This window comes from Mesocryomonas lacus (assembly GCF_055730135.2).
Window position 1 is genome coordinate 1 of record NZ_JBUZWE020000008.1, and the last position, 56663, is coordinate 56663.

The window sequence follows — 56663 nt, forward strand, 5'->3', positions numbered from 1 at the left end:
GGCTGCGTCCATCACCGGCTCGGGCGTCGCGAAGTCGGGGTCGCCGATGGTGAGGAGGATGACGTCCTCGCCACGCCGCTGCGCCGCTGTCGCGGCCTCGTGGATCTTCCAGGCGGCGACGCCGGGGCCATCGATCCGCTCGACGAGGGGGGAGAAACGCATGGACATGTCCTGTGAGTCTGGAAGGCTCGATCGGCCTTCTTGGAGCCGAGCGGCAAAGCAAAGGCAAGTCGGGCCTTTGTTTCACGGTCGCCCCCGGATGATCGAAGGGGGTTCACAGCTGTGAAACAGTCTGTGCTGCCTTCAGACCCGAAGCGTCAGAGGGCGATGCTGCCATGCCGCCCAGCCCAACTCAGTCTCGGCTAGCGAGGCAAAGCTCTAAAGAGGCGGACATCTCGGACGTCGTTCCGGTTGGGGTCGCGCCCCCGGTCCCCTCCGCCCCTTGCATCGGGCTCATCGCGATGCCTTAATCTTCACAGGCATGAAAATACAGCCGTCGCAGCTTCAGGGGCACCGTCCATGGCGAGGGAATACAACGCGATCATCATCGGTGCCGGGCACAACGGCCTCGTCTGCGCCAACTACCTCGCCAAGGCCGGCCTGAAGGTGCTGGTCCTCGAGCGACGCAAGTTCATCGGCGGCGCCGCGGTGACCGAGGAGATCTGCCCGGGCTTCAAGGCCTCGACCTATTCCTATCTGATGAGCCTCCTCCACCCGCGCATCATCCGCGACTTCGACCTGAAGCGCCACGGGCTGGAGGTGCTGCCGTGCTCGGACATGATCTCGCCGGTCGGCGGGGACGACTACATCCTGTTCTCCGACGACATCCAGAAGACGCAAGCCTCGTTCGGCTAGTTCTCCAGGAAGGACGCCGAGGCCTATCCGGCGTTCGACACCTACCTGATGGAGTCCGCGGCGATCGTGCGCAAACTCTTGTGGGAGACGCCGGTGGACCCGTCGAAGGGCGACTGGAAGTCGTTCAAGGACAGCGCCCAGATGCTGTGGAAATACCGCAGGATCGGCGACAAGATGCACCGCATCGCCGACCTCATGACGATGAGCGCCTACGACTTCCTGTCGGAGTGGTTCGAGGACGACCGCATCATGGCGGTGCTCGCCTACTACGCCTCGATCGGCACTTTTGCGGGGCCGAAGACGCCGGGCTCGGCCTACGTCATCATGCACCACGTGATGGGCGAGCACGAGGGAGCCGGCGGCTGGGGCTTCATCAAGGGCGGCATGGGCATGATCACCCAGTCGCTGGCCTCGGCCGGGCGGGCGCTCGGCGTCGAGATCGTCGTCGATGCCGACATCCGGGAAATCCGCGTCGCCGGCAACCAGGTGACCTCGGTCGTCACCGCCAAGGGCGACGCCTATTCAGCGAAGACCATCGCGTCGAATGCCAATGCCAAGGTCGTCTACCAGCAGATGCTGGACCCGGCGCTGGTGCCGGGCGGCGTGAAGCGCGAGATCGACAACTACCGGACCTTCTCGACCGCATTCAAGATGAACATCGCCTGCGAGCGGCCGCCGCAATACACGATCCTCGACAAGGTGAAGGCGGACGGCGCGCTCGGGAAGTTCTCTTATCCCACCTACATGCACATCGCGCCGGACATCGACTATCTCGAGCGGGCCTATGACGATGCGAAGTATGGCGGCTACTCCCGGCGGCCGTTCATCACGCCGGTGGTGCCGACCATCGTCGACGATACGCTGGCGCCGCCCGGCCAGCACGTCGTCAACCTCTTCGGCGGCCACGCGCCCTACGAACTGAAGGGCAAGGACTGGGCCGACGAGAAGGAGAACTTCAAGAAGGTCGTGCTGGACACGATGGAGGAATGGGCGCCGGGCTTCAGCGCCGACATCATCCAGGCTAACCTCATCATCGCGCCCGATATCGAGGGTGTCGTGAACATGCCGCAAGGCCACATCTTCCATGGCGAGCTGTCGGCCGACCAGCTGTTCTTCCAGCGTCCGGTCTCGGGCTATGCCGACTACCGCACCCCTGTCGAGGGCCTCTACATCTGCGGCGCGTCGATGCACCCGGGCGGCGGCGTGTCCGGCATTCCCGGGGCCAACGCGGCGCGCGAGATCCTCAAAGACCTGAAGCGCCGTCCGAAGAGGCGGGCCGCCTAAGGAGACGCGCGTCAGTCGATGTTGACGGAGCCCCGCATGGCCATCCTGATTGCGTCGATGTCGATGATCGGCGGCGCAACGAAAGGCTCGAGTACGATCTTCACCCTGGCCGGGCTGCCGCTGACGACGGCCGTTTCGGGATAGACCGAGCCGCGCATCTGATCGAGCGGGCCGGCCTGCGGGCTTTCGTTCGAGGCGACGAGGGTTGGCTTTGCCGAACTCGGATCCGCGCGACCGGGACCTGCGGGGCTTGGGCTGACGTAGCCGAACGCCTGCTCGGGCAGCGCTGCGGGCAGCTGCGTGCTGAGCCGTTCCGTGCGAGGGACGCGGCGGCTTTTCGGCCGGGCGGGCTCCGTGCGATGGGCGCTCGCCTGCGGCGAGGGGCGGGGGCTGACGGAACGACGGCAGTCGCCATTAAGGCATGAGCCGTGACCGGCCGTCGACGGGCGAATGATAGCCCGAGGACCGGCACATCCGGTGACCGTCATGGCCGAGGCCAGCAGTAGAATTCGAATACGCACCAGCACAGCCTCCGCGGGATGGCCGCAGTCTAGGCGCGGTCCCGTAAATTTAGGCTGAAGGGCTTATCGTTGCGCCCTCATCGTCTGCGCGCGGCGGATAGGCATGCTCTCGCCCTTTCGGGTCGGTGACCTCGCGGCCATCGGCGGAGAGATAGCTCGGCCCGACCGGCACCTTGCCGTGACCGCCGGGAATGTCGAGGACGTAGGTCGGCTGGCAGAGTCCGGAAATGTCGCCGCGCAGCGACCGCATCAGGCCCTGCCCGGTCTCGATCGAGGTCCTCATATGCGCGGTGCCGGGGGCGAGATCGCCGTGGTGGAGATAATAGGGCTTGATCCGGTTCTCGACGAAGGCGCGCATCAAGGCACCGAGCGTCCCCGCGTCGTCGTTGATGCCGGCGAGGAGCACGGTCTGGCTGACCAGCGGAATGCCGGCATCGACCAGCCGCGCCACCGCGGCGATCGCAGCCGGCGTGAACTCGCGCGGGTGGTTGGCGTGGAGCGCGACGAAGACGGCACGGCCGAAGCCTTTCAGCGCGCCGACGAGGGTGGCGTCGACCCGTATTGGGTCGACCACCGGCACGCGGGTGTGCAGGCGCAGGACGCGGACATGCTCGATCTTGCCCAGCGCCTCGGCGATGAAGGCGAGGCGGCGCGGCGACAGGACGAAGGGGTCGCCGCCGGTGATCACCACCTCCCAGACCTCCGGATGCGCGGTGATGTAGGCGAGCGCACCGTCGAGCTCTGCATCCGAGAGCGTGCCGAGGCCATCGGGCCCCACCACCTCGCGGCGGAAGCAGAAGCGGCAATAGACCGGGCAGACGTGCAGCGGCTTCAGCAGCACCCGGTCGGGATAGCGGTGGACGATGCCGGGCACGGGCGCGTGCGCATCGTCGCCGATCGGGTCAACCAGATCGCCGGGCGCTTCGTCGAGCTCTTCCACCCGCGGCAGGAACTGGCGGCCGATGCCGTCGTCGGCGTCTTCGATCAGCGCGGCCATGTCGGGGGTGATCGCGATCGCGTAGCGCTCGGCCACCCGTTCGATCGCGGCGAGCCGCTCGGCCGGCACCAGTCCGGCGCCGACGAGGGCGGCGGCACTGCGCAGCGGGCGGTTCACGCGGTTCCCCGCGCGACCGGCGTCCAGATCACGTCGTCGATCCTTCCGGCGCCGACGGCCAGCATCACCAGCCGGTCAAAGCCGAGGGCGATGCCGCTGGCCGCCGGCATGATCGCCAGCGCCGAGAGAAAGTCCTCGTCGAGCGGATAGCGGTTGCCGTAGACGCGCTGCATCTCGTCCATCTCGGCGGTGAAGCGTCGGCGCTGCACGGCCGGGTCGGTCAGTTCGCCGAAGGCGTTGGCGAGCTCGACGCCGCAGCAGTAGATCTCGAAGCGCTCGGCGACCCGCGGGTCGTCAGCGCTGGGCCGTGCCAGAGCCGCCTCGGCGACCGGGTATTCACAGAGAATCGTCGGGCGGCCGTTGCCGAGTTCCGGCTCGACGCGCTCGAGCAGCGCCTTCGAGAACAGCGCCGACCAGCCGTCATCGTCGGCGATGCGGATGCCGGCGCGGACCATGCCGGCGGCCAGAAGGTCGCGGTCGGTCTCGCCGGAGGCGTCGACGGTGGCGAGGAGGTCGATGCCGATGTAGCGCTCGAACGCCTCCGCCAGCGTAAACCGTTCCGGCTCGGCAAAGGGATCGGCGGTGCGGCCGCGGAACGCGAAATGCTTGGCACCCGCCTGCTCGGCGGCGAGCGCGATGAGATCCGCGCTATCCTGCATCAGGCGCTCATAGGTCTCGCCGACGCGGTACCATTCCAGCATGGTGAATTCCGGCGAATGCAGCGCGCCCCGCTCGCGGTTGCGCCAGACCTTGCCGAGGCTGAAGATCCGCTCCTCGCCGGCGGCGAGCAGCTTCTTGCAGGCAAATTCCGGCGAGGTGTGGAGATAGTAGGTCTCGCGGCTGCCGTCGAAATCCAGCATGTCGGTGGCAAAGGCGGCAAGATGCGCCTCGTTGCCGGGCGAGACCTGGAGTGCTGAGGTCTCGACCTCGAGGAAATCGCGGGCCGCGAACCAGTGGCGCATGGCGGCGGCGATGGCGTTGCGCTGGAGGAGGCGGGGCCGGCGGTCGGCGTGGACATCGGGCGTCCACCAGGGCGAGGCGTTGATCATCGGGCCTATCGTCGAGTGGCGACTGGCGGTCGCGCGCAAGATGCGGTAGGTGCGGCGCATCGAAGGCCGTGCCGCCGGGCACCCCGCAAACTGAAGTTTTAAGGACCAATCATGGTGAAGGTGATCGCCAGTTCCCTGCGCAAGGGCAATGTCGTCGACCAGGATGGCAAGCTCTATGTGATCCTCATTGCCGAGAACATCCATCCTGGCAAGGGCAATTCCGTAACGCAGCTGGACATGCGCCGCATCTCCGACGGCGTGAAGGTGTCCGAGCGCTTCCGCACCACCGAGACCGTCGAGCGGGCCATGGTCGAGGAGCACGATCACACCTTCCTCTACAATGACGGCGACGGCTATCACTTCATGAACCCGGAGAATTTCGACCAGGTCACGGTGCCCGAGAGCGTCATCGGTGACATGGCGCCGTACCTCCAGGAGAACATGACCGTCGCGCTCTCGCAGTACAACGGCTCGCCGATCTCGCTCGTGCTGCCGCAGCGTGCGACCTTTGAGGTGGTCGAGACCGAACCGGTGACCAAGGGCCAGACGGCCTCGGCCTCCTACAAGCCGGCCCTTCTGTCGAACGGCCTGCGCACTGCCGTCCCACCGCATATCGCCACCGGCACCCGCATCGTCGTCCTCACCGAAGACGGCTCCTACGTCGAGCGCGCCAAGGACTGATCGCTCCGTCCTGCCGAGCGTTCAGACGCCCGTCCCGCTGGTTGCGGGGCGGGCGTCTTCGTTTCTGCCCGCGACTGCCGGCAAAAAATCGCTCGTCGCCTTCCGATACCCCCTTCGTCCAATGGACAAACGTCGCAGAGGCAGCCAGACTTCCCGCAGAACCCGGAAAACCGGGTCGGGATCGGTGTCGACGGACGCGGGCAAAGCCAGCCAGCCGCGGTGCGAACAGGGGAGGAATGAGGGTGCGTTTCACGGCGAAGCTTTATCTCAGCGCGATGCTCGGCGCGGCGGCGATGGCGGGGGTTCTGCCCGCGCATGCCGAGGATCCCATCAAGCTCGGCGTCTCCGGGCCCTTTACCGGCGGCTCGTCGGCGATGGGTGTCTCGATGCGCGATGGCGTCAGGCTGGCGGTGACCGAGATCAACGCCAATGGCGGCGTGCTCGGACGTCAGATCCAGCTGGTCGAGCGTGACGACGAGGCCAAGAACGAGGTCGGCGCGCAGGTCGCGCAGGAGCTGATCAACAAGGAAGAGGTGGTCGCCACCCTCGGCTTCATCAACACCGGCGTCGCCTTGGCCGCCCAGCGCTTCTACCAGGAAGCCGAGATCCCGGTGTTCAACAACGTCGCCACTGGCACGATCATCACCAACCAGTTCATCCAGCCGGACTACGACAACAACTACGTCTTCCGGAACTCCGCCTACGACGTGCTGCAGGCCGGCCTGATGGTCGACGAGGCCGTGGCCCGGAAATACAGCAAGATCGCGGTCCTCGCCGATTCCACTAATTACGGCCAGCTCGGCCGCGCCGACATCGAGACCTATCTCGGCGAGAAGGGGCTGACCCCGGTCGCGGTCGAGAAGTTCAACATTAAGGACGTCGACATGACGGCCCAGCTGTTGAAGGCCCAGCAGGCCGGCGCCGACGTGATCCTCGCCTACGGCATCGGGCCGGAGCTCGCGCAGATCGCCAACGGCATGGCCAAGCTCGGCTGGAAAGTGCCGATGATCACCTCCTGGCCTGCCTCGATGCAGAGCTTCATCGATATTGCCGGGGCCAACGGCAACGGCGTGATCATGCCGCAGACCTTCATCGAGGACGGCACGCTGCCCAAGCGCAAGGCTTTCCTCGAGAACTACTACAAGACCTACAGCGTCTCGAAGATCCCGACGCCGGTCGCAGGCGCCCAGGGCTACGACTCGGTCTACCTCATCGCCGCGGCGATCACTCAGGCCGGCTCGACCGAAGGCCCTGAGATTCGGGCCGCGCTCGAGGATCTGCAGACCAAGGTCGAGGGCGTCGTCACCACCTACGACAAGCCGTTCACAGCGACTGACCACAACGCCATCACCCGAAACATGGTGGTGTTCGGCCGCGTCCAGGACGGCAAGATCGTCTACGACAAGGAAGAGGACGCCAAGAACGCCGGCGTCGTGCGCGTCAAGGAAGAGGCCGCCAACTGATCGGCGGTCGTCGAGAGCGGCGGGTCGTGCCCGTCTTCCTCCTGGGGGATGTAGTCGCCCCAGGGGAGGATGAGGGCGGGCCCGCCTCCACGTCCGGTCCGGGACGCGCCGCGGCGCGCTGTCCATCTCCATTGCGCACCTCGCCTGCGGCCGCCGCCGCCGGAACTTCAGCAGGGCAGTTTTCATGACCATCTTCCTGCAGCTTGTCGCCTCCGGCATTGCGATCGGCATGATCTATGCCGCGATCGCCTTTGGCTACCAGCTCACTTTCGCGACCTCGAAGACGCTGAACTTTGGCCAGGGTGAGGCGCTGGCGCTCGGCGCCCTGTTCGGCCTGACGCTGGCGCCCTTCACCGGCTACTGGCTGATGATCCCGGTGGTCCTCGTCTTCGGCTTTGCGCTCGGCGCCGTCGTCGAGCGGCTGGCGGTGCGGCCGGCGGTGAAGATCAAGTCGGAATACGGGTGGATCATGGCCACGATCGCGCTCGGCATCATCTTCCGCAATCTCGCCGAGAACATCTGGGGCCGCGACGACCTGAAGTTTCCCTCGCCGCTGCCCGAGGAGGCGATCCAGCTCGGCGGCGTGCGCATGCTGCCGATGGAACTCCTGATCATCGCTGGCGCGCTCCTGATGATGCTGGCAGTCGAGATCTTCAACCGCAAGTCGATCTGGGGCAAGGCGGTCATCGCCACCTCCGACGATATCGACGCGGCCGGCCTGATGGGCATCAACACCCAGCGGGTCATCACGCTCTCCTACTCCATCAGCGCGATGACCGCGGCCTTTGCCGGCGTGCTCGTCGCCCCGGTGACGCTGACGGGCGCCACGATGGGCGCGGTGCTCGCGCTGAAGGCCTTCGCCGTGGCGATCATCGGCGGGCTCGAATCCGGGCTCGGGGTGATCGTCGGCGGGCTGATCCTCGGCATCGCGGAAACGCTGACCGGCTTCTACATCTCCACCGGCTACAAGGACGTGCCGGGTCTCATCCTTCTCCTCGTCGTGCTGTCGATCCGTCCGGTCGGCCTGTTCGGCAAGGCCGTGATCAAGAAGGTCTGACGATGAGCGCCTCTTCCTCCTCCGCCACGCTCGCCGCCGCGCCCGACCGGCGCCGTCAGGCGCGCTCGCTCGGCGCCCTCGGCGCGGTCCTCCTGGTGGTCTTCCTGGCGGGGTTCCCGCTGGCGGTGCCCAGCACCTACTACCTGCACCTCGTTACCGTGATCGCCATCTACGCCATCCTGGTGCTCGGGCTCGACATCGTCGTCGGCTATACCGGCCAGGTCAGCCTCGGCCATGCCGGCCTGTTCGGCATCGGGGCCTATTCCGCCGCGGTCTTGTTCATGCACTTCAAGCTCGGCATCTGGTTCGGGCTCCTCGCCGGCATCGGCGTGACCGCTGTGTTCGGCCTGCTGCTGGCGGTGCCGGCGCTGCGCGTCACCGGGCCGTATCTCGCCATGGTAACGCTCGCCTTCGGTACCATCATCCAGATCTTCATCAACGAGCTGACGCCGCTGACCAACGGTCCGCTCGGCATCACCTTGCCACCGCCGCGCGTCCTCGACTTCGCGATGTTCGGCATCCCCGCCCCTTGGGGTGCCTCAGGCCGCAAGCTCGAATTCTACTATCTCGTCTGCATCGCGCTGCTTGTCACCATCCTCGTGGTCAACCGGGTCGTCCGCTCGCCCTATGGCCGCGCCTTCGAAGCACTGCGCGACAGCCCGATCGCCTGCGACTGCATGGGCGTCAGCGTCTACCGCTACAAAGTCTACGCCTTTGTCCTTTCGGCCGCCCTGGCCGGCCTTGCCGGGGCGCTGTTCGCCTGGTCCGAACGCTATGTCGCGCCGAACTCCTACGGCTTCGAGCTGACCGTCCTGTTCCTGCTGGCGGTGACGATGGGCGGGCGAAAGTCGCGCGCGGGGCCGCTGATCGGCTCGGCGATCATCGTGATGATGCCGAACATCCTCGCCGACATTGCGCTGGTGCGGATCATGGCCGGGGTGATCGCCGCGATCGCGCTCGTCGTCGGCCTCCAGGCCTTCCTGCGCCGCCGCGACAACCGCTTCGCGATCCTCGTGCCGGTGGTGCTCTGCATCCTGTTCTTCCCGGCGACGCTCATCCTCCAGTCGGTGACCGACTTCCGGCTGACGGTCTTCGGCCTGATGATCCTTTTCGTCGTCTACTACCTGCCCGACGGGATCGTCGGCTTCCTGCGCGACAAGATCCCGGCGCTGCGGCCGGCCCATACCGCGGAGGGCCGCGAGATCGCCGCCGACGGTTCGGCACTGATCGTGCAGCGCGGCGGCAGCGGGGCTGATCCGCTGCTGAAAGTCGAGGCCGCGCTGATGCAGTTCGGCGGCCTGAAGGCGCTGGACGGGGTCGACCTCGTGGTGCGGCCGGGCACGATCCACGGCCTCATCGGCCCGAACGGCTCGGGCAAGTCGACGATGATGAACGTCCTCACCGGCATCTACGTGCCGACCGGTGGCAGCGTGACGCTCTCGGCCGGCGCGGGGGCGGAGAAGCGGCTCGACGGACTGAAGCCTTCGGAGATCGCGCTCGCCGGCGTCGCGCGGACGTTCCAGAACGTCCAGCTGTTCCGCGAGATGACGGCGCTGGAGAACGTCCTCGTCGGCCTCCACCACGCCTTCCGCGGCAATCTCTTCGATGCCATCCTCGGCACCGCGCGCCGCAAGCGCGAGGAGCGAGAGGCCAGGCAGCGGGCCAGCGCGATCCTCGACTTCGTCGGGCTCGGCGAACTCGCGCATGTCGAAGCGCGCAACCTGCCTTACGGCAAGCAGCGCCTGTTGGAGATCGGCCGGGCGCTGGCGCTGGATCCGGTCCTGCTGCTGCTCGACGAGCCGGCCGCGGGCCTCACCGCCCCCGACATCGCCGAGCTCGGCGCGATCATCCGCAAGATAAAGGACGCCGGCATCACCGTCATCCTGATCGAGCATCACATGGACGTGGTGATGAGCCTCTGCGACCGCGTCACCGTGCTCGATTTCGGCCACAAGATTGCCGAGGGCGGCGCGCGCGACATCCAGAAGGACCCCAAGGTGATCGAGGCCTATATCGGCACCACCGAGACGGAGCCGGCGCATGCTTGAGGTCTCCAACCTTTCCGCCGGCTACGGCCAGATCGAGGTCCTGCACGGGCTAACGCTGAAGGTGCCGAAGGGCAAGGTCGTCACGCTGATCGGCTCCAATGGCGCTGGCAAGACCACGACGATGCGCGCGCTCTCCGGCATGATCCGGCCGACCGGCGGCTCGATCAAGCTGAACGGGCAGGAAATCTCTGGGCTCGACAGCCATGCCGTCGCCCGTTCCGGCCTTGCCCATTCGCCCGAGGGGCGGCGCGTGTTCCCGACCCTCAGCGTCGAGGACAACCTGACCCTCGGGGCGTTTCCGCGCCTCACCGGCGCCCGCGCCAGGGGGGATGTCTCGGCCGACCGCGAGCGCGCCTTCGTACTGTTCCCCCGCCTGAAGGAGCGGCGCACGCAGCTTGCCGGCACGCTGTCGGGCGGCGAGCAGCAGATGCTGGCGATGGGCCGCGCGCTGATGCTGAAACCCGACATCCTGCTGCTTGACGAGCCGTCGATGGGCCTTGCGCCGAAGCTCGTTGAGGAGGTCTTCCGTATCATCCGCGTCCTCAAAGAGGAGCACGTGACCATGCTGCTGGTCGAGCAGTTCGCGATGGCGGCGCTCGGCGTCGCCGACCACGCCTATGTCATGGAGAACGGCCGCATTCGCGTCGAAGGCCCAGCTGCGCAGCTGCGCAACGACCCGGCTATCCGTGCCGCCTATCTTGGCGGCGATCACTGATCGTACTCGGCTAGCGGGCCGGTTCCGCCGGTCCGCTAGTTGCATGGCCCTGCGGCGGGATCCCGTTCAAGAACCTGCTTTCCTTATTTCGCTTGCGGTCGGTGGTGCGGGGCGGCTACGCGAGCAGCCTCTTCCTCCACGCCCCGGGGTCCGTATTTCGATCGAACGCTTCCGGCAAGACGCCGACCTTCTGCGCCGGCACTTCGACCTGCGGCGGGCACCCGGCGTGCGCTTCGACAGGCAGGTCGAGCATGTCTACAGCGGCGAGCCCGTCGCATTGATTTCGTTAGGCTTTTCGGTGCTTGCCTTTTTCTTACACAACCGAGTACCCTTGCTCGGTGTCCGGCGAAGGCCGGACCAGTGGGGGTGTATACTGGGCTCCGCCCGGTGGGACGCTCCTAGGTGCTAGCCAAGGCGTCGTCCGCTGCGCGACGACGAAGGGTCGGACCTTCGGTCCTCTTCCGGCGCCTCCTGTAGGCGTCGCTGATCGGCCTCTAGGCGCAGGGTTTCCCGTTTCGACAGATCGAGCGTGTACTGGTGGACGACGGCCCTGGAGCGTTCGCAGAAGGTGTTCACCGCAGTGCGTATCCTGACCCACGGAAACTTGCCCGTGACATCGTCACGATGCTTGTCCTTCCGGTTCTCGAAGGCTGCCAGCCGCATGGGGTCGACGAGACTCACGATCTTGCGGTCGCCGTGCTCCCTTTTCAAGTCCTTGAACCAGGCGTTGACGGCCTCCTTCGGGTACCGCTTTTTGATCTTCAGAATGGCCTGGAGCGATTCCGGGGAGCTCTCCAGGACCAACGCGGGAGTGTGGCCCTTGGCCTCGATCGCGGCGAGACTCTCCGCGTCGAGGTCGTCGATCAGCACGTGGTGCGCGTCGGCGTCGATCGGGGTGATAAAGATGTTTCCGCCGGAGAGGTTGGCGGCCGTCAGGTCCCCGACCTTGTCGACGACCTCAGCTGCCGTCCAGAACCGCTCGGGAGTGCCCTTCAGGCCTTTCCCGAGGTTCAGGGCGATCTTCTCCCCGTCGGCGCTCTGACGCATAATCGTCAGGCGGTACGCGGGCGCTGCGAGGGCCTCGAGCTGGCGCCCGATCTCCTGGCGCTTCACCTTTTCGCCCTTCGTCCAGATCCTCTTTTGGTCGACATCGCGTGACAGGTCACGAACGGCCTGCTGCCGAAGGGCGGTTGCCGCCGCCTCGACCCCGAAGTTCTGGGCGAGCCAGGTGGTCGCCTGGGCGAAAGTCAGGTCGCCGGCGACCTTGACAATGTCGATCGCGTTCGCGCTCTTCGGGATCTTCCCGGTGTAGCCGAGGCGGGCGGCTACGGCGTTCACCGGCAGGAGCCGCAACCGTGTCACCTCGTCCTTCGACAGGCTGATGGTCTCTATCTGCTGCCGGATGACCCACTGGGCCGCCTGGAGGCCTTCGGTGGCCTCGTGGAGCCGTCCGCGCAGTTCCGCACTGTCCCGACGCTCCGCGTCCACCAGGCGCCCCTTGGAGGCTTGTACGGCCAGGTCGCGCAGCTCGTCCTTAAGCCGGGCCTCCTCAGTTGCCTTCCAATTCTTGATCCGGGCGCCGTGGGCGTCCTTCGATTCGAGCAGGTTCCGGGGCGGCGGATCCCCGATCTCGATCTTCTCGACGGGGTCGGCTGCCGCGAACTCCTCGAGCATCGCGTAGTATGTTTTCAGCGTGACGTGACGCGTTTTCGACCCGACCTGGCGAGGCTCGATGCCATGCGGCTCGAGGCGCTTCTGCCAGCTCTCCTGGAGGGCGTGAAGCGCCTCGGGATTGAACATGTCCTTCCCGGACAGCCGGTAGCCCGTCCCATCGGTTTTCCGAAGGATTGGGACCACCACGGCCTGCACGTGAGGCGTGGCCTCGTCGAGGTGCAGCACGGCGCTGACGAGCCGGCTGCCGAAGGTCTTCTTGAGGAACGCGGCCGCTTCCGCCTCAAGCACCTGAACACGGTCCTCCCGGTACGTGCCGTAGCCGGCCTCGGGCGTCCGGAAGAAGTCCGGGGACATGGACAGCAGCACCGTGTTCGCGATCGTCGCATCGGCCCTTGGCTTAACCAAGAACTTCGAGTGCACGGCGGCGATCGACTCGCCCAGATCGTAGGCGGCCGCACCGAAAATCCAGCGGTTCGACGGGGTTCGTTTCGGGTCCGCATTGGACGTCGGCCGGGATCTCGACAGGTGCCCCTGCACCGCCGACGGCGACGTCGATCCGGAAGACTTCATCTTGGAAACTCGAAGGATCGGAAGTGCCATTTTTGTACCGTAGCGGAGCGGAGGATTCGGCGACGCCTAGCTCTCGGCTATGAGGGATCACACCCAATTTTGAGAATCAAGTATAGTGAGTTATACCTACGTTTTGTAAGGCATAAATTTCGCTCCGCTCGGACTGGCTCTGTGACGCGTCACCAGCAACCGAGAAGAGGTCAGCCTGTGACTCGTCGCTTCTTGCGATGTGGCTTTAGCTTGCAGCACCAGGCCCGCGTCTGGTCGATAGGATCCGCCGGGACGCGAACCGTGATCTCGACATAGCCGCGTGACTTGTCATGCTCCCGCTGCCTTGCTTTCCGCTCGGCAGCGGTCAGAGGAACCTTCTCGGTCTCGTCCTGTGACTTGTCACTCATCCCTCTCGTGTATCATGATCATGAGACGTCGTTTGACGTTGCCGTTGGCCTGGTCGGCCTTCCGGACCAAGGTCCTCGACACGAAGGCTGCCTGGTACTTTCTGTCGTGCCACGACTTCCAGATCTCGGTGGGTCGAGGGCGTACGCGTACACCCCCAGTCCCGACCCGGATCCGAAGGATCGCGTTCATTTCCTCGAGGTCCTTGGTGTGCCGGCGAACTGAAATCTAAGAGATCCCCAGCTCCTGGGGATCTCCGAGATCCCCAGTTCCCGGGCGATCAGGTCCTGGGAAACCACGACGGTGCCCCAGGTGGCGTCGATGTGCTTTGCCAGAAACTTGTTGACCCGGGCGGCCGTAGACCGTTCCCGCATCAGCATCTGGAGGCGCTTCCAGCCAGTTGAGGTATTCATCTGGCAGGGACCGCGAGAAGATTGTGCGTTCAATTTCGGGCTACATAATTAAATTGCAACTTGACGCTTTCAAGTTTCGCAAGTGCGAGTTACCGGCGACACGCAGACGAGTTGGCAGCGTGCTGCGCACGAGTTTCCGGCGAGTTGCACGCAACTCAGTTTCGAATGCAACTATCAGATGCGCTTATCGGGCGGTTTGGGGGCGGCGTAACAGTCTGACGCGATACGGCGTAGACCGATGAACTGAGTACGGCGTATGTCGGAGTTACGTGGGTGTTTCTGGGGATTGGGACGGCAATTCGGTGCACGTCGGAGGTTGTATTTTCGGCTGGCAACTGTCAGGCAGCGATGTTGGAGATCGCCGATCCAGTTGGCTGTTTCCAGTTCCAGGGCAACAGTTCACCGAGGCGCGTCTGCGGCATGTCGGCGATGCGGGCGAGGACATCGGCGAGCCAGGCTTGCGGGTCAATGTCGTTGAGCTTTGCTGTCACGATCACGTCAGCCGAAGGCACATCGGTCGGCACCGCGGTCCGAACCGGCACAGAGCCAGAATTTGCGCCCGAGAGCGAGGCTGCGAACGGCGCGTTCGGCAGCATTGTTCGTCAGGCAGATCCGGCCATCGACCGTGAAGGCTCTCGGCAATAATCCGGAGCTTCTCGTCGTCCGTCGAGCGGCGACGGCGACCGGTCTCGATAACTGAAAGCCGGGAAACATCGTGACTGTGAGTATGCCTATCCATACTGATAGTCTCTTGCCGCGCTTCCAGCCTCGCAAGGGCGGTCTACGCCGCAGCCTTACCTTTGAGTACACCTTCGTGAAATCCGTATTGCCTCTGCTGAAGCCCGACATACTGTTGCTCGATGAGCCGTCGATGGGCCTTGCGCCGAAGCTTGTCGAGGAGGTCATCCGCATCATCCGCGTCCTCAAGGAGGAGCAGGTGACCATGCTGCTGGTCGAGCAGTTCGCCATGGTAGCGCTCGGTGTCGCCGACCACGCCTATGTCATGGAGAACGGCCGCATCCCCGTCGAGGGCCCGGCCGCACAGCTGCGCAACGACCCGGCCATCCGTGCCGCCTATCTCGGCGGCGATCACTGATGCTCCTTGGCCAGCGGGCTGGCTCCGGCGGTCCGCTGGCCGAGTGAACCTGCGGCGGGATCGCCGTTCGAGGGGCCTGCGTTCCTGATTTCGCTTGCGGTCGGTGGTGCGGGGCGGCTACGCGAGCAGCCTCTTCCTCCACGCCCCGGGGTCCGCATGTCGATCGAACGCTTCCGGCAAGACGCCGACCTTCTGCGCCGGCACTTCGACCTGCAGCGGGCACCCGGCGGGCGCTTCGACATGCAGGTCGAGCACGTCTACAGCGGCGACCCCGTCGCCCGCAGCTGGCACTGGACGAGCGCCGGCGACGAGCGGGAGAGGCGGGCCTCGGCGCAGATCATAATCATGCTGAAGGTGGTGGCGGGGCGCGACTGGCATGTCCTCGACTTCGCTGCGCCCGGGCTGCAGCACCGCCGACCGCAGGCGGGCGCTTCGGCCCTCGGCAAGGCCTCCGGCGAATGGCACATCCTGACGTTCCAAGGCACAAGCGAGGGACACGCGCTCGACAGCGGCTACATGCTGTTCGAGGCGGCGGCCGATTTCGACGCCGTGCGCGACGAGCTGGAGCGTCCCGCCGCGGCGTGAGTGCCGCACGCCGAAAGCCGGATCGACGGGCTGGCGGACCGGGACGCAGACCCGGAGCTCGGGGCATTCCGCCGGCGGGCTAAAGTCCGCAGGCCGCGTCGGCAGCGATCACCGCCGTTTCAGCGCTTCCGTCAGCGCTGCGCCGAAAGCGCCCGTCGGCTCGGCCTTCGCCGCAGTCGGCTTGCCGCCGGCGGTCGCCGGGCGCGGCCGCTCCGGCCTCGCCGCTGCGGTCTCGCCCTTGCCGGCGGGAGCGGTCTTCATCGACAGGGAGATCCGCTTGCGCCGGGCGTCGACCTCGAGCACGCGCACCTGAACCACCTGGCCGGCCTTCACGACGTCGGCCGGATCCTTGACGAACTGGTCCGAGATTTCCGAGACGTGAACCAGCCCGTCCTGGTGGACGCCGATGTCGACGAAGGCGCCGAAAGCGGCGACGTTGGTGACCGTCCCTTCCAGCATCATGCCGGGCTTCAGGTCCGACATCTCGCTGACGCCCTCCATGAAGGTCGCGGTGGCAAAGCTTGGCCGCGGGTCACGGCCGGGCTTTTCGAGCTCAGCGAGGATGTCCTTCACCGTCGGCAGGCCGAAACCGTCGACGGCGAACTGCCGGGGATCGAGCCCGCGCAGCGTCGGTGCGTCGCCCATCAGCGTGGCGAGGTCCTTGCCGGCGGCGGCGACGATTTTCTTGGCGATGGGATAGGCCTCGGGGTGCACCGCCGAGGCGTCGAGCGGCTCGGTTCCGCCCCGGATGCGCAGGAAGCCGGCGCACTGCTCGAAGGCCTTCGGGCCGAGCCGCGGCACCGCCATCAGCTTTCGGCGGGTCGGGAAGGGGCCTTCCTTGTCGCGGTGGGCGACGATCGCCTCCGCCAGCACCGGACCGATGCCCGAGACATGGGCCAGCAGCGCCGAGGAGGCGGTGTTGACGTCGACGCCGACGGCGTTCACCGCATCCTCGACGACGGTCTCCAGCGCCCGGCTCAGCGCGCCTTGGTCGACGTCGTGCTGGTACTGGCCGACGCCGATCGCCTTCGGGTCGACCTTGACGATCTCGGCCAGCGGATCCTGCAGGCGTCGCGCGATCGAGGCGGCTCCTCGCAGCGACACGTCGATATCCGGCATTTCGCGCGAGGCGCGCTCGGAGGCAGAGTAGACAGAGGCGCCGGCCTCGCTGACGATCACCTTGACCGGCTTCTCGCCGGGCAGAGCGGCGATCACCTCGGCGGTGAGCTTCTCGGTCTCGCGGCTGGCGGTGCCGTTGCCGATCGCGACGAGCTGGATCTTGTGTCGGCGGATCAGCGCGCCGAGCGCCGCAGCCGCCCCCGCCGCATCGTTGCGCGGCTGGAACGGGTAGACCGTCGCGGTGTCGACGAGGCGCCCGGTGGCGTCGATGACGGCGACCTTCACGCCGGTGCGGATGCCGGGGTCGAGCCCCATCGTCGGCTTGGCGCCGGCGGGGGCGGCCAGCAGGATGTCCTTGAGGTTGCGCGAGAAGACGCGGATCGCCTCGGCGTCGGCGCGCTCCTTCATGGCGACCATCATCTCGGTGGCGAGATGGCCGTGGATCTTGTTCTTCCAGGCCCACTGGACAACGGAAGACAGCCAGAGATCGGCGGGCGCAGCGCCCGCCATGTCGATGTTGAACCGCCGGGCGATCATCGCCTCGGCGGGCTTCACCGGGGCAGGGTCCTCGGCGTCGACCGCGATGTCGAGCGAAAGCACGCCCTCCTTGGCGCCGCGCAGCATGGCGAGAACGCGGTGGCCGGGCGCAGTCGCCCACTTCTCCTCGTGCTCGAAATAGTCGGCGAACTTCGCCCCCTCCGTCCGCTTGCCGCGCAGCGCGTTGGACCGCAGCCTCCCGCGGTCGGTGAGGTGCCGGCGGAGCGAGGCCAGGAGTTCTGGCGTCTCGTCCATCTTCTCGGCGATGATGTCGCGCGCGCCGTCGAGGGCGGCCTTCGCGTCCTTCACCTCCGCGGTGAGAAACTCTCGGGCGATCTTCGAGGGGTCGACGCGGCGGTCGCCGAGAATGCGATCGGCGAGGGGGCCGAGGCCACGCTCCCGTGCGGCATCGGCCTTCGTGCGACGCTTCGGCTTGAACGGCAGGTAGAGATCCTCGAGCGCCACCCGCGTGGCCGCACCCTCGATGGCAGCTGCGAGAGCCTCCGTCAGCTTGCCTTGCTCGTCGATCGAGCGCCGCACCGTCTCGCGCCGGGCTTCCAGCTCGCGTAGATAGACCAGCCGCGTCTCCAGCGCGCGCAGCTGGATGTCGTCGAGCCCGCCGGTCGCCTCCTTGCGGTAGCGCGCGATGAACGGCACCGTCGCGCCGCCGTCGAGCAGCGCCACGGCGGCGGCGACCTGGCCGACCGCCGCGCCGATCTCTCCGGCAATGATCGTCTCGATGCTGGCGCGGGCCATCGGTCTCTCCTCTAATGTGGCGACAGGATTACGTCGTTGCGGTCGGGCCAGCAACCGGCGGGTCCGCCATCGGCATCTGGCTATGAAATCCAGCAGAGATTGACATCTGTCGACGGGCGATCGAATGATGTCAAAACAACCGGTGCTTCGGGAGAGCGCCGGCTGATGACAGCGCCGGCTCACCGGCGCGCCGTCCGGGAGGGCCGGTATGACGGAACCACTTTTGCAGGTGGAAGGGCTGAAGAAGTCCTTCGGCGGCGTTGCCGCCTTGCGCGACGGCCGGCTTGAACTCGCGCCAGGCTCGGTGCACGCCCTCTGCGGCGGCAATGGCGCCGGCAAATCCACTTTTCTGTCGATCGTCATGGGCATCCAGAAGCGCGACGGCGGCACGATCCGTCGGCGCGGGCAGGAGGTCGAGTTCGCGAGCCCCGCCGAGGCGCTGGCGTCCGGCATCGCCATCATCGAGCAGGAACTCAGCCCCGTCCCGCACATGAGCGTCGCCGAGAACATCTATCTCGGCCGCGAGCCCTCCGGGCGTTTCGGCGGGGTCGATTTCCGGGCGATGAACAAGGCGGCCCAGGGGCTGCTCGACGGTCTCGGCTTCGACATCCGCGCCGACGAGGTGATGGCGCGGCTCTCGGTTGCTCAGATGCAACTCGTCGAGATCGCCAAGGCGCTCAGCCACGACGCCGAGGTGATCTTCATGGACGAGCCGACCTCGGCGATCGGCGAGCGCGAGGCGCAGCACCTGTTTGCCGCGATCGAGCAGCTGAAGCGGCAAGGGCGGGCGATCGTCTATGTCTCGCACCGCCTCTCCGAGATCTTCCAGATCGCCGACAGCTACACCGTCTTCCGCGACGGCGCCTTCGTCGGCGCGGGCGCGCTGAAGGATGTCGCGCGGCCCGATCTCATCAAGATGATCGTCGGGCGGGAGCTCGGCGAGGAGTACATCAAGACCAATGCGCCGACGGATGTCGTCGGGCTGGAGGTCGCCAATCTCTCCAGCCGCGGCAAGATCGAGGACATCTCCTTCCAGGTCCACAAGGGCGAGATTTTCGGCATCTACGGCCTGATGGGCTCGGGCCGGACGGAAATCTTCGACTGCCTGTTCGGGCTCGACCGACGCTCGGAGGGCCGCATCCTGCTGGAAGGCCGCGAGGCCGCGATCCACAAGCCTGCCGACGCAATGCACGAGGGCCTGGCGCTGGTCACCGAGGACCGCAAGCAGACCGGCCTCAACCTCTCCGACAGCGTCCGCGGCAACATCGCTTTGGCGAGCCTGCCGGAGATGAGCCCGTCCGGCGTGATGCGCGGCCGGGCCGAGGCGGAGGCCAGCCGGTCGATGATCGAGCGCTTCGCCATCAAGGCGGCACGCGACACCATGCCGGTCTCCGGCCTTTCCGGCGGCAACCAGCAGAAGGTGGTGCTCGGCAAGTGGTTTCTGCGCAACCCGCGGATCCTGCTGCTGGACGAGCCGACCCGCGGCGTCGACGTCGGCGCCAAGCGGGAGATCTACCGGATCATCTGCGAATTCGCCGCGGCGGGCGGCACGGTGGTGATGATCTCCTCGGAGATCGAGGAGGTGCTCGGCCTCAGCGACCGCATCATGGTCATGCGCGGCGGGCGATCGGCGGGCATTCTCGACCGGTCCGAAGCCAGCGCCCAGTCATTGGTCCATCTTTCGACCTGACGTCTCGATCGATCGAGCGAGCGGCAGGAGACTCCGGAACGGAGCAGGAGAATTGCGTGTCTGATATCCAAACCAAATCCGCGGGATGGTTCGGCGCCGAGCGGCGCGGCCGGCTGATCCAGGAATACGGCATCTTCCTCGCCTTCATCCTTTTGGTGGTCATCCTCTCGTTCTCGAACGAGTATTTCCTCACCGCCGGCAACATCTCGAACGTCCTCCTGCAGACCTCGATCAACGGCATTCTCGCCATCGGCATGACCTTCGTCATCCTGACGCGCGGTATCGACCTCTCCGTCGGCTCGGTGGTGGCGCTGGCGGGCATGGTCAGCGCGAGCTTCGTCACGACCTCGGCGACGGCCGGCATCGGCGGCGGGCCCTATCCCGTCGTCCTCGCGCTCGCCATCGGCATCCTCGTCGGCGTCTGCACCGGTGCGCTCGTCGGCATCATCGTCTCGCGCTTCCAGGTGCCGGCCTTCGTCGCGACGCTCGGCATGCTGTCGGCGGCGCGGGGCATGACGCTGATCTACGGCGGCGGCAAGCCGGTGCCGAGCCTGATCCCGGAGTTTCGCTGGATCGGCACCGGCAACATCCTCGGCATTCCGCTGCCGGTAGTGATCCTCGCCGTCGTCTTCGCTTTGTCCTGGTGGATCCTGACGCGCACCCGTTTCGGCCGGTACATCTATGCCGTCGGCGGCAACCCGCATGCGGCGAAGACGTCGGGCATCGACGTCGTGCGCATCCGCTTCTTCGTCTACGTCATCTCCGGCGCCCTGTCGGGCCTTGCCGGCATGATCCTGTCGGCCCGCACCGGCTCGGCTTTGCCGCAGGCCGGCATCGCCTACGAGCTCGACGCGATCGCCGCGGTGGTGATCGGCGGCACCAGCCTTTCCGGCGGCGTCGGGCGGGTGACCGGCACGCTGATCGGCGCGCTGATCATCGGCGTGATGAACAACGGGCTCGATCTCCTCGGCATGCAATCCTACTACCAGCAGATCCTGAAGGGCGCCCTCATCGTCGGCGCGGTGATGCTGGACCAGAAGCGCAACCACGGCGCCTGAGCGCCCACAATGTTCACGCCGGCGGGAGAGCCGGCTGGAAACACCGGGGGACGTCATCCCGACGTCGCACCGGTTCTATCGGGAGGAAAGTCCATGAAGAAGTTCTTGCTCGCACTGGCCATGGCGTCGGCGCTCTACGCGCCGTCGGCGATCGCCCAGGAAAAGCTGAAGATCGGCGCGACGGTCTACGGCCTCAACGCCGAGTTCATGCAGATCTGGAGCGCCGCGCTGCAGAAGCATCCGGCCGTCGTCAGCGGCGAAGTCGAGGTCACCGTGTTCGACGGTCGTTATGATGCGCTGGTCCAGCAGGAGCAGTTCAACACGATGATCACGCAGAAATACAATGCGATCATCTTCGTCCCGATGGACATCGAGGCGGGCGCTGCCCCGGTGCAGGCCGCTGTCGACGCCGGCATCCCGGTGGTCGGCTCGAACGCCCGCGTCAATTCTGATCTCCTCACCTCCTATGTCGGCTCGAACGACGTCGAGGCCGGCGAGCTCGAGGCCAAGGCCGTGCTCGACAAGATGGGCTGCAAGGGCAATCTCGTGATCATCGAGGGCCCGATCGGCCAGTCCGGCCAGATCCAGCGCCTCGAAGGCAACCAGAAGGCGCTCGCCGCCTGCCCGGACGTGAAAATCCTCGAGCAGCAGACCGGCAACTGGTCGCGCGCCGAGGCGCAGACGCTGATGGAGAACTGGCTGACCTCGCATCCCGGTCAGATCAACGGCGTCATCGGCCAGAACGACGAGATGGCGCTCGGCGCGATCGAGGCGATCAAGGCCGCCAACCTCAAGGTCGAGGATTTCGCGATCGCCGGCGTCGACGGCGTCACCGATGCGATCAACGCGGTGAAGGAAGGCCAGATGGCCTCGATCCTGCAGGACGCGACCGCCCAGGCGCAAGGCGCGCTCGACGTTGCCATCAAGGCGGCCAAGCCCGACTACCAGCCGCAGTCGCCGATCTGGAAGCAGTATCCCTCGATGCCTTGGGCCGACGGCAAGGAGAAGGACTACCTCGTGCCGTGGACGCCGGTCACCACCGCGAACGCCGACGCGCTTCTGGAGTCGCGCAAGTAGGCTTGCCAAAGGAGGGGGCGGCGCCGTGCCGCCCCCTCCATTCCACGACCGGCGTGCCGGTCATCTCCCGTCCTGTGGCCGGCGTCCGAAGGATCGCCAGCACCTGCTGAAAGGAAAGACCCGATGAGCGAAACCGCCCCCCAGGTCGATCTCGACTTCTCGCTCGCCGGCAAGGTCGCCCTTGTCACGGGCGGCGCCTCCGGCATCGGGGCTGCCATCGCCTCGGCTTATTCACAGAAGGGCGCGCAGCTCGCCATTCTCGACCTTCAGCAGGAGGCCGCCGACCAGATGGCCGCGACCCTCGGCAACGGCGCGCGGGCCTTCCGCTGCGACGTCGCCGACCGCGCCTCGGTCGAGGCTGCCGTTGCCGCCGTGCTCGCCGCCTTCGGCCGCATCGATATCACGGTGAACAGCGCCGGCATCGTCGCGCTCGCGCCGGCCGAGGACCTCTCCGCCAGCGCCTGGGACAAGACCATCGCCATCAACCTCACCGGCACCTTCATCGTCTGCCAGGCCGTCGGCCGGGCGATGATCGCCGCCGGAAACGGCGGCAAGATCATCAACCTCGCCTCGCAGGCCGGCACCGTCGCGATCGACGAGCACGTCGCCTATTGCGCCTCGAAGTTCGGCGTCATCGGCATAACCAAGACGCTCGCGGCCGAATGGGGCGAGCACGGGATCACCGTCAACTCGATCTCGCCAACGATCGTCCTCACCGATCTCGGCCGCAAGGCCTGGGCGGGCGAAAAGGGCGAGGCCGCCAAGAAGCGGATCCCGATGGGCCGCTTCGCCTATCCCGAAGAGATCGCCGCCTCGGCCGTCTTCCTCGCCTCCAACGGCGCCGACATGATCAACGGGGCCGACCTCCTCGTCGACGGCGGCTACACCATTCTCTGATCCTCGACCCATCTTCGAAACTCGAACGGACCCCGACATGACCATGCAACGCTTCATCAACGGCCCGGACGATGTGGTGGACGAGAGCGTCCGCGGCTTCGTCAAGGCGCACCGCGACCTCGTCCGCCTGTCGGAGAAGAACCCGCGCGTCGTCGTGTCCACCGCGGCGCCGGTGGCCGGCAAGGTCGGTGTCGTCACCGGCGGTGGCTCGGGCCACGAGCCCGCCTTCGTCGGCTATACCGGGCGCAACATGCTGGACGCCGTCGCGGTGGGGGAGCTGTTCTCCTCGCCGACGGCCCGCAGCTTCCACGACGCGATCAAGGAGGCCGACGGCGGCAAGGGCGTCGTCTGCCTCTACGGCAACTATGCCGGCGACAACATGAACGTGAAGATGGCGACGAAGCTTGCCGCCAAGGACGGGATCGAGGTCGCGACCGTCGTCGCCAATGACGACGTCTGCTCGGCCGGCCCGGACGAGCGCCAGAAGCGCCGCGGCGTTGCCGGCGAAATCTTCATGTGGAGGATCGGCGGCGCGAAGGCTGCCGAGGGCGCGAGCCTCGAAGAGGTTCGCGCGACCGCGCAGCGCGCTATCGACGCGACGCGCTCGATCGGCGTCGGCCTCGGGCCCTGCACCCTCCCGGCCGTCGGTCACCCGAACTTCCAGATCGAGCCCGGTACGATGGAGGTCGGCATCGGCCATCACGGCGAGCCGGGCATCAGGGTCGAGCCGCTGAAGACCGCCGCGGAGGTCGCGCGCGACATGGCGAAGATCGTCCTCGACGACCACGCGCTGCCGGCCGGCACGGAGGTCGCGGTGCTGATCTCTGGCCTCGGCGCGACACCGCTGAACGAGCTCTACATCCTCAACGACACGATCGAGGCCGAGATCGTGGCGCGGGGCCTGACGGTCTACCGGACCTTCGTCGGCAACTACTTCACCTCGCTTGAAATGGTCGGGGCGACGCTGTCTGTGCTGGCGCTCGACGGCGAGCTAAAGCGTATGCTCGACGCCGACGCCCGCTGCCCCGCAATGGCCTGAGCACCAAACAAGGACATGTCGATGCAGTATTTCACCAATGCCGGGGCTGGCGGGATCGTCCTCGTGATGGCCGAACGGATCATCGAAAACCGGGCCTACCTCAGCGAGATCGACGGCAAGATCGGGGATGGCGACCACGGCGTGAACATGGCCAAGGGTTTTGGCATGGCGGCCGAGCGTTTGAAGGACCAGGACGCCTCGCTGTCGGATGCCTTCGCCGCTCTCAGCGAGGTGTTGATGGGCGAGATCGGCGGCTCGATGGGGCCGCTCTACGGCATGATGTTCACCGAATTTGGCGAGACCATCGAGACAAAGGAGCGGATCGACGCCGATACGTTTTCGGCCATGCTCCACAAGGGCATCGAAGGCGTCCAGTCGATCGGCTCCGCCGAGGTCGGCGACAAGACGCTGATCGACTGCCTCTCGCCAGCGATCGCAGCGTTCGACACGGCGCAGGCGGGCGGCGCCTCCTTCGCCGATGCGCTCGCGGCTCTGACGGAGGCGGCCGACAAGGGCCGGGATTCAACCATCGACCTCGTCGCCAAGATCGGACGTGCGGCGCGGCTCGGCGAGCGATCGCGCGGCGTCCTGGATGCCGGCGCCACGTCGTGCGCCCTCTTGCTGCGGGCCCTTGCGGAAGGTGCCTCCGCCCGGCTCCAGCCAGCCTAGCTGCGTGCGCGCCCTCGGGCGCACGAAGGACGCTCGCGTTCGTTGAAGGGTGCGCAACTTGCCGGGATGGGGTTAGTCCACCCCATCGCCGGACCCCTTCGAGCCAAGGATCGGGGGCGGGTGTCATCGGGCTGTGCTTGACGCAAGGCCGGCTTCTGCGGTCTGTCGACGCTACGCCCACCTTAGGGGCGGATATCGAAGGGCAAGGCACTGGACGACAGCGGCAAACGGGACAAGGGTGTCGGGCCGCAAACGGCGAGGCTCGCCTCCGCCTCGGGCGAGGCCGCCGAGTCGATCCCGCTGCGCTTCGGCAATGATCCGCGGCTCTGGGCGGCCTGGCTCTATTACGAGGACCGGCTGACGCAGAGCGAGATCGCCGCGGCGATGGGCCTGTCGCGCGCCACGGTGAACGCGACGCTGTCCGATGCGCGCGAGCGCGGCGTCGTGACCATCGCCATCGATCCGCTGCGGCTGTCCGCGCTCGACCTTGCCCAGGCGGTGAAACGCCATTTCGGCCTGCAGGACTGTCTCGTGGTGCCGAGCGGTGGGCCGCCGGGGCAGTTGATCGAGCGCCTGGGAACAGCGGGCGCCATGGCGCTGCAACGCTTCGTTCGGTCCGGCGATACCGTGACGGTCGCCTGGGGGCGAACGGTGCTGGCCGTCGCCGAAGCGCTGCGGATGACGGGCCTGCAGGACGTGCGCGTCGTCCAGGCGACGGGCGCCATGCCCGCTGGCTCCCCGGTCTCGCCGGAGCGCTGTGCCGCGGTGCTCGCCGCCTCGCTCGGCGCCGCCTGCATTCCCTTGACCGCGCCGAGCGTCGTCTCTTCCCCCGAGATGCGCGACATGCTGCTGGCCGAGCCCTTGCTGCAGACGCAGTTCGCGGCACTCGGCGAGGCCAACCGGGTGCTCTTCGGCATTGCCTCGCTGCGGCCGAACTCGACGATCCAGCAGAGCGGCTTCTTCGATTCGGTATCGATCCAGGACTACCTCGCGCGCAACGCCGTCGGCGTCATCGCCGGGCGCTTCGTCAACGCGCAGGGCAAGCCGGTCGCCGGCCCGCTCGATGCCCGAATGATCGGCCTGTCGCTGGAGGGGCTGAAGGCCATCGAGCGCCGCATCGCGGTCGCGGGAGGCTTCGACAAGGTGCCGGCGATCCTGGCAGCGCTGCGCGGCGGCTATGCCAACATCCTCGTGACCGATGCTGCCACCGCCAAGGGCCTGCTGGATGCCGAGGGCGCCGCTGCCCCCGTGGCGCGGCGGATCCCGCGGTCCGCCGATCTGGCGCTTACAGTCGATGCCGGGGAGGAGATGCCCTCCCGGCGTCTCGTAAAGAAATTCCTGAACGACCCGGCCGACGTGGTCGACGAGATGCTGGACGGTGCGCTGCGGGCCCACCATCGCCATCTCGTCCGCGTTCCCGGAACCCGGCGCGCCGCCATGGCGGTCGAGGAGCGGGCGAGGGGCGTTGCCCTCGTCATCGGCGGCGGGTCCGGGCACGAACCGTGCTTCCTCGGCTATGTTGGCGCGGGGATGGCCTCGGCGGTGGTCGTCGGCAACGTGTTTTCCTGTCCGCCGCCCGAGCCGATCTTCCAGGCCGCCAGCGCCGTGTCGAGAGGCGACGGCGTGCTCTTCGTCTACGGCAATTATGCCGGCGACACGATGAACTTCGAGATGGCCGCCGACCTCGCGCTCGCCGAGGGCATCGCCGTCCGCACGGTGGTCACCACCGACGATGTCGCGTCTTCGCCGATCGAGGACCGCGACGGCCGGCGGGGCGTTGCCGGCAACATCCTCGTCTTCAAGGTGGCGGGCGCCGCCTGCGCGCTCGGCATGTCGCTCGACGATTGCGCCCGCGTCACCGCCAAGGCCAACCGGCGCTGCTACAGCATGGGCGTCGCGCTGGAGCCTTGCTCGATGCCGCAGAGCCGGCGCACCAATTTCGCCCTCGGGGCCGGCGACATCGAGGTGGGCGTCGGCATCCACGGCGAGCCCGGCGTCGCGCGTGAACCGCTCCGGCGGGCCGACGAGATCACCGATGCCGTCATCGACCGTATTTTCGGCGAGATGCAGCCGGCGCGGGGCGACCGGGTCGCGGTGCTCGTCAACTCCTTTGGAGGCACGCCGTTGATGGAGCTCTACGTGCTCTACCGCCGGGTGGAGCAGCGCCTTGCTGCCCGCGGCATCGCGGTCGAGCGCAGCTGGGTCGGCCATTACTGCACGTCGCTCGACATGGTCGGCGCCTCGATCTCGCTGCTCCATCTCGACGACGAGCTGGCCATGCTCCTCGGCCAGCCCTGCGACACTCCGGCGCTGCGGGTCGATAAGGACGGCACAACCTAGACGCTTGCCGTTTTGTTCGTTCCGCTTAGTTTCTGCGCCGAGTGCCTGCCGTCCCGCGCAGACCCTTCGCCACCAAGGATCCCGCGATGCCGGAACGCCTGAAGACCCGCCGCCCGCTGGTGCTCGCCACGATCATGGCGGCAATGTCGATGATCGCCATCGAGGCGACGATTGTCGCCACTGCCATGCCGCAGATCGCCGGGCAGCTCGGCGACCTCCATCTCTACGCCTGGGTGTTCTCGTCCTTCCTGCTGACGCAGACGGCGACGACCGTGGTGTTCGGACGCCTCGCGGACATCTACGGGCGCAAGCCGGTGCTGCTGTTCGGCATCGCCGTTTTCATGATCGGCACCGTGCTCTGCGGCTTTGCCTGGTCGATGCCGATGCTGATCGTCTTCCGGCTGGTCCAGGGCGTCGGCGCCGGGGCGATCCAGCCGGTGGCGCTGACCGTCGTCGGCGACCTCTATCCCATGCACGAGCGTGGCCGGGTGCAAGGCTATCTTGCCAGCGTCTGGGGCGTCTCCTCGGTGGTCGGGCCTTTCGTCGGCGCGCTGATCATCCAGCATGTCAGCTGGGCCTGGATCTTCTGGATGAACATCCCGATCGGCATCGCGGCCATTGCCGGCTTCATGCTCTTCCTGCACGAGGACGTGCCGGCCAAGCGCGAGCCGATCGACATCGGCGGCGCCGCACTGTTCTCGGTTTCGGTCGCCGCGCTGATGGTCGGGCTGACCGAGCTCGGGACCGGAAAAATGTTCGTTACGCTGTCGGCCTTTGTCATCTGCGCGGTGGCGACCGTCTTCTTCCTAATGAAGGAGCGCCGCTCCTCTGCGCCGATGCTCGACATGAAGCTCTGGAGCAGCCGGCCGATCCTCACCGCCAATCTTGCCACCCTTCTCAGCGGCATGACGATCATCGGCCTCACCACCTTCCTGCCGATGTATGTGCAGGGCGTTCTCGGCGAGACGGCGTTGATTGCCGGCTTTACGCTGACGGCCATGGTCTTGGGCTGGCCGATCGGCGCGACCATCGCCGCGCGCAACTTCAACCGCTTCGGCCTTCGGCCGACGCTGCTGTTCGGCGCCATTCTGCTGCCGATCGGGGCGCTGGTCTTTCTGTTGCTTCGGCCGGGAACCTCGGTCTTCGTCGTCGGCGCTGGTTCGGTGGTGATGGGCCTTGGCATGGGCTTTCTCAGCGTCACCGCGATCATGATCGTCCAAGGCAGCGTCGGCTGGACCGAGAGGGGCGCGGCCACCGCCTCGAACATCTTCGCCCGAAACCTTGGCAGCACGCTTGGCGCAACGGCGCTCGGCGCGGTGTTCAATGTCAGCCTGTCCCAGACGGGGGGCGCGCGGTCGATCTCGTTCGACGACATCACGCAGCTGCTGCAGAACCCGGGTGCCCTGCTCGACAGCGCAGCGGCGCGGCAGGCGCTGGACAGCGCGCTGCACCTGACCTTCACCGGCATCTTCGTGATCGCGCTTCTGACGCTGGTGGTCTCGACCCTCGTCCCCGACATGAAGGGTCATGCTGCGGGGCCCCGGGCCGAGCCCGTGCCCGCACCTGCAGGCGGCCCGTCCGCCGGCTGACGCTCCGTCCGGCGGACTTAGCGTCGCGGTGCCGATATCTGACGGAAAAGGCCGGCGTTCCGGGAACGCCGGCCTGTCCGATCAGGCGCTGTGGTACTTCTCGTCGAGGGCGTCAATCGCCTTTACGTTGCCGGCCGAGCGGCCAGCTGGATCGAACTTGGCCGCCAGATAGGCTTCCGCCACGCTTTTTGCGAGTTCCGAGCCGATGACGCGGGCGCCCATGGTGATGATCTGGGCATTGTTGGACTCGGCAGCGCGCTCGGCCGAATAGGTGTCGTGAGTCTGCGCTGCGCGGATTCCCGGCACCTTGTTGGCCGATAGGCAGACGCCGATGCCGGTGCCGCAGACGAGGATCGCCCGGTCGTAGGTGCCGTCGAGGATGCCTTGCGACACCCGCTCCGACAGGTTGGCGTAGAGCTCGCTTGCGCCGGTCGGCGCGGTGCTGACGTCGGACACCTGGAGGTCGGCGCGGCCGCCGAGGTGGTCTGCGAGGATTTTCGCGAGCGGTGCTCCGGCGCTGTCTCCGGCGATGGCAAGTTTCATGGCTTTCTTCCTTTTCGTTAGAGAACTGCGGCGCAGAGCTTGAGAATGCCGAGATAGCCCTCGACCTCCCAGGCCGAGCGGCCGATGAACAGCCCGTCGATGTTGGGACGGACGATGAGGTCGGCGGCGTTGCCGGGATTGACGCTGCCGCCATAGAGGCAAGGCAGGCGCCTTCCGGCGATCGCCGCGGTGAGGTCGATGATATGCCCCTGGCGCTCATTGGCATAGTCGGGGGAGGCCGGGACGCCGCCTTCGCCGATCGCCCAGACCGGCTCGTAAGCGAAGAGGATCGGCGCGGCCATCTCAGCCGGCGACAGTTTGCCGAGCGCGCCCGCCACTTGCCGGTGCAGAACGGCGTCGGCGTCGCCTGCAGTCTTCTCTTCGGCGGTCTCGCCGATGCAGATCAGCGGGATCAGCCCGTGAAGCACCGCCGCCTCGACCTTCAGTCCGACGGTCTCGTCGGTCTCGCCGAAATGCGCGCGGCGCTCGGAATGGCCAAGCTCGACGATATCGGCCGCGCAGTCCTTCAGCATCACCGGTGAGATCTCGCCGGTGAAGGCGCCGCGGTCAGCCCAGTGCATGTTCTGCGCGCCGACGAGCACGTCGGTCCCGGCGAGATCCGCCTTGACCTCGCGCACCGCGGTGAAGGGCGGGATGACGAAGCGCTGGATGCGCGCGTCAGCCTCGGCCGCGCCGAGCCGCTCGGCGAAATGCCGGGCCTCCGCCAGGGTCTTGTTCATCTTCCAGCTGGTGCCGATCCAGACGTGGTCTTTGCCCGCCATGGCTACAGGTCCTCCGCGAAATGCAATTTGATACCCTCGTTCTGCAGGCCCTCGACGCGGTCGCCGGAAAGGGCCCTCGATGTGACGACGCCGTCGAAGACGCCGAGGTCGGTGAAGAGATGCAGCGCCGTGCGGCCGAACTTCTGGTGGTTGGCCATCAGGTAGCGCCGCTGCGAGGAGGCGATCATCCGCCGCTTCACCTCCAGTACTTCCTGGTCCTGGTGGAAGGCGGTGCGGCCGTCGATCGCCGAACTGGAGAGCAGCACCGCATCCGCGCGCAGCGAGGTCAGCGCCGCCTCGGTGACGGCGCCGAAGAAGCCGTTAAACTTTCTGGAATAGGTGCCGCCGAGCGCGATGAGGTCGATGCCCGCCGCTCCCGCGAGATCGGTGACGACCGCCATGTTATTGGTGATGACGGTGAGGGGCCGCTTCTCGATCAGGAAGGGGACGATGGTCTGCGAGGTCGAGCCATCGTCGATCATCACGCTCATGCCGGGCTCGATGAACTGCGCCGCCCGCCGGGCGATGCTGCGCTTCTCGTCGGCCGCGACGCGGGCGCGGTAGCGGAAATCGCTTTCGAACTGACCGCTGGACTCGATCGTCGCGCCGCCCCGCGTCTTGCGCAGGAGGCCCTCGGTTTCCAGCTCGTCGAGGTCGCGGTGGATGGTCATCTTCGACACCGCGAAATGCTGGGCGAGCGATTCCAGCGTCGCCGTTCCCTGGTCGACGAGGATCTCGATGATGTCCCGGCGGCGGTCGTCGCGTTTCACGGTCTCTCCTCGCGCAGCCACAGGCCGGACGTCCGCCTTACTTAACAACGGATGCGCCAAAATCAACAGAAACCATGTGATATTGAGATTTCGGTTGTGACGGAGGGTGGCTTCGACTATTCGATCCCCGCAGTTCCCCACCGCGTCGACCGCGACGAAGCACCGGAGATTTCGCCTTGGCCCGCATCACCCTTCGCCAATTGCTCGACCACGCCGCCGAGCATGGCTACGGCGTTCCCGCCTTCAACATGAGCAACATGGAGCAAGGGCTCGCCATCATGGCGGCGGCCGACGCCACCGGCTCGCCGGTGATCCTGCAGGCCAGCCGCGGCGCCCGCGCCTATGCCAACGACATCGTGCTGGCGCGGCTGATCGACGGTCTCGTCGAGATCTATCCGCACATTCCGGTCTGCATGCATCTCGACCACGGCAATAATCTCGCGACCTGCGTCACCGCGATCCAGAACGGCTTCACCTCGGTGATGATGGACGGATCGCTGCTTGAGGACGGCAAGACTCCCGCCGACTACGCCGCCAACGTCGCCATCACCCGCCGCGTGGTCGAGACGGCGCACGCCGCGGGCGTCTCGGTCGAGGGCGAGCTCGGGGTGCTCGGCTCGCTGGAGACCGGCATGGGCGACCAGGAGGACGGGCACGGCGCCACCGAGAAACTCGGCGAGGACCAGTTGCTGACCGATCCCGAGGAGGCCGCGCGCTTCGTCGCCGAGACCGGCGTCGATGCGCTGGCCGTCGCGATGGGCACCAGCCACGGCGCCTACAAGTTCACCCGCAAGCCGGATGGCGACGTCCTGGCGATGGACGTGATCGAGGCGATTCACCAGCGCCTGCCGAACACGCATCTGGTGATGCACGGCTCTTCATCGGTGCCGGAGGAGCTCTGCGCCATCATCAACGCCCATGGCGGGGCGATCAAGCCGACCTGGGGCGTGCCGGTCGAGGAGATCCAGCGCGGCATCCGCCACGGCGTGCGCAAGATCAACATCGACACCGATCTGCGCCTCGCCCTTACCGCCACCATCCGCCGCGAGCTCTGGAACGACCCGGCCGAGTTCGACCCGCGCAAGTACCTGAAGCCGGGGATGGACGCGATGCGCGACGTCTGCATCGGCAAGTTCGAGGCCTTCGGCACCGCCGGCCGGGCGGCGGACATCCGTGCCAAGCCGCTGTCGGCGATGGCCAAGTACTACCACCCCGTCTGATCTCCGTTGGAGCGCCTGACGACGGGGCGGGCAAGGTCCCGGCCCCTTGTTCACAAAGCGGCTGTTCGGGTAGGCGTGCCTGCGCGAGCCCGTTAGGTCGGTTCGCCCACAGTATCGGCCATCTTGGCCCCGCGGCTGCCAAGCGGACTGGCGGGCGAGGTCGTCGTGTCCTCCGCCGTCTGGTGCTCGAGTTCGGCGTTGAGCTCGGCGCCGAGCAGCACGACGATGGTCGAAATCCAGATCCAGGTCATGAAGCCGATGGCGGCGCCGAGCGAGCCATAGGTCTCGTCATAGCTGCCGAAATTCTGCACGTACCAGGAAAACAGCACCGAGAAGATCACCCATAGCGCGGCAGCAACCGCGCCGCCCCAGGAAATCCACCGCCACTTGGCTCGCGCCCGGCTGGGGCCAGTGCGGTAGATCAGCGTCAGGCCGAAAGCCACGACCACCAGCAGCACCGGCCAGCGCAGCCAGAGCAGCCAGGTCTCGATCGAGCCGAGCCAGAAAAAGTCGAGGACGATCGGCAGGAGGACGACCGAGGACAGGGCGAGGATCAGGAAGACGATGGTGCCGAGCGTGAAGGCGAGGGTGACCAGCGTCAGCCTAACGAAGCCGCGCTTCTCCTTTTCCTCGTAAACGATGTTCATGGCGTCGAAGAGCGTCTTCATGCCGGCATTGGCGCTCCACAGCGCGATGCCGAGGCCGAAGATCATGCCGAAGCCGAGCTTGGCATCGCCTTGCGAGGCGACGCGCACCATCTGCTCGCTGATGATGTCCACCGCCCCGGAAGGCAAAACGCCGGAGATCGCCGAGATCTGCTCGCCAAGGTTCGAGGCGTCGGTGAACAGGCCATAGATCGAGATCAACGCGGTGATGGCGGGAAAGAGCGCCAGGAGCACGTAGAAGGTGACGCCAGCCGCGACCAGCATCAGACGGTCGTCGCCGAATTCCTGGTAGGTGCGGACCAGAACGTCCTTCCAGCCCTTGGCCGGCAGCTTCGACGGGCTGTCGGCATCGCGGCCGCGACCGGGCGCTGCCGGAAGGGACGCCGAGCGGGACGGGCCGCGCCATGCCGCCTCGTCAGCCTCATCGTCTTCTCCAGGCCCTGTACCGCGGCCGAGCACATAGCCGGCGAGCGCGAGGGATCCAGCGGCACCAATGGCCGTACAGATGTCGCCGAAACGGGAGGGGCGGGAAGGGATGGGCATCGGGCACTCCGGTCAATCGTCGGGTTGTCTGCGCAGGCGTCGTTTGTCTGCGCCAACGCACGAAGCCGCTCGTCGTTGCGCCGATCCGGCAACGCAGCGTCGCTGCTTGCCTCGTCCTACAACCTCGCGCAGTCGGGTCTCGCAAATCGACCCGGCCAGACGGTGTCGGCGTAGACCTTGGCGATGATTGCGGTAGAACAGGCGCCGGCCAGCCTCCTCTGCGCATTCTCAGCGGAGGCGGCCGCTCTCATGCCTTTCCGGCGGACATTCCCCGGTCATCCCTGGAACGAACAGCGTGCCGAACAAGCCGGAACCCTCTGCCCCCACCCCGTCGGCGCCACGGACGCGCCTCGAGCGGCTGCGCGTTCGGCTGCACACGCTCTATCATGGCAGCGCGCCGTCCGCCCGGCGCTTCCAGATGGTGGTCATCTCCATCGATTTCCTGACCATCGCCTTCTTCATCGCGACACCCGTCCTGCAGGACAAGGCGCTGTTCCTGTGGCTCGACACAGGCGTCGCTCTGCTGCTGGCCGCCGATCTCATCGGCCGAGGGCTCGCGAGCGGCAGCATCCGCCGCTGGCTGCTGCGCCCCTTCGTCTGGGTGGACCTGTTCATCCTGGCGACGCTGCTCGCCCCCTATTGGCTGGTCAATTACGGCTTCCTGCGCATCCTCAGGCTTTGGTCGCTGTCGCGCAGCGGCATCCTCTGGCGGCCGCTGCGGGGTTTCGGCTTGCGGAAATGGGAGGAGGCGGGCCGGTCGGTCGTCAACCTCGTGACCTTCCTGCTGGTCGCCACCGGTTTCATCTACACCTTCTTCTTCCGCTCCGGCTCCGGCTTCACCGGCTATGTCGATGCGCTCTACTTCACCGTGGCGACGGTGACCACCACCGGCTTCGGCGACATCACCTTGCCGGGACCGGCGGGCAAGCTGACCTCGATCGTCACCATGCTGATCGGCATCTCGCTGTTCGTCCGCCTCGCCCAGGCAATCTTCCGCCCCTACAAGGTGGACTTCACCTGTCCCCGCTGCGCGCTGCAGCGGCACGAGCCCGATGCCGTCCACTGCAAGGCCTGCGGCCTTCTCCTGAAGATCCCAGACCTCGACGACTAAGGCTGCGCTGGGCGCCGTCGTCGCACGAGGATCGTCGGCCTCAAGGCTGCGGCGTCTTCGTCGAAGCCGCGTTCGTCGAGGGATGCGCCGTGTCGGCTGACGCCGCCTTGCCGCGCCCGAACAGGCCGCGACCGGCCTTGGCAAGCGGCGCGAGAACGAAGCTGGTGATCGGGATGAGCGCAGCGCCGACGATCAGGCCGACGATGCCGGCGCCGGCGGCCCCGACGATCCATTCCACCACGCCGCTCAGCGCGGGCACCGCGGCGGCGGCCGCGACCGATGCGGCATGGATCATATGCGCCGGCGCTTCGACGCCGTAGCCCTCGAGGCCGTGAACGATGATGCCACCGCCGACCCAGACCATGGCGGCCGTGCCAACGATGCCGAGGATTTTCAGGAACACCGGCATGCCGACCACAAGCCCGCGGCCGATCGCCCGCAGCATCTTCCCGGCAAGCCCGGTCGACGACACTTTCGCCAGCGCAAGGCCGACATCGTCGGCTTTGACGATGAGCGCGACGCCGCCATAGACGAGCGCCGTGATGCCGATCCCAACGATCGCCAGGATCAGCGCCTGAACCCACAGGCTCCCCTCCGGCAGCGAGGCGAGGGTCAGCGCCATGATCTCCGCGGACAGGATGAAGTCCGTCCGGATGGCGCTCGACACCCGGGCATTTTCCATCGCCGTGGCATCGCCGGGGTTCGCCGCGACCTTGGTCTCGTGCGCATGGGCACTGGCGGGCAGCAAGGCTTCGTAGATCTTTTCCGCGCCCTCGTAGCAGAGATAGGCGCCGCCCAGCATCAGCAGCGGCGTGACGCCCCAGGGCGCGAAGACGCTGAGCGCCAGGGCGGCGGGCAGCAGGAAGACGAGCTTGTTGCGCAGCGAGCCGAGGGCGATCTTGCCGACGATCGGCAGTTCGCGGTCAGCCGCGAAGCCGACGACATAGCGCGGCGTGACCGCAGCATCGTCGATCACTACCCCCGCCGCCTTGACGCCAGCCCGGCCGGCCTGCGCGGCGACATCGTCGAGCGAGGCGGCCGCCACTTTGGCCAGAGCTGCGACATCGTCGAGAAGGGCGATCAAACCAACGCTCACAGAAAATTCCTTCTAACTCGTCAGTGCCGGTATTCCGGAGCACCCGCGTCACTATAGTGACTGGCAACGGCGATCCCCGCTTTTCGGTCCCGTGCCGCGCCCCATAACAGGGCCATGATCTATTTCACCGCCGACACGCATTTCAACGATCCGCGGATTCTGCGCATCGACCGCCGTCCCTTCGCCGATCTCGCCGCGCACGACGAGGCTCTGGTGACGGCGTGGAACCGGGTCGTCGGCGCCGATGACGACGTCTGGCACCTCGGCGACGTCGCGCGCGGCACGCCGGAGTTCAAAACCTTGATGCTTGCCCGGCTGAACGGGAGAAAGCATCTGATTACCGGCAACAACGACGATGCGGCGACTTCAGACGATCCAGCCTGGGAGAGCGTTGAGGCTTATGCCGAACTCGTCGTCGACGACGTCAGGCTGGTGCTCTGCCATTACGCGTTCCGGACCTGGAACCAGATGGGCAAGGGCGCCGTCAACCTTCATGGCCATTCCCACGCAAAGCTGAAACCGATGCCGCGCCAATACGATGTCGGTGTCGACGCCTTTCCCTACCGTCCCGTGACGCTCGCCGAGATTTTGGCTTCGCGCAAGCGGCGGGGGCGGGGCGATGCTCAAAGCATCGAGAATACGTAATCGGAAAGGGAACTGCCCACTGCACCACCCTGATCCCCCCTCAGTCCACATCCTGCGGATGATGGATGGGGCAGAAGTGACGGTCGACACGGTACCCACCGGACGTGCTCGCGATGAACCAACCGGCCTGCCGCGCCTCGTGCAGCGTCTGGCGGTCCTTCGACCACGACAGGTTGAGCGAGAACGTCGCCTTGCACCCCCGCTCGTCGCATTCGACGTAGCGGCCGACATGCTCGCCCCTCATGCCCTCACCAACTCCTCTTTTGAGAAGGAAGTCTGCCGGAAAGAGAGGGCGACTATAGCAGCAGCGACCGCCAGGAGTGGCGGTCTCATCCGAGTGGCGCTGCGGTCTCGAGCCACTCCCGCGCCTTGTCCTCCGAGGCGAACAGGGGATCGGACGGGGCTTCCAACACTTCACCCTCGCGGGTGCGCATCAGCTCGCGGCCGCGGTAGCAGGTGTTCCAGATGCCTTCCGGATCCTTCTTCTCGAAGCTGAAGATACGGCGAGCGCCATTTTCGGCGATCAGTGTTTCATTGCGTTCCATGATCCGTCCTTTCGTCGGCACGCCGGCTTCTGCCAGCGCACTTCAGCGAAACTGGAACCGCCGGTCGGGGTTCCGGTCGTTCCGATCGTGCCGGTTGCGGGCGCGACGGTCGTCCCTGTCGGGACGCCTGTCATAGCCCCGCGAGTCACGGCGATCATCGCCACCATCATAGCCCCGCCGATCGCGCTGGTCATAGTCCCGGTCATGACCGCGATCGAAGTCGCGGCCATCACGCCGGTCGTGACGCCGGTCGTAGCGGTCCTCCCGGCGGTCGTAGCCCCTGGCGTCCCGTCGCCGGAAATCGCCGCGGTCGTCGCGTCCGAAGCGCCGGTCGCCACGGTCATCATCACTATAGCGCCCGCCATATTCGCCGAAGCGCCGGAACCCGTCATCGCGAAAGTCGCCTTCCCCGAAACGGCCGCGCCGGAAATCATCGCCGCGGGAAAATCTGCCCCTGAAGTCGCCACCTCGAAAATAGCCGCCGCGGAGGTCGCCGTTGCGGAAGTCGCGGACGATCTGGTTGCGGGCCTCGCGGGCGAAATCGCTGCCGTAATCCTGCGCCTTCGCGGTCGCCGGGCCGAGCGCCGACACCGCAATGATCGCTATCGAAGCGAGAATATTTCTGAGACGGGTCAAGCGATTGCTCCTGTGCGACCATCCAAACTGCCGCCCCGGTCGGATGTTCCCTGTTCGGATGGTCCAGTGGGCGTGCCGGGCGGAGTTTCCCCGGAAGCGGCGGCGGCGTCGAGCGCGACTTGCAAAGACGCTTAACCGAAAGCCGCCTATGTTCACCGGCGAAGCGTTGCGCCGAGGACAGTTTCGGGTCCGGTCGATGCGGTGGCGGCCTTTGCTACGGCGGCCTTGGTGCGTCTCCCCGACCGCCGCGCTGCGAAGCTTGCCAAGCAAGGCTGCTTGGGCGAAGACCAGCGCCGGCTTGACTCAGCGCTCGCCGGGACAGGCGATGAGGAAAGACCTGATATGGCGGATACTCCCCCGCGCCTAGGCGTCAGCCTGCTGATGCTTCTGGCGCTCGCGACGCTCTGGGGCGCCTCCTACAGCTTCATCAAGGTCGGCGTCTCCACCATCCCGCCGATCACGCTGATCGCCACGCGGACGCTGATCGCCGGCGGGCTGCTGCTGGTGATCCTGCGCCTGCGGGGCCTTCGCTTGCCGACCGACAAGCGCAACACAAGGCGCTTCCTGATCCAGGCCTGCCTCAACTCGGTGCTGCCCTTCACGCTCGTCGCCTGGGGGGAGCAGCATGTCGATGCCGGGCTGGCGGTGATCCTCAACTCGCTGACGCCGGTCTTCGCCTTCCTCATCAATGCGCTGGTGACGCGGCACGAGACCGTGACGGGACCGAAGATTTTTGGCGTCGCCGCAGGCCTCGTCGGCATCTGCCTCGTCGTTGGTCCGGCCGCACTCGCCGGTTTCGGCACGGCGCTGACCGCGCAGCTCGCCATCGTCTTCGCGGCCGTCGCCTATGGCGCGGCGGTGACCTTTGGCCGGACGTTCCGGGATCTCGATCCTATGATGCCGGCGGCGGGCTCCTTGATCTGGGGCGCCGCGATCCTCATCCCTGTCAGCCTCCTCGTCGACCAGCCCTGGACGCTGCAGCCCTCGCAGGCCTCGATCCTGGCGCTCATCGCCCTCTCGGTGTTCTCCACCGCGCTCGCCTTCGTCATCTACTTCACGCTGCTGCAGCGGCTCGGTTCGGTCGGCACCACGGCGCAGGCCTATCTGCGCGTGCCAATCGGCGTCGGCATCGGCGTCGTCTTTCTCGGCGAGGTGCCGCAGCCATCGGCCTGGCTCGGCCTCGGTTTCGTCGTCGTCAGCGTGGTTGCGATGACCCTTCCGGCGCGGCGGGCACGGCCTGTGACTTGAACCGCCCCCGCGCCTCTGCGCCTCACGCCGGATATTCTCGCTGCAACCAGACGGGGAGGCTGGCCACCCCGGACGGCGCTCGATAAGCTTTCCCTGCGGCCGGCTGATCGGATCGCCGACGACGTCGTTTCGCGACGCGATCGAATGATCCGGTACGCCGGGGGGAGGGGACGCATGACGATCAAAGGGCCCGGCATTTTCCTTGCACAGTTCGCCGGCGATGCCGCGCCGTACAACTCGCTCGACGCGATCTGCGGCTGGGCGGCGTCGCTCGGCTACGAGGGCGTGCAGATCCCGAGCTGGGACGCCCGGCTCTTCGACCTCGCCAAGGCCTCGCAATCGAAGGACTACTGCGACGAGATCGCCGGCACCGTCGCCAGCCACGGCCTCGTCATCACCGAGCTCTCGGCCCATCTCCAGGGCCAGCTGGTCGCCGTCCATCCTGCCTATGACGAACTCTTCGACGGGTTTGCAGCGCCCGAGGTGCGCGGCAACCCTGCGGCGCGCCAGGCCTGGGCGGTGGATCAGCTCAAACGCATGGCCAAGGCCTCGCGCCATCTCGGCCTCGGCGAGGCCGCAGCCTTCTCCGGCGCGCTCGCCTGGCCCTATGTCTACCCTTGGCCGCAGCGGCCGGCGGGTCTTGTGGAAGCGGCGTTCGACGAGCTTGCCAGGCGCTGGCTGCCGATCCTCGACGTCTTCGACGCAAATGGCGTCGACCTCTGCTTCGAGATCCATCCGGGCGAGGACCTGCACGACGGCGCGAGCTACGAGATGTTTCTCGACCGCGTCAACGATCACGCCCGGGCGCGGCTCCTCTACGACCCCTCGCACTTCGTGCTGCAGGGCATGGACTACCTCGCCAACATCGACATTTACCACGAGCGGATCGGCATGTTCCACGTGAAGGACGCCGAGCTGAATCCGACCGGCCGGCAAGGCGTCTATGGCGGCTTCCAGTCCTGGAAGGACCGGGCGGGCCGTTTCCGCTCGCTGGGCGACGGGCAAGTGGATTTCGGCGCGGTGTTTTCCAAGCTGACGCAGTACGGCTACACCGGCTGGGCCGTGCTGGAGTGGGAGTGTGCGATCAAGAGCGCGGAGCAAGGCGCTCGGGAGGGAGCCCCGTTCATCGCCGCTCACATCATCGAGCAAGGCGACCGGTCCTTCGACGATTTCGCCGGGTCCGGTGCGGATGCCGCAGCCAACCGAAGAGTGCTCGGCCTCGACCGCTAGCCTCAACCGGCTCTCCAGGATCGCAGGAGGGCCGCACCGGACGGACAGCACCACGCGACGAAGCAGCATCCAAGGGCAGAGAGCCGGCGGGTGGCGGTCCTGCACCGCAGGCCGGCAGAGGGGAGAACAGGATGGTTTCGGGATCGGCGCTGAGGGCGGGCAAGCGGCCGCTGCGGCTGGCCATGGTCGGCGGCGGCCAAGGCGCGTTCATCGGCGCGGTGCACCGCATCGCCGCGCGCATCGACGACGACTTTCAGCTGGTCGCCGGCGCGTTCTCGTCCGATCCCGAGCGGGCACGCGCTTCGGCGGCCGAATACGGCGTGGCTGAAGACCGCGCCTACAGCAGTTTCGAGGAAATGGCCCTCGCCGAAGCCGTGCGGCCCGACGGGGCCGAGGCGGTGGCGATCGTCACGCCCAACCATTTGCATTTCGCGCCGGCGAAAACCTTCCTCGAAGCCGGCTTTCACGTCATCTGCGAAAAGCCGCTGACCGCGCGGCTGGAGGATGCGGTGGCGCTCTCCGCGATCGCCCAGCGCTCTGGCCGCGTCTTCGTCCTCACCCACAACTATACCGGCTATCCCATGGTGCGGCAGGCGCGCGAGATGGTGGCGGCCGGCGAACTCGGCGCGCTGCGCGTCGTGCAGGTGGAATATGTGCAGGACTGGCTGACCGAGGCCGCCGAGCATGCCGGCTCCAAGCAAGCCGAATGGCGCGTCGATCCGGACAAGGCCGGCGCCGGCGGCGCGCTCGGCGATATCGGCTCGCACGCCTTCAATCTCGTCTCCTTCGTCACCGGGCTGACGCTCGACAGTGTCGCCGCCGACCTCGCGACCTTCGTGCCCGGCCGGCGGCTCGACGACAATGATCACGTCATGCTGCGTTTTTCGGGCGGGGCGAAGGGCATGCTCTGGGCGAGCCAGGTCGCGCCGGGCCACGAGAACGGCCTGAAGCTGCGGGTCTACGGCGAGAAAGGCGGGCTGGAGTGGTTTCAGGAGAACCCGAACCAGCTGTGGTTCACGCCCTTCGGCGGCCGCCAGCAGCGGATCACCCGTGGCGGCGCGGGCGCGGGCTCTGCCGCCGCACGCGTCACCCGCATCCCAGCCGGCCACCCCGAGGGCTATCTCGAGGGGTTCGCCACCCTCTACCGCGAGGCGGCAGCGGCGATCCGGGCCGTCGATGGCGGACAGGCGTTGCCGGAGGGCGTGGTCTATCCGACGGTCGAGGACGGGCTCTCGGCCATGCGCTTCATCGATGCCTGCGTGCGCTCGTCTCGGGATGACAGCCGCTGGACGTCCTGCCTCTGACGCGCCGGTAAGTCTGTTCGGCGGGCTGCGAGCACAGAGCTCAAAGGTGTGAGGCGGTGTGACCGTGCCGGTCTTGTTGGTGACGTTATGGGCGGCGAACGACGCTTGGCGGTTGCGCGGTCGTACGGTCTGCCACAGCCACAGACCGCGGCACCCTAGGACCGCCACTATTGCGCGGGAAAGCTCTTCCTCTGCAGGAAAGAGGCATTCATGGATTCGCTCGGGCCGAAACAAAACGCCGCCGCAACGCCGGCCCGCGCGCGCTACCGGCGGGTTCTTCTCAGGACGGCCGCCTGGATCATCGCTGTCCCCGCCTTGTGTGCCCTCGTGGTCCTCGGCGGGGCGGCGCCTGTCTACCTTCTCCTGCCCGGGACCGACGCATCGTCGCCGCCGTCGAATGCAGCCAAAGTGACCGCCGACGCCGCTCCGGAGCAGGTCTCCGCGCCCGCACCGGAACGCGTGGCGGCGAAGGAGACGGCCGCGGCCGACGCGGCGGCGCCGGACGATCCGCCGGACCCCGTCGACGACATGGCCAGCGCATCACCGGCGGCCGAGGAGGCCGCGCCCGCGGAGACGGCGGAACTGGAAGAGCCGGCGCCGCCGGCGGTCGCCGCAGTGCCGACGCCGCGCCCCGAGCGCCCGGACACGCAGGTCGCCGCCATTGCCGAGCCCGGCCGACTGACCGTCGGCCCGCGGCCGGAAACGGCGGCCGCGACGCCGTCGGCGCGAGCGGCGGCACGGGACCGGGCGCCGGAGCGCCGCCTCGTCACAATCCGCCCGACGGCCGTTCGCTCGGCGCCGGGCGGGGCGGAGATCGGCGTCCTTGCCCGCGGCGCGGAAGTCGTGGTCGGCCGCTGCGACGACTGGTGCGAGGTCAGTGCCAACGGGCTGCGAGGCTGGCTGCACCCGTCCTTCCTCACCGAGGCCGGCAACCGGTCGGCCCCGCGTGCTGCCGGCGGAAATGATAAGAGCCGCTCGATCGCGCGGCGCGGTGACGAAGAGCGGCCCGTCATACGGCGCCGCGAAGCGCCGGCGTATGAGGAACGCTGGGAGGACGCGCCGCCCCGCCGGGACTGGCGCGAGCGAGACCGCGAGCGCTACGTCGGCGGCGAGCGGCGGCGGCGCGATGACGAGGATCCCGTCGAGTTCTACGGCTACGAGTGAACCGCCGTGCCTCTCCGCCGGCCGTGCGGATCGGCCACCGTCATCCTCCCGCGGTTCAGGCCGCGTCGGCCTCGAGGTAGCGCTCGGTCAGGCGTGCCCAAGCGGCGGCGCCGGCCGTGAGGCTGGCATCGGCGAAGTCGTAGGTCGCACTGTGCAGGATCGGCGAGTCGACGCCATTGCCGAGCCGCAGGAACGAGCCGGGCCGGTGCTCGAGGAAATAGGCGAAATCCTCGCTGCCGGGGATGAGCGGGCAAGTCGAGACGTTGTCCGCCCCGACGAGTTCCTCGACGACGCTGCGGGCAAATTCCGTCTCGGCCTCGGAATTGACGACGACGGGATAACCGCGGACGTAGTCGATCTCCGCCGTCGCGCCGTAGCCGTCGACATGCGCCTCGGTGAGCTTGCGGATCCGCTGTTCCAGGATGTCGCGGATCGCCGGCTCGAACGAGCGGACGCTGACCTGGATCACCGCGGTGGCGGGAATGACGTTGGACGCCTCGCCGGCATGGATGGTGCCGACGGTGACGACGGCGGTCTGGGTCGGGTCGATGTTGCGGGAGACGACGGTCTGCAGCGCCATGACGAGGCTGCAGGTGACGACGATCGGGTCGACCGTCAAATGCGGGCGCGAGGCGTGGCCGCCCTTGCCGCGCACCGTAATGGTCACCGTATCGGCCGCCGCCATGATCGGGCCGGGGCGGGTCATGAAGCTCCCCGTCGGGACGCCGGGATGGTTGTGCAGGCCGAAAATGGCATCGCACGGAAAGCGCTCGAACAGGCCATCGGCGATCATCGCCTGGGCGCCGCTGATGACGCCGGCCTCCTCCGCCGGCTGAAAGATCAGGTTCACGGTCCCGCTGAAGCGGCGGGTGCGCGCGAGATACTCGGCCGCGCCGAGCAGCATCGTGGTGTGGCCGTCGTGGCCGCAGGCATGCATCTTGCCGGGCGCGGTGCTGGCATAGGGCGCGCCAGTCTGCTCGGTGATCGGCAGGGCGTCCATGTCGGCGCGGATGGCGATGCTGCGCGTGCCGGCCCCGACGCTCATCCGGGCGACGACCCCGTGACCGCCGACGTTCCGGGTGACCTCGAAACCCCAGCCCTCGAGTTTCTCCGCCACGAACCTAGCCGTCTCCGCCTCTTCGAAGGAGAGCTCGGGATGCGCATGCAGGTGCCGGCGCGTCGCCGTCATCTCGGGCAGCGCCGCCTCGAAATCGGCAAGGCGGGCGAAGTCGTTGCTGGCGGTCATAAGGTCTCTGTCTCTCAAATGAAGCGTCCGAGAAAGGCCCGCGTCCGCGGATGCTGCGGATTGCCGAGAACGTCCTCGGGCCTGCCCTGTTCGACGATATGGCCGCCGTCCATGAAGACGACGCGATCCGCCGCCTCGCGGGCAAAGCCGATCTCGTGCGTGACGACGATCATCGTCAACCCCTCTTTGGCAAGATCGCGCATCGTCGCCAGCACTTCGCCGACGAGTTCGGGATCGAGCGCCGAGGTCGGCTCGTCGAACAGCATGAGCTTTGGCTTGATCGCCAGCGCCCGGGCGATGGCCACGCGCTGCTGCTGCCCGCCGGAGAGCTGACGCGGATAGCTGTCCGCCTTCTCCGACAGGCCGACGCGGGCGAGAAGCTCGAGCCCGAAAGCCGTTGCCTCTCGGCGCGGAACACCGTGCACGCCGATCGGCGCCTCGATGATGTTCTGCAGCGCGGTCATGTGCGGGTAGAGGTTGAACTGCTGGAAAACCATGCCGATCTTGCGCCGCTGCACGGTGATCGCCCGCTCTGAAAGCTTATTCAGGCGGTCGTCCTTGAGGCGGTAGCCGATCTGCTCGCCGTCGACGGCGATCGAGCCCTGGTCGATCGATTCCAGATGGTTGATGCAGCGCAGGAAGGTGGACTTGCCGGAGCCCGACGGGCCGAGCACGACGACGACCTCGCCGGGCGCCACGTCGAGATCGATGCCTTTCAGTACCTCAAGATGGTCGAAGGCCTTGTGGACGTTGCGGGCTTCCACCAGCGGACGCGTCGAGGTCTCGCTCATCGGCTTGGCTCCTCTGCTGCGGCCAAAGCGGGTGGGACGGCCTCGGCCTTCGGCTTCTTCGCCGCCGGCGCCGAGTTGCGTTCACCGCGACCGTAATAGCGCTCGATGAAGCCCTGGCCGACGTTCAGCACGGAGGTGATGACGAGATACCAGGTCACCGCCACCAGTAGCATCGGCATGACCTCGAAGGTCGAGTTGTAGATGGTCTGCACGGAATAGAGCAGGTCCGCCATGGCGATGACGCTCACCAGCGAGGTCGCCTTGACCATGGAGATCAGCTGGTTGCCGGTCGGCGGCACGATCGAGCGCATGGCCTGTGGGATGATGATGCGGCGCAAGGCGCGGCCGCGCGTCATGCCGAAGGCGGCCGCGGTCTCGACTTGCCCCTTGTCCACCGACAGAAGGCCACCGCGGATGATCTCGGCCATGTAGGCCGCCTCGTTCAGCGCGAGGCCGACGATGGCCGCGGTGATGGGGGTGATGAGGTCGTTGGTGTTCCAGCTGGCGAGCGTCGGGCCGAACGGGATCGCGATCGAGATCTCCGGGAACAGGGTCGACATGTTGTACCAGAAGATCAGCTGGACCAGGAGCGGCGTGCCGCGGAAGAACCAGATGAACAGGCCGGCCAGCGTGCTCGCCAGCTTGTCGTTGGACATGCGGGCGATGGCGAGCAGCAATCCGAGGGCGGTGCCGAGCGCCATGGCGACGACCGTCAGCCAGAGGGTGACGGTGAGGCCGCGCAGAACCGTTTCCTCGGTGAGGTAGGACAGGACGATTGGCCAGCCGAAATTGTCGTTGTTGGCGACGATCCAGGCGAAGTTCGCCGCGATGAGGAGCGTCAGCCCCCAGAGGACCAGCCGGTCTGTCCGAAACGGCCTGTGTGCCGTCGCGACGTCGCGCAGGCCGTCTCTCGTGCTGCCGGATGGCGGGGCCGGAACGGTGGTCCCCCCACTCACTGTGGCGACTTGCCGGCGAGGTTGATGCCGGCCTTCTCGATCATGTTGTTGCCCAGGCCCCATTTCTTCATGACCGCGGCATAGGTGCCGTTGTCCATGAGGATCTGGAGGCCGTCGCGCAGGATGCCGCCGAATTCGGAACCCTTGGGCACGACGGCGCCCTGGTAGAGGTTCTCGAAGCCGTTCTTCTCGCCAACGCCGGAAAGCTCCAGCTGGCCGTTCGCCTGTTCGACGAAGTAGGTCAGCGGCGCCTGCGACGAGAAGAAGGCGTCCGAGCGCTTGGAGCGGACCGCAAGGATCGACGTCGGCTGGTCGGAGAAGGACTGGACCTCGATGGCTTCCTTGCCGTCCGCCACGCACTTCGTTGTCTGGCCCTTGATCACCCTTTCGGCGGAGCCGCCGGCCATGACCGCAATCCGCTTGCCGCAGGCGGTGTCCAGCGAGACGATGCCCTCCGGATTGCCCTTGTGCACGGCGAAGACGACGTATTCCTGCACCCAGTCGACGAAATCATTGGCCTCCTGGCGGGAGACGAAGTCGCCGGTCGGGCCGAAGGCGAACTGGTAGCGGCCGGAGTTCACGCCGGACAGGAGAGCCGGCAGGCCGCCGACGGTCGCATGGGTGATCTTGATGCCCAGGAGTTCGCCGATGGCGTCGGACAGATCGGCGCTGGCGCCGGTCATGCCGTTGGCGGAGACGATCTCATAGGGCGGGAAGGAGCCGTTCGTGACTGAGATCATGGTGCCCGCCTTCTGGATTTCCGCGGGAAGCCGGGCGCGCAGGGCCTCGTTGACCTCCTGCTTGGCGATCGCTGCCTCCTGTGCGGAGGCGGTGCCCGTCAGCAGCGTGGCGAGGAGGGCGGCGGAGGCGATAAGCTTCATGGGCATGCTGTTCCCCTAGGATTTAGATGACGGGCGTGCGGATGGTTCAGGCGAGTTCCGGCCGGACGAACCGGCGGTTGGCGAGGACAGGCAGAACGGCGCGGGCATGAGCGATGCGGGCCGGGTCGATCTCGGCCAAGACCAGGCAAGGCCCTTCGACGGCCTTGACGACGGCGACGCCGAGCGGGTCGACCACCATGCTGGCGCCGATGTTGCGCTCGCCGCATTCGCCGACGGCGACGACGTAGCAGGTGTTGTCGAGGGCGCGCGCCGTCACGAGAACGTCCCAGTGCGCCTCCTTGCCCGGACCCTTTACCCAGGCGGCCGGCAGCACCAGGACGTCGGCGCCGTCGACGGCGAGGCGGCGGGCAAGCTCGGGAAAGCGCAGATCGTAGCAGGTCATCGGGCCGAGCTTCAGCCCGTCAACGTCGATAAGGTCCGGCACCGCGTCACCGGGCACGACGTTGGTCGACTCGCGCCCGGTGAAGGCGTCGTAAAGGTGGAGCTTGTGGTACTGCGAGACGATGGCGCCGTCGCGAAGGGTGACGAGGTTGTTGTGTACCCGCTCGCCGTCCGTCGGGACATGTACGCACATCATAATCGTCAGGCTGTGGCCGCGGCTCGCCGCGAGCAGCTGCGCCATGAACGGGCCATCGAGCGGCTGGGCGGACTTGCGCACCAGCGCGGGGTAGGTGATGTCGCGGGCGAGGATGCCCTCCGGCAGCACCAAGAGGTCGGCCCCGCCGGCGACGGCCTCGGAGATCAGCCGCACGCAGGTGTCGGCATTCTCCTGCCAGACCTTGGCGACCGCGAACTGGCCGAGAGCGACCCTCATGCCGGCACCCCCGCAAAGGCCGAGACACCCGGGAAGAGATCGCCGGGCGACAGCCGTTTCGGCAGGATTCCCTGGACATGGAGTTCCTCGGCGAAGTCGCGGATCATCCGGTCGTTTGCCACCAGGCCGTTGGCGTTCCAGTCTTCCGGCAAGTCGCGCGACACGCGGCGGAGCTCGTCGATCATCCACGGCGTGGTATCGGCATACTTGCGGCGCTTCTGCAGCCAGACGCGCTGCGACTCGTCGATCAGCGTGCTCAGTTCCTCGGCAAGCCAAGGGTGTTCGTCCGCGATCCCGGCCTTGAGCCCGATCAGATGCATGCCCGGGACATAGCCGACATCGTTGAAGTAATCGATCTCGGCGCCACGAAAGTCTTCCACGACCTGCCGGAACTTCGAGCCCTCGTCGAAGAAGCCGTCGGGCATGAACGGCGTGAACACCGCATCGAGCGAACCGTCCTCCAGGGCTTCCATCATCGGGCGCTCGCTTGGCATGGCCTCGATCCGTCCGGGGCGACCGAAACCATCGAGGCGATCCGTGATGGGATGCGCGGCGGTCAGGCGGCCGGCAAACCAAAGGGCGTCGTCGACGCCGACGCCCTCGCGGCGCAAGGCTGCCCGTGTCCAGGTGTTGCCCGAGTCCCGCCAGCCGGTGACGCCGATGCGCTTGCCGGCGAGCTGGCCGAGCATGGTGATGCCGCTCGACTTTGCGGTGATGATGCAGCGGTGGCGAAAGCCGCGCATGATGAAGTTCGGAATGCCGAAAACGCTGTCGTCGCCGTCGGCGCGCAGCTGGGCGTAGCGGCTGAAGGAGGTTTCGGCAGCGTCGTAGGTCGGGTCCTTGCCGACATGGGCGATCAAGGTGCCGACGCGATTGACGGTGAGGTCGAGTCGCGCAGAGGCGACGTCCCCCAGCGCCAGAGGGGTAAGGTAGTCCCAGTCCCGGACGGCCAATCTAAGCATTAAAGCCATACACTTACCTGCTCTCTCGCAACATTCGCGCCACGCTTGTGATAAATGTTCAGACCTCCCCGTACAAATGCTATTACGTACCTGAACATTCGAAAGAGCGAACAAAATGAGCGATGTCGGTTCCGCCGTCTGGTTTGCGGAAAAGATAGGCAACAGGACGATGCGCGGGATCTCGCGCGAGACCAGCGCACTGATCCGGATGGGATCGCTGCCGGTCGGCACCAAGCTGCCGCCGATCCGTGCGCTCGCCTTCGTGTTGGGGGTCAGCCCGGCGACGATCTCGGAGGCCTGGAGCGAGTTGCGGCGCCAGAAGATCATCTCCGGTCGCGGCCGGAACGGCACCTTCGTCAGCGGCGACCGGTACGGGGCCAAGCCGGAGCGGCTGGCGAGCTCGGGGCATTACGGCGCCGACGTGCTCGATATGTCAAAGGCCGTTCCCGACGTCCGCCTGCTGCCGCCGCTTGCGGAGGCTCTCGCCTACGGCGCCTCGGCCGAAAACCTCAACAGTTACGACCGCATCCGCATCCTGCCGGAGCTGGAGGACGCGGTTCGACCGACATGGCCCTACGAGCCGGGGGCATTCCTCGCGACGAATGGCGGCTACAACGCCGTCTACGCTCTGCTTCATGCGCTGGTCGTGCCGGGATCGCTCGTTGCCATCGAGGATCCGACGGCCATGCGGCTGCTCGATATTCTCGAGGATCTCGGCGTTCACATCCTGCCGGTGGAATGCGATGCGGAGGGGCCATTGCCGGCCTCGCTCGCCGATGCCCTGTCGCGCAAGCCGGCAGCCTTCCTGTTCCAGCCCCGGTTGCATTCGGTTACCGGCAGGACCGTCGGAGCGGCGCGCCTCGCCGCGCTCGGCGACGTGCTCGACGGCAGCGACACACTGATCATCGAGGACGACGGGGTTGCCGATATCTCAGGCGCGCCGCGGCAGTCGCTCGGCGGCCGCTTTCCCGACAGGGTGGTTCACATCCTCTCCTATTCGAAGACGCTCGGTCCCGATCTCCGCCTGGCGGTGCTCTCCGGCTCGGCCGTCATCGTCGAGCAGATCCAGTCCTACCGCAGCTTCAGTGCTGGCTGGACAAGCCGGGTCCTGCAGGCGGCCGGTGCCTGGCTGATGCGTGAGCCCGCCATTGCCGATAGTCTGGCGCAAGCGCGAGGCCTCTACCAGCAACGGCGCGACGCTCTCGCCGACGCGCTCCGCCGGCGGCACGTGCCGGTCGCGGAGGGAGCAGGGCTCTGCGTCTGGCTTCAGGTGCCGTCGGAGCCGTTCGCCTTGGTCACGCTGGCGGCGCGGGGCATCGCGGTGCATCCCGGCACGAAGTTCTCGGTGCTTCCGATCAGCAGCATCCGGATCGCGACGGGCAGCCTGACAGACCGATGCGAGGAGGTGGCGGAGGCGCTCGCCCTCGCCTGTTCGGTGGAATAGATGAGGAAAGCCAAGCGGCGCCGGCGATCCCGCTTGTTGGCCGCATCGCCTGCCGTCTAGGTTGCTGCGGGCAAGAATGCTCTGGGCTTGAGACAATAAGGAATGGTGGCGATGGCGTTGAAAATGCGGGTCGTGCTGGCGGCGCTGGCCGTTGTTTCATCCTGGCCGGCGACGGCTGCGGAGACCGCCTCCCGGCTCGACGACGTCGCCGGCCGCAAGGTGCTGAACATCTGCACCACCGGCGACTATCGGCCGTTCTCCTACCGTCCCGACGGCGCCAATGACTTCGTCGGGATCGACATCGATCTCGGCCGCTCGCTGGCCAAGTCCCTGGAGGCCGAGCCGGTGTTCATCCAGACCAAGTGGTCGGACCTGATGGCCGACTTCAAGGCCAAGTGCGACATCGCCATGGGCGGCATCTCGGTGACGCTGGCGCGCCAGCGCGACGCCTTCTTCAGCGAGATGTACCTCGTCAACGGCAAGGCGCCGATCGTGCGCTGCGGCGATCTCCAGAAGTACCAGACGGTCGAGGCCATCGACCAGCCGGAGACACGCGTCATCGTCAATCCGGGCGGCACCAACGAGAAGTTCGCGCGGGCCAGCCTTGGCAAAACTCAGATCCAGCTGTTTCCTGACAACCGCGTGATCTTCAAGGAGATCCTCGAAGGCCGCGCCGACGTGATGGTGGCTGAATCCGTCGAGGTGAAGCTGCAGGAAAAGCTGCATGACGGGCTTTGCGCGGTGAACCCCGACAAGCCGCTGCAGTACGGCGAGATGGGCTTCCTGCTGCCGCGCGGCGACGTCGTCTTCAAGGCCTATGTCGACCAGTGGCTGCATCTCGCCAAGGCGAGCGGCGAGTTCGACCGGATCTTCCAGTCCAACATGAAGTAAGAGCCCGGGCCTCGGCCTACGGGCTGCGCCGCGCTACCGGTTGTCCAGCCCGTTGGCAGTGCGCTCGGCACGGATCGCCTCGGCTTCGCGGCTGATCTGGTCGCGAAGCTTGACCAGCCCGGCGCGGGTGGCGGCCCTCGGGGCGGCCGGAAGCGACGGGTCGGGATAGGCTTCGTCCCAGGCCAGCACCGCGTCGATCGTCCGCCCGAGCTCGGCAGTATCGCCGAAAGCCCAGCCGTTGACGGACGGCCCGATCGTCTCGATCAGCGACGCGAACAAGGCGGGCTCGCCCGTCGGATCCTGGCCGGGATCGGCGGTAAGGCGCGTGCGCCAGCGCAGCTGCCCGGCATAATACCAGAAGCTCGCCTCCTTCTGCTGCCCGGCCGCCATCAGCGGCGGCGCTTTCAGCATCAGTTGGCTCGGATGGAGCGCTGCGGCGGTCTCGGCGCCCGCGGGAAAGTCGTCAGCCCGTGCGAGCGTCGGCGCAGCGACCAAAAGGAGGACGATGAGGCTCCGGCGGAAAAAGCGGTAGGCCGTACGAGGGGGCATGCGGAGCCTGTCTTTCGGTGCGCGCATGCGGGAAGGATGCGTCTTCCCATCGATGATCGCGCTCTTCGGCGGGAGAGACAAGGGCTGTGGATGGGCGGGTCCGCTGGATGGCGGCGCGTTGACACAAGGCCTCTGCCGCCCGAGAGGCGGTGTAGAGACAATGGACGGTATCGCAACCCTGCGGTGCTGAGTTCCCCTTCGGCCGGCGCATTCGCTGTCGACCAGCGCATCCCCCCCTCGAAAGGCATTACCATGTCCCTCCTTCCGCGACTCGTGCTCGCCCTCCTCGCCTCCGTGATCGTCGGTGGTGCCTACATGGCCTTCGATCGGTCCCGGGATGCTGAGTGGGTGGTGTCGCCGGCGGCCATCGCGGCGGCGAAGGCGGACGGCAAGCTTGGCGTCGAGGACGGCCGCGGCTCGGTCACCATGCTGCCGGTCCGCTCGGAGACGGCGGATGTGCTGCCGGTCAAGTGGGCGGTGGCCGGTTTTGCTGCCTTCGCCCTCGTGTTCGCCGTGACGCGCCGTCGTCTTCCCGCCAAGCCGCGCTGACGGACCCGTCGCCGCGCGGCCTTGCGCTGCAGGCGAGGCCGCACACGGCACCAAGCTGGCGCGGCGCATCTGCCACGACGGCGGCGGCTCTTCTAAAAGTGTCCGGCAAGCCCTTGCCATCATTCGAGAAGTTTCATCATGGTCGCGCCATTCATCCGGGCGCGTCCGTCCGGTTCCGCGTGCCCTCGGAAGAGGTGGACGGCAGCGCCGAAACGGGGGTCGATCGATTGGTGAAAGACGCATGAGGCTTCAACGCATTCTCGTCGGCGTCGCGCTGGTTCTCGCCGCGGGTGCTGCCGGTTTCGGCGCCCTGGCGTGGCGCGCCGAGATCGCGGCAGCCGAGCCTCCGGCGGTCGGGGCATTCGACGCCGCCGTCATCCGCCAGGGCGAGCAGCTTGCCGCCATCGGCAACTGCATCGTCTGCCACACCAAGCCCGGCGGCGAGGCTTTTGCGGGTGGCCTCGCGCTGCCGACGCCTTTCGGCACGATCTACGCCACCAACATCACGCCGGACCCCGCCACCGGCATCGGTCGCTGGTCGGAGGCAGCCTTCGGCCGCGCCATGCGCGAGGGCGTCGACCGCGAGGGCCGTCACCTCTATCCCGCCTTTCCGTTCGATCATTTCACTAAAATCACCGACGCGGACAACCGCGCGCTCTACGCCTACCTGATGACCCGCACGCCGGTGGCGGCGGCGGCGCCCGCCAACGAGATGCCGTTCCCGTTCAACATCCGGCTGGCCATGGCCGGCTGGAAGCTGCTCTTCCTCGACAAGGGCCCCTACGAGAACGATCCCGCGCACGACGCCGTCTGGAACCGCGGCGCCTATCTCGCCGAGGGCCTCGGCCATTGCGGCGCCTGCCATACCCCGCGCAACCTCCTCGGCGCCGAAAAGGCCGATGCGCATTTCGCCGGCGGAGAGGCCGAGGGCTGGACCGCCTATGCGCTGAACGGCGCGTCGCCGGCGCCGATCCCGTGGACCGTCGACAGCCTGACGCACTATCTCTCGACCGGCTGGGAGGCGCAGCATGGCGTCTCGCGCGGCTCGATGGCGCCGGTCACCGGCAATCTCGCCTCCGCATCGCCCGAGGATGTCCGGGCGATCGCCACCTACGTCGCCTCGGTGATGGGAGAACCATCGCCGGAAAAGACGGCGAAGGCCGAAGCGCTGAAGGCGCTTGCCTCTCCGCCGCCGGTTCAGACGCAGTCCGCCGGCAGCCAGTCCGTTCCGCCGGCAGCCAAGGCGAGCGATCCGGGTGCGGCGATCTACGCTGCCGCGTGCTCCAGTTGCCATGATGCGGGGCGCCCCGTGCCCTATGGCGGCCTGCCGCTGCGCTTCAGCACCGCGGTCTACGGGCCAAGCCCGCAGAACCCGATCAACGTCGTCCTCTACGGCCTTCCCGCCGCAGAGGGCGAGGCGGGGCCGATGATGCCGGGCTTTGCCGGCTCCCTCGACGACGACCAGATGGCCGCTTTGCTCGGCTACATCCGCAAGACGTTCAGCGACCAGCCGGCCTGGACGGACGTGAAGGCCGCCGTCGCCGAGATCCGGGCGGGCCATGCGGACACGCAGCTGCGCGCCTCCGACGGCACGTCGTCCGCCCCCGCCAACCCGACGAGACGAGAAACAGCATGGTAGCCCTCACCGTCAACGGCCGGTCGCACCAGATTACGTCGGAGCCCGATACCCCGCTCCTCTACGTCCTGCGCGACGAGCTCCAGCTCAACGCCGCCAAATATGGCTGCGGTCTCGGCCAGTGTGGCGCGTGCACGGTGATGGTCGATGGCGAGGCGGTGCTGTCCTGCGTCGTGCCGGTGATGCTGCTGGATGGCCGGCAGGTGACGACGGTCGAGGGCCTCGGCACGGTCGACGCGCCCGGCCCGATGCAGCAGGCCTTCATCGAGGAACAGGCGGCACAGTGCGGCTACTGCATCCCCGGCATGATGATGCGGGCCCAAGTTCTGCTGCAGCGCAATCCGGCGTCTTCCGAGGCGGACATCCGCGCGCACATGGAGCCGAACCTCTGCCGCTGCGGGACCCATATGCGGATCGTCGCCGCCATCAAGCGGGCGGGAGCGCTGATGCAGATCGCCTCACCGAAGCAGACGGGGAGCGCGAGCTGATGGCGACCTCGTCCACTGGCATCAACCGCCGCACCTTGCTCATGGGCAGCGGCGCCCTCGTCCTCAGCTTTTCCAGCGGCGCGCTGGCGCAGACACCAGAGAAGGCCGGCGACGAGACGCAGAATTTCGAGGCGACGCCGGAAGCCGCCCCGGATCTGCCGGGAAGCCTCAAGACGACGCCCGACCTAGATTCCTGGATCCGGGTCGACGCCGACGGGGCGGTGACGGTGTTCACCGGCAAGGCCGAGCTCGGGCAAGGCATCAAGACCGCCATCCTGCAGATCGCCGCCGAGGAGCTGGAGGTGCCGTTCGAGCAGCTGACGCTCGTTGGTCCCGACACCGCCCGCAGCCCGAACGAGGGGTTCACCGCCGGCAGCCATTCGGTGCAGGACAGCGGCACCGCGGTGCGCAATGCGGCCGCGCAGGTGCGCGAAATCCTCCTCGGTCAGGCGGCCCTGCGCCTGTCGCTGCCGGTCGAAGGCCTGCGCGCCGAGGCCGGCGCTGTGCTGTCGCCCGACGGGCGGCGGCTCGGCTATGGCGAGTTGGTCTCGGCCGAGCTCATCCATGTCCGCGCCCAGCCGACGTCGCGGCTGAAGCCGGCGGCCAGCTTTCGCGAGATGGGCAAGCCGCGGCAGCGGATCGACATTCCCGGCAAGGTCACCGGCGGCGCCGCCTATGTCCAGGACATGCGCCCGGAAGGAATGGTGCACGGCCGCGTCGTCCGGCCGCCGAGCCCCGGCGCGGTCATTCGAAGCGCCGATCTCGCGCCCGTTGAGGCGCTGCCGGGCGTCCTCAAGGTCATTCGCAACGGCAACTTCATTGGCGTCCTGGCCGAGCGGGAATGGCAGGCGATCAAGGCCATGCGCACGCTCTCGACCCTCGTCGTCTGGGACGAGCGGCCGGGCCTGCCGGCGATCGCGACGCTTCCGGCTACCTTAATGGCGATGCCGCACGAGGACGGCATCGTTGCCGACGAGGGCCAGCCCACCCCGGGCGTGCGCCGGCAGGAGGCCACATTCACGCGGCCTTACCAGCTGCACGGCTCGATCGGGCCATCCTGCGCGCTGGCCGTCCTCACCGACGGCGTGACGACGGTCTGGACGCACACACAAGGGGTCTATCCCGACCAGAAGGCCATCGCCGAGATGCTGGGCGTCGAGATCGACAAGGTGCGCTGCATCCATGCCGAGGGCTCCGGTTGCTACGGCCACAACGGCGCCGACGATGCGGCGGCCGATGCCGCGCTTCTGGCGCAGGCGTTGCCGGGTCGGCCGGTGCGGCTGCAGTGGATGCGTGAGCAGGAACATGCCTGGGAGCCGTTCTCGCCGGGCATGGTGACGAAGGTCCAGGCCGGGCTGGACGATCAGGGATCGGTCGTCGACTGGACCTACGAGGTCTGGAGCAGCACGCACAATTCCCGGCCGGGAACGGCGGGCGCGCTCCTGGCCGCGCAGCACATTGAGACACCGTTCACGCCGAACCCGCCGAAACTGCAGATCACGCCCGAGGGCAATGGCGACCGCAACTCCAACCCGCTCTACGCCTTCCCCAACCGAAACGTGGTCTGGCATTTCCTCACCGAAATGCCGCTGCGGGTCTCGGCGCTCAGGGGGCTCGGCGCCTACATGAACGTCTTCTCGATCGAGAACTTCATGGATGATCTCGCGGCTTCCGCAAATGCCGATCCGGTGGAATACCGCCTGCGTCACCTTCAGGATCCGCGGGCGCGCGACGTCGTCTCGCTGGCCGCCGAGAAGTTCGGCTGGAAGGCCGGGCAAAAGCCGCCGCAGAACCATGGCTATGGCTTTGCCTTCGCCCGCTACAAGAATCTCGCCGCCTACTGCGCGGTGGCGATGGAGGTGGTGGTCGAGCCCGATACCGGCCGGGTGCGGATGCTCAGGGCGAACGCCGCGGTCGATGCCGGCGAGATCGTCAACCCCGACGGCGTGCGCAACCAGGTGCAAGGCGGCATCGTCCAGGCGGCCAGCTGGACGCTCTACGAGGGCGTCACCTTCGACGATACGAGGGTGACGAGCGTCGACTGGTCGACCTACCCGATCCTCCGGTTCGACGCCCTGCCGGCCTCGGTCGACGTCGAGATCATGCCGCGGCCGGGCACGCCCTTCCTTGGCGCCGGCGAGTGCGGGCAAGGGCCGGGCGGCGCCGCGCTCGCCAATGCCGTCACCCACGCGACCGGACGCCGCATCTACGACCTGCCGCTCAACCGCGAGCGGGTGCTCGCGGCCTGCCGGCGTGAGGTTTGAGGGTCGCCCTGGAATGCCGCCGGTTTGATCGGGCGCTGACTGTCGGCTGCGCGGGACTTGTCCATATCCCTGCCGAACCAGCAGACATCGATCGGAACGCGCTTGCCACCCCATTACCTCGTCGTCGCCAGTGAGACCGCAGACCAGCGGGAGGAGCGCCGCCAGGACGTCGGCGCGACCTCCAGCGAGACCTTCGCAGAGACGCTGGCGAGCCTCGTGCCGGGGTGCCGCGTCGACGAGATGTCCTGCGTCGACGGCAACACGCCGCCGTCGCTTGCGCATCTTCGGCGCTACGACGCGGTCTTCCTGTCGGGCTCGCCGATCAGCATGAACAAGGAAACGCCGGAGACGCTGGAGGCTGCCGCCTTCATGCGCCGCGTCTTCGAGTCCGGCGTCCCTTCCTTCGGCTCCTGCGCGGGCCTGCAGATCGCAGCCGTCGCGGCCGGCGGCGCGACCAAGCCGCGAGAGCCGCGGACGGAAGCCGCCTTCGCACGCGGCATCGTTGCTACCGATGCCGGCCGCGACCATCCGCTGCTGCAGGGGAGGCCGCTCGCCTGGGATGCGCCGGCCATGCACTCGGACGAGGTGGCTGAGCTACCCGCTTCGGCGCTGATACTGGCGAGAACCACGACCACCCCGATCCAGGCAGCGGAGATCCGCCACGCCGGCGGAACGTTCTGGGGTGTCCAGTATCACCCCGAACTGACGCTCGCGGAAATCGCCGCTGCGTTGCGCCGGCAGTCGGACGAGCTTGTCGACGAAAAGCTCGCGGCCGACGACAGCGCCGTCTTCGACCATGCCGGCCGGATCGACGCCCTCGATGCCGATCCCGAGCGAAAGGATTTGGCCTGGCAGCTGGGTCTCGACAGGCAAGTGACCGACGCCGACTTCCGGATGCGCGAAATACGCAACTTCATCGACAGCGCTTCCTCGCTCCGGGCCCCCAATGCCTTGGCCACGCTGGCCGAGACTGCCTAGCCAGCCCGCCGGTGCGGCGATCGAGATGGCGCTGCGTTCAAAGATGGCGCTGGAGCAGCGCCTTCACATCGACCCGCGCCTTCAGCCGGGCAGCCAGGAGGTAGGTGCCGCCGAACTTGCGCTGGAGGAAGAGCGCGTCGGTGGGGGGAAGGCGCCATCCGTCACGCTCTCCGGCAAACTCCATGCCCTGTTCGCGCAGGTCGCCGAGGATTCGCGTATCGCCGAAGTCGAAAAGCGCCGAGCGCATCAGGGGCTCGGCTGCTCGGTCGAACATCGCCATCACATTGTCCTGGTGGCGCTGCGGCACGGACGCGTCGATCAGACCCATCGAGGTCAGGGCCGCCTTCACGGCTGGCCGGTCGTTGGCGAGCGTCGCCTTGGCAAGGCGTCGGCAATCTT

General features: G+C 67.2%; 52 protein-coding genes and 1 pseudogene (1 of these 53 running past the window's edge). 31 read left to right on the plus strand and 22 right to left on the minus strand.

Annotation, left to right across the window (positions count from 1 at the left end):
* Positions 1-519: 519 nt before the first annotated feature.
* Both ACZLZY_RS13545 and ACZLZY_RS13550 read left to right on the plus strand, forming a co-directional pair.
* Positions 520-855 carry a phytoene desaturase family protein gene (locus ACZLZY_RS13545; protein WP_472934740.1) on the plus strand — a complete coding sequence of 112 codons (336 nt, stop codon included), beginning with the start codon at positions 520-522 and terminating at the stop codon, positions 853-855.
* 66 nt (positions 856-921) lie between these two features.
* Positions 922-2139 carry a phytoene desaturase family protein gene (locus ACZLZY_RS13550; RefSeq protein ID WP_472934741.1) on the plus strand — a complete coding sequence of 406 codons (1218 nt, stop codon included), beginning with the start codon at positions 922-924 and terminating at the stop codon, positions 2137-2139.
* Between the two features lie 11 nt (positions 2140-2150).
* Here ACZLZY_RS13550 and ACZLZY_RS13555 read toward each other — a convergent pair whose 3' ends face one another.
* From ACZLZY_RS13555 to epmA, 3 genes are read right to left on the minus strand one after another with little or no spacing between them, the layout of a single operon-like run.
* Positions 2151-2666: a hypothetical protein gene (locus ACZLZY_RS13555; protein ID WP_472934742.1), complete on the minus strand. Its 516-nt coding sequence runs from the start codon at positions 2664-2666 to the stop codon at positions 2151-2153.
* A gap of 43 nt (positions 2667-2709) precedes the next feature.
* On the minus strand, positions 2710-3774 hold the full coding sequence (locus ACZLZY_RS13560) for a lysine-2,3-aminomutase-like protein (protein WP_472934743.1): 1065 nt from the start codon (positions 3772-3774) through the stop codon (positions 2710-2712).
* Positions 3771-4823 carry an EF-P lysine aminoacylase EpmA gene (gene epmA / locus ACZLZY_RS13565; RefSeq protein ID WP_472934744.1) on the minus strand — a complete coding sequence of 351 codons (1053 nt, stop codon included), beginning with the start codon at positions 4821-4823 and terminating at the stop codon, positions 3771-3773. The genes ACZLZY_RS13560 and epmA overlap by 4 nt, the downstream gene beginning before the upstream one ends.
* Positions 4824-4937: 114 nt before the next feature.
* Here epmA and efp point away from each other — a divergent pair, with 114 nt between their 5' ends.
* From efp to ACZLZY_RS13590, 5 genes are all read left to right on the plus strand, one after another.
* Positions 4938-5504, plus strand: a complete 567-nt coding sequence (efp, locus tag ACZLZY_RS13570) for an elongation factor P (RefSeq protein WP_472934948.1) — start codon at positions 4938-4940, stop codon at positions 5502-5504.
* A gap of 236 nt (positions 5505-5740) precedes the next feature.
* Positions 5741-6967: an ABC transporter substrate-binding protein gene (locus ACZLZY_RS13575; RefSeq protein ID WP_472934745.1), complete on the plus strand. Its 1227-nt coding sequence runs from the start codon at positions 5741-5743 to the stop codon at positions 6965-6967.
* A 184-nt stretch (positions 6968-7151) separates the two neighbouring features.
* Positions 7152-8024 (plus strand): branched-chain amino acid ABC transporter permease, encoded by an 873-nt coding sequence (locus ACZLZY_RS13580; protein WP_472934746.1) that lies wholly within the window; start codon positions 7152-7154, stop codon positions 8022-8024.
* 2 nt (positions 8025-8026) lie between these two features.
* On the plus strand, positions 8027-10072 hold the full coding sequence (locus tag ACZLZY_RS13585) for a branched-chain amino acid ABC transporter ATP-binding protein/permease (protein ID WP_472934747.1): 2046 nt from the start codon (positions 8027-8029) through the stop codon (positions 10070-10072).
* Positions 10065-10787, plus strand: a complete 723-nt coding sequence (locus ACZLZY_RS13590; protein ID WP_472934748.1) for an ABC transporter ATP-binding protein — start codon at positions 10065-10067, stop codon at positions 10785-10787. The genes ACZLZY_RS13585 and ACZLZY_RS13590 overlap by 8 nt, the downstream gene beginning before the upstream one ends.
* Before the next feature lie 405 nt (positions 10788-11192).
* Here ACZLZY_RS13590 and ACZLZY_RS13595 read toward each other — a convergent pair whose 3' ends face one another.
* Both ACZLZY_RS13595 and ACZLZY_RS13600 read right to left on the minus strand, forming a co-directional pair.
* Positions 11193-13061: a DNA-primase RepB domain-containing protein gene (locus ACZLZY_RS13595; protein ID WP_472934749.1), complete on the minus strand. Its 1869-nt coding sequence runs from the start codon at positions 13059-13061 to the stop codon at positions 11193-11195.
* Positions 13062-14178: 1117 nt separating this feature from the next.
* Positions 14179-14470, minus strand: a pseudogene (locus ACZLZY_RS13600) (transposase domain-containing protein); the annotation flags it as partial.
* 223 nt (positions 14471-14693) lie between these two features.
* Between ACZLZY_RS13600 and ACZLZY_RS13605 the strand changes: the two are divergent.
* A complete protein-coding gene (locus tag ACZLZY_RS13605; RefSeq protein ID WP_472934750.1) occupies positions 14694-14936 on the plus strand; it encodes an ATP-binding cassette domain-containing protein in 243 nt (80 codons plus the stop codon).
* Between the two features lie 156 nt (positions 14937-15092).
* Positions 15093-15521: a hypothetical protein gene (locus ACZLZY_RS13610; protein WP_472934751.1), complete on the plus strand. Its 429-nt coding sequence runs from the start codon at positions 15093-15095 to the stop codon at positions 15519-15521.
* A gap of 108 nt (positions 15522-15629) precedes the next feature.
* Here ACZLZY_RS13610 and ACZLZY_RS13615 read toward each other — a convergent pair whose 3' ends face one another.
* The gene (locus ACZLZY_RS13615; RefSeq protein ID WP_472934752.1) at positions 15630-17933 is read right to left on the minus strand and encodes a Tex family protein; all 2304 of its coding nucleotides are present in this window, start codon (positions 17931-17933) and stop codon (positions 15630-15632) included.
* 208 nt (positions 17934-18141) lie between these two features.
* On the opposite strand from ACZLZY_RS13615, the gene ACZLZY_RS13620 reads away from it, so the two are divergent.
* The 8 genes from ACZLZY_RS13620 (at position 18142) to ACZLZY_RS13655 (ending at position 28292) form a co-directional block, all read left to right on the plus strand.
* Positions 18142-19623, plus strand: a complete 1482-nt coding sequence (locus ACZLZY_RS13620; RefSeq protein WP_472934753.1) for a sugar ABC transporter ATP-binding protein — start codon at positions 18142-18144, stop codon at positions 19621-19623.
* A 56-nt stretch (positions 19624-19679) separates the two neighbouring features.
* Positions 19680-20681 carry an ABC transporter permease gene (locus ACZLZY_RS13625; RefSeq protein WP_472934754.1) on the plus strand — a complete coding sequence of 334 codons (1002 nt, stop codon included), beginning with the start codon at positions 19680-19682 and terminating at the stop codon, positions 20679-20681.
* Between the two features lie 93 nt (positions 20682-20774).
* A complete protein-coding gene (locus ACZLZY_RS13630; RefSeq protein ID WP_472934755.1) occupies positions 20775-21758 on the plus strand; it encodes a substrate-binding domain-containing protein in 984 nt (327 codons plus the stop codon).
* Between the two features lie 123 nt (positions 21759-21881).
* A complete protein-coding gene (locus tag ACZLZY_RS13635) occupies positions 21882-22655 on the plus strand; it encodes an SDR family oxidoreductase (RefSeq protein ID WP_472934756.1) in 774 nt (257 codons plus the stop codon).
* A 43-nt stretch (positions 22656-22698) separates the two neighbouring features.
* Positions 22699-23694 (plus strand): dihydroxyacetone kinase subunit DhaK, encoded by a 996-nt coding sequence (locus tag ACZLZY_RS13640; protein ID WP_472934949.1) that lies wholly within the window; start codon positions 22699-22701, stop codon positions 23692-23694.
* Between the two features lie 21 nt (positions 23695-23715).
* A complete protein-coding gene (gene dhaL / locus ACZLZY_RS13645) occupies positions 23716-24363 on the plus strand; it encodes a dihydroxyacetone kinase subunit DhaL (protein WP_472934757.1) in 648 nt (215 codons plus the stop codon).
* A gap of 384 nt (positions 24364-24747) precedes the next feature.
* Entirely contained in the window at positions 24748-26703 is a 1956-nt protein-coding gene (locus ACZLZY_RS13650; protein ID WP_472934758.1) for a bifunctional sugar-binding transcriptional regulator/dihydroxyacetone kinase subunit DhaK, read from the plus strand.
* A gap of 86 nt (positions 26704-26789) precedes the next feature.
* Positions 26790-28292, plus strand: a complete 1503-nt coding sequence (locus ACZLZY_RS13655; RefSeq protein WP_472934759.1) for an MDR family MFS transporter — start codon at positions 26790-26792, stop codon at positions 28290-28292.
* Positions 28293-28373: 81 nt separating this feature from the next.
* On the opposite strand, the gene derI is transcribed toward ACZLZY_RS13655, so the two are convergent.
* Genes derI through ACZLZY_RS13670 form a run of 3 tightly spaced genes read right to left on the minus strand, consistent with a single transcriptional unit; the run spans position 28374 to position 30387 of the window.
* Entirely contained in the window at positions 28374-28835 is a 462-nt protein-coding gene (gene derI, locus ACZLZY_RS13660) for a D-erythrulose-4-phosphate isomerase (RefSeq protein WP_472934760.1), read from the minus strand.
* A gap of 17 nt (positions 28836-28852) precedes the next feature.
* The gene (locus tag ACZLZY_RS13665; RefSeq protein ID WP_472934761.1) at positions 28853-29617 is read right to left on the minus strand and encodes a triose-phosphate isomerase; all 765 of its coding nucleotides are present in this window, start codon (positions 29615-29617) and stop codon (positions 28853-28855) included.
* A 2-nt stretch (positions 29618-29619) separates the two neighbouring features.
* Positions 29620-30387: a DeoR/GlpR family DNA-binding transcription regulator gene (locus ACZLZY_RS13670; protein WP_472934762.1), complete on the minus strand. Its 768-nt coding sequence runs from the start codon at positions 30385-30387 to the stop codon at positions 29620-29622.
* Between the two features lie 176 nt (positions 30388-30563).
* On the opposite strand from ACZLZY_RS13670, the gene fba reads away from it, so the two are divergent.
* Positions 30564-31607 carry a class II fructose-bisphosphate aldolase gene (gene fba, locus ACZLZY_RS13675; protein ID WP_472934763.1) on the plus strand — a complete coding sequence of 348 codons (1044 nt, stop codon included), beginning with the start codon at positions 30564-30566 and terminating at the stop codon, positions 31605-31607.
* Positions 31608-31699: 92 nt separating this feature from the next.
* Here fba and ACZLZY_RS13680 read toward each other — a convergent pair whose 3' ends face one another.
* The gene (locus tag ACZLZY_RS13680) at positions 31700-32815 is read right to left on the minus strand and encodes a YihY/virulence factor BrkB family protein (protein ID WP_472934764.1); all 1116 of its coding nucleotides are present in this window, start codon (positions 32813-32815) and stop codon (positions 31700-31702) included.
* Between the two features lie 295 nt (positions 32816-33110).
* On the opposite strand from ACZLZY_RS13680, the gene ACZLZY_RS13685 reads away from it, so the two are divergent.
* Entirely contained in the window at positions 33111-33926 is an 816-nt protein-coding gene (locus tag ACZLZY_RS13685; protein ID WP_472934765.1) for a potassium channel family protein, read from the plus strand.
* Between the two features lie 40 nt (positions 33927-33966).
* Here the strand turns inward: ACZLZY_RS13685 and ACZLZY_RS13690 are convergent, their stop codons facing one another.
* Entirely contained in the window at positions 33967-35022 is a 1056-nt protein-coding gene (locus ACZLZY_RS13690; RefSeq protein WP_472934766.1) for a DUF808 domain-containing protein, read from the minus strand.
* A gap of 114 nt (positions 35023-35136) precedes the next feature.
* Here ACZLZY_RS13690 and ACZLZY_RS13695 point away from each other — a divergent pair, with 114 nt between their 5' ends.
* Positions 35137-35667 (plus strand): metallophosphoesterase family protein, encoded by a 531-nt coding sequence (locus ACZLZY_RS13695; RefSeq protein WP_472934767.1) that lies wholly within the window; start codon positions 35137-35139, stop codon positions 35665-35667.
* 40 nt (positions 35668-35707) lie between these two features.
* On the opposite strand, the gene ACZLZY_RS13700 is transcribed toward ACZLZY_RS13695, so the two are convergent.
* From ACZLZY_RS13700 to ACZLZY_RS13710, 3 genes are all read right to left on the minus strand, one after another.
* Positions 35708-35911, minus strand: a complete 204-nt coding sequence (locus ACZLZY_RS13700; RefSeq protein WP_472934768.1) for a hypothetical protein — start codon at positions 35909-35911, stop codon at positions 35708-35710.
* 85 nt (positions 35912-35996) lie between these two features.
* A complete protein-coding gene (locus ACZLZY_RS13705) occupies positions 35997-36212 on the minus strand; it encodes a hypothetical protein (RefSeq protein WP_472934769.1) in 216 nt (71 codons plus the stop codon).
* A 42-nt stretch (positions 36213-36254) separates the two neighbouring features.
* Positions 36255-36848 carry a hypothetical protein gene (locus ACZLZY_RS13710; protein WP_472934770.1) on the minus strand — a complete coding sequence of 198 codons (594 nt, stop codon included), beginning with the start codon at positions 36846-36848 and terminating at the stop codon, positions 36255-36257.
* A gap of 342 nt (positions 36849-37190) precedes the next feature.
* On the opposite strand from ACZLZY_RS13710, the gene ACZLZY_RS13715 reads away from it, so the two are divergent.
* The 4 genes from ACZLZY_RS13715 to ACZLZY_RS13730 all read left to right on the plus strand — a co-directional run bounded on the left by ACZLZY_RS13715 (position 37191) and on the right by ACZLZY_RS13730 (position 41794).
* The gene (locus ACZLZY_RS13715) at positions 37191-38096 is read left to right on the plus strand and encodes a DMT family transporter (RefSeq protein ID WP_472934771.1); all 906 of its coding nucleotides are present in this window, start codon (positions 37191-37193) and stop codon (positions 38094-38096) included.
* A 174-nt stretch (positions 38097-38270) separates the two neighbouring features.
* Entirely contained in the window at positions 38271-39326 is a 1056-nt protein-coding gene (locus ACZLZY_RS13720) for a sugar phosphate isomerase/epimerase family protein (protein WP_472934772.1), read from the plus strand.
* 131 nt (positions 39327-39457) lie between these two features.
* Complete coding sequence (locus ACZLZY_RS13725; protein ID WP_472934773.1) at positions 39458-40630, plus strand: Gfo/Idh/MocA family protein; 1173 nt, start codon at positions 39458-39460, stop codon at positions 40628-40630.
* A gap of 210 nt (positions 40631-40840) precedes the next feature.
* Positions 40841-41794, plus strand: coding sequence for an SH3 domain-containing protein (locus ACZLZY_RS13730; RefSeq protein WP_472934774.1), 954 nt, complete (start codon positions 40841-40843; stop codon positions 41792-41794).
* 55 nt (positions 41795-41849) lie between these two features.
* Here ACZLZY_RS13730 and ACZLZY_RS13735 read toward each other — a convergent pair whose 3' ends face one another.
* Genes ACZLZY_RS13735 through ACZLZY_RS13760 form a run of 6 tightly spaced genes read right to left on the minus strand, consistent with a single transcriptional unit; the run spans position 41850 to position 47474 of the window.
* On the minus strand, positions 41850-43040 hold the full coding sequence (locus tag ACZLZY_RS13735) for a M20 aminoacylase family protein (RefSeq protein ID WP_472934775.1): 1191 nt from the start codon (positions 43038-43040) through the stop codon (positions 41850-41852).
* A gap of 14 nt (positions 43041-43054) precedes the next feature.
* On the minus strand, positions 43055-43831 hold the full coding sequence (locus tag ACZLZY_RS13740) for an amino acid ABC transporter ATP-binding protein (protein WP_472934776.1): 777 nt from the start codon (positions 43829-43831) through the stop codon (positions 43055-43057).
* A complete protein-coding gene (locus ACZLZY_RS13745; protein ID WP_472934777.1) occupies positions 43828-44787 on the minus strand; it encodes an amino acid ABC transporter permease in 960 nt (319 codons plus the stop codon). Before ACZLZY_RS13745 ends, ACZLZY_RS13740 begins: the two co-directional genes overlap by 4 nt.
* Positions 44784-45674 (minus strand): ABC transporter substrate-binding protein, encoded by an 891-nt coding sequence (locus tag ACZLZY_RS13750; protein ID WP_472934778.1) that lies wholly within the window; start codon positions 45672-45674, stop codon positions 44784-44786. The genes ACZLZY_RS13745 and ACZLZY_RS13750 overlap by 4 nt, the downstream gene beginning before the upstream one ends.
* Before the next feature lie 40 nt (positions 45675-45714).
* Positions 45715-46503: a deaminated glutathione amidase gene (locus ACZLZY_RS13755; protein ID WP_472934779.1), complete on the minus strand. Its 789-nt coding sequence runs from the start codon at positions 46501-46503 to the stop codon at positions 45715-45717.
* A complete protein-coding gene (locus ACZLZY_RS13760; protein WP_472934780.1) occupies positions 46500-47474 on the minus strand; it encodes a substrate-binding domain-containing protein in 975 nt (324 codons plus the stop codon). The genes ACZLZY_RS13755 and ACZLZY_RS13760 overlap by 4 nt, the downstream gene beginning before the upstream one ends.
* 106 nt (positions 47475-47580) lie before the next feature.
* Here ACZLZY_RS13760 and ACZLZY_RS13765 point away from each other — a divergent pair, with 106 nt between their 5' ends.
* Together ACZLZY_RS13765 and ACZLZY_RS13770 are read left to right on the plus strand one after the other, a co-directional pair.
* On the plus strand, positions 47581-48909 hold the full coding sequence (locus ACZLZY_RS13765; protein ID WP_472934781.1) for an aminotransferase-like domain-containing protein: 1329 nt from the start codon (positions 47581-47583) through the stop codon (positions 48907-48909).
* Positions 48910-49020: 111 nt separating this feature from the next.
* Positions 49021-49800: a transporter substrate-binding domain-containing protein gene (locus ACZLZY_RS13770; protein ID WP_472934782.1), complete on the plus strand. Its 780-nt coding sequence runs from the start codon at positions 49021-49023 to the stop codon at positions 49798-49800.
* 33 nt (positions 49801-49833) lie between these two features.
* Here the strand turns inward: ACZLZY_RS13770 and ACZLZY_RS13775 are convergent, their stop codons facing one another.
* Positions 49834-50349 (minus strand): hypothetical protein, encoded by a 516-nt coding sequence (locus ACZLZY_RS13775; protein ID WP_472934783.1) that lies wholly within the window; start codon positions 50347-50349, stop codon positions 49834-49836.
* A 252-nt stretch (positions 50350-50601) separates the two neighbouring features.
* Here ACZLZY_RS13775 and ACZLZY_RS13780 point away from each other — a divergent pair, with 252 nt between their 5' ends.
* The 5 genes from ACZLZY_RS13780 to ACZLZY_RS13800 all read left to right on the plus strand — a co-directional run bounded on the left by ACZLZY_RS13780 (position 50602) and on the right by ACZLZY_RS13800 (position 56264).
* Complete coding sequence (locus tag ACZLZY_RS13780; protein ID WP_472934784.1) at positions 50602-50898, plus strand: hypothetical protein; 297 nt, start codon at positions 50602-50604, stop codon at positions 50896-50898.
* Positions 50899-51139: 241 nt separating this feature from the next.
* Complete coding sequence (locus ACZLZY_RS13785) at positions 51140-52537, plus strand: c-type cytochrome (RefSeq protein ID WP_472934785.1); 1398 nt, start codon at positions 51140-51142, stop codon at positions 52535-52537.
* Positions 52531-53022, plus strand: a complete 492-nt coding sequence (locus ACZLZY_RS13790) for a (2Fe-2S)-binding protein (RefSeq protein WP_472934786.1) — start codon at positions 52531-52533, stop codon at positions 53020-53022. Before ACZLZY_RS13785 ends, ACZLZY_RS13790 begins: the two co-directional genes overlap by 7 nt.
* The gene (locus tag ACZLZY_RS13795) at positions 53022-55286 is read left to right on the plus strand and encodes a xanthine dehydrogenase family protein molybdopterin-binding subunit (RefSeq protein WP_472934787.1); all 2265 of its coding nucleotides are present in this window, start codon (positions 53022-53024) and stop codon (positions 55284-55286) included. The genes ACZLZY_RS13790 and ACZLZY_RS13795 overlap by 1 nt, the downstream gene beginning before the upstream one ends.
* Before the next feature lie 102 nt (positions 55287-55388).
* The gene (locus ACZLZY_RS13800) at positions 55389-56264 is read left to right on the plus strand and encodes a type 1 glutamine amidotransferase (RefSeq protein WP_472934788.1); all 876 of its coding nucleotides are present in this window, start codon (positions 55389-55391) and stop codon (positions 56262-56264) included.
* A gap of 37 nt (positions 56265-56301) precedes the next feature.
* On the opposite strand, the gene ACZLZY_RS13805 is transcribed toward ACZLZY_RS13800, so the two are convergent.
* Positions 56302-56663, minus strand: partial view of an ABC1 kinase family protein gene (locus ACZLZY_RS13805; RefSeq protein WP_472934789.1) — the 3' portion only. The gene runs 883 nt beyond the window's last position; the window shows 362 of its 1245 coding nt (coding positions 884-1245); its start codon lies off the right edge, out of view; the stop codon is at positions 56302-56304.

Excerpts from the sequence above, each read along its gene's own strand:
- ACZLZY_RS13545 (WP_472934740.1), top strand. The coding sequence starts at position 520 with ATGGCGAGGGAATACAACGCGATCATCATCGGTGCCGGGCACAACGGC.
- epmA (WP_472934744.1), bottom strand. The coding sequence starts at position 4,823 with ATGATCAACGCCTCGCCCTGGTGGACGCCCGATGTCCACGCCGACCGC.
- ACZLZY_RS13575 (WP_472934745.1), top strand. The coding sequence starts at position 5,741 with ATGAGGGTGCGTTTCACGGCGAAGCTTTATCTCAGCGCGATGCTCGGC.
- ACZLZY_RS13580 (WP_472934746.1), top strand. The coding sequence starts at position 7,152 with ATGACCATCTTCCTGCAGCTTGTCGCCTCCGGCATTGCGATCGGCATG.
- ACZLZY_RS13585 (WP_472934747.1), top strand. The coding sequence starts at position 8,027 with ATGAGCGCCTCTTCCTCCTCCGCCACGCTCGCCGCCGCGCCCGACCGG.
- ACZLZY_RS13590 (WP_472934748.1), top strand. The coding sequence starts at position 10,065 with ATGCTTGAGGTCTCCAACCTTTCCGCCGGCTACGGCCAGATCGAGGTC.
- ACZLZY_RS13595 (WP_472934749.1), bottom strand. The coding sequence starts at position 13,061 with ATGGCACTTCCGATCCTTCGAGTTTCCAAGATGAAGTCTTCCGGATCG.
- ACZLZY_RS13610 (WP_472934751.1), top strand. The coding sequence starts at position 15,093 with ATGTCGATCGAACGCTTCCGGCAAGACGCCGACCTTCTGCGCCGGCAC.
- ACZLZY_RS13615 (WP_472934752.1), bottom strand. The coding sequence starts at position 17,933 with ATGGCCCGCGCCAGCATCGAGACGATCATTGCCGGAGAGATCGGCGCG.
- ACZLZY_RS13620 (WP_472934753.1), top strand. The coding sequence starts at position 18,142 with ATGACGGAACCACTTTTGCAGGTGGAAGGGCTGAAGAAGTCCTTCGGC.
- ACZLZY_RS13630 (WP_472934755.1), top strand. The coding sequence starts at position 20,775 with ATGAAGAAGTTCTTGCTCGCACTGGCCATGGCGTCGGCGCTCTACGCG.
- ACZLZY_RS13635 (WP_472934756.1), top strand. The coding sequence starts at position 21,882 with ATGAGCGAAACCGCCCCCCAGGTCGATCTCGACTTCTCGCTCGCCGGC.
- ACZLZY_RS13640 (WP_472934949.1), top strand. The coding sequence starts at position 22,699 with ATGCAACGCTTCATCAACGGCCCGGACGATGTGGTGGACGAGAGCGTC.
- dhaL (WP_472934757.1), top strand. The coding sequence starts at position 23,716 with ATGCAGTATTTCACCAATGCCGGGGCTGGCGGGATCGTCCTCGTGATG.
- ACZLZY_RS13650 (WP_472934758.1), top strand. The coding sequence starts at position 24,748 with ATGGGCCTGTCGCGCGCCACGGTGAACGCGACGCTGTCCGATGCGCGC.
- ACZLZY_RS13655 (WP_472934759.1), top strand. The coding sequence starts at position 26,790 with ATGCCGGAACGCCTGAAGACCCGCCGCCCGCTGGTGCTCGCCACGATC.
- derI (WP_472934760.1), bottom strand. The coding sequence starts at position 28,835 with ATGAAACTTGCCATCGCCGGAGACAGCGCCGGAGCACCGCTCGCGAAA.
- ACZLZY_RS13665 (WP_472934761.1), bottom strand. The coding sequence starts at position 29,617 with ATGGCGGGCAAAGACCACGTCTGGATCGGCACCAGCTGGAAGATGAAC.
- ACZLZY_RS13680 (WP_472934764.1), bottom strand. The coding sequence starts at position 32,815 with ATGCCCATCCCTTCCCGCCCCTCCCGTTTCGGCGACATCTGTACGGCC.
- ACZLZY_RS13695 (WP_472934767.1), top strand. The coding sequence starts at position 35,137 with ATGATCTATTTCACCGCCGACACGCATTTCAACGATCCGCGGATTCTG.
- ACZLZY_RS13700 (WP_472934768.1), bottom strand. The coding sequence starts at position 35,911 with ATGAGGGGCGAGCATGTCGGCCGCTACGTCGAATGCGACGAGCGGGGG.
- ACZLZY_RS13705 (WP_472934769.1), bottom strand. The coding sequence starts at position 36,212 with ATGGAACGCAATGAAACACTGATCGCCGAAAATGGCGCTCGCCGTATC.
- ACZLZY_RS13715 (WP_472934771.1), top strand. The coding sequence starts at position 37,191 with ATGGCGGATACTCCCCCGCGCCTAGGCGTCAGCCTGCTGATGCTTCTG.
- ACZLZY_RS13720 (WP_472934772.1), top strand. The coding sequence starts at position 38,271 with ATGACGATCAAAGGGCCCGGCATTTTCCTTGCACAGTTCGCCGGCGAT.
- ACZLZY_RS13725 (WP_472934773.1), top strand. The coding sequence starts at position 39,458 with ATGGTTTCGGGATCGGCGCTGAGGGCGGGCAAGCGGCCGCTGCGGCTG.
- ACZLZY_RS13730 (WP_472934774.1), top strand. The coding sequence starts at position 40,841 with ATGGATTCGCTCGGGCCGAAACAAAACGCCGCCGCAACGCCGGCCCGC.
- ACZLZY_RS13735 (WP_472934775.1), bottom strand. The coding sequence starts at position 43,040 with ATGACCGCCAGCAACGACTTCGCCCGCCTTGCCGATTTCGAGGCGGCG.
- ACZLZY_RS13740 (WP_472934776.1), bottom strand. The coding sequence starts at position 43,831 with ATGAGCGAGACCTCGACGCGTCCGCTGGTGGAAGCCCGCAACGTCCAC.
- ACZLZY_RS13750 (WP_472934778.1), bottom strand. The coding sequence starts at position 45,674 with ATGCCCATGAAGCTTATCGCCTCCGCCGCCCTCCTCGCCACGCTGCTG.
- ACZLZY_RS13755 (WP_472934779.1), bottom strand. The coding sequence starts at position 46,503 with ATGAGGGTCGCTCTCGGCCAGTTCGCGGTCGCCAAGGTCTGGCAGGAG.
- ACZLZY_RS13760 (WP_472934780.1), bottom strand. The coding sequence starts at position 47,474 with ATGGCTTTAATGCTTAGATTGGCCGTCCGGGACTGGGACTACCTTACC.
- ACZLZY_RS13765 (WP_472934781.1), top strand. The coding sequence starts at position 47,581 with ATGAGCGATGTCGGTTCCGCCGTCTGGTTTGCGGAAAAGATAGGCAAC.
- ACZLZY_RS13770 (WP_472934782.1), top strand. The coding sequence starts at position 49,021 with ATGGCGTTGAAAATGCGGGTCGTGCTGGCGGCGCTGGCCGTTGTTTCA.
- ACZLZY_RS13775 (WP_472934783.1), bottom strand. The coding sequence starts at position 50,349 with ATGCCCCCTCGTACGGCCTACCGCTTTTTCCGCCGGAGCCTCATCGTC.
- ACZLZY_RS13780 (WP_472934784.1), top strand. The coding sequence starts at position 50,602 with ATGTCCCTCCTTCCGCGACTCGTGCTCGCCCTCCTCGCCTCCGTGATC.
- ACZLZY_RS13785 (WP_472934785.1), top strand. The coding sequence starts at position 51,140 with ATGAGGCTTCAACGCATTCTCGTCGGCGTCGCGCTGGTTCTCGCCGCG.
- ACZLZY_RS13790 (WP_472934786.1), top strand. The coding sequence starts at position 52,531 with ATGGTAGCCCTCACCGTCAACGGCCGGTCGCACCAGATTACGTCGGAG.
- ACZLZY_RS13795 (WP_472934787.1), top strand. The coding sequence starts at position 53,022 with ATGGCGACCTCGTCCACTGGCATCAACCGCCGCACCTTGCTCATGGGC.